At 73.6% G+C, this 56,234-nt stretch carries 49 protein-coding genes; 18 read left to right on the top strand and 31 right to left on the bottom strand.

Annotated elements, in window-relative coordinates; translation table 11 throughout:
- Positions 1-84 precede the first annotated feature (84 nt).
- A complete protein-coding gene (locus tag ACFWZH_RS31885; protein ID WP_384439176.1) occupies positions 85-1,200 on the top strand; it encodes a ThiF family adenylyltransferase in 1,116 nt (371 codons plus the stop codon).
- A 56-nt stretch (positions 1,201-1,256) separates the two neighbouring features.
- The gene (locus ACFWZH_RS31880) at positions 1,257-2,651 is read left to right on the top strand and encodes an ABC1 kinase family protein (RefSeq protein ID WP_384439138.1); all 1,395 of its coding nucleotides are present in this window, start codon (positions 1,257-1,259) and stop codon (positions 2,649-2,651) included.
- Positions 2,652-2,666: 15 nt separating this feature from the next.
- Here ACFWZH_RS31880 and ACFWZH_RS31875 read toward each other — a convergent pair whose 3' ends face one another.
- The 5 genes from ACFWZH_RS31875 to ACFWZH_RS31855 all read right to left on the bottom strand — a co-directional run bounded on the left by ACFWZH_RS31875 (position 2,667) and on the right by ACFWZH_RS31855 (position 6,570).
- A complete protein-coding gene (locus tag ACFWZH_RS31875; RefSeq protein ID WP_384439135.1) occupies positions 2,667-2,867 on the bottom strand; it encodes a hypothetical protein in 201 nt (66 codons plus the stop codon).
- Positions 2,868-2,969: 102 nt separating this feature from the next.
- Positions 2,970-3,287, bottom strand: coding sequence for a hypothetical protein (locus ACFWZH_RS31870; RefSeq protein WP_384439132.1), 318 nt, complete (start codon positions 3,285-3,287; stop codon positions 2,970-2,972).
- Positions 3,284-3,637, bottom strand: a complete 354-nt coding sequence (locus ACFWZH_RS31865; protein ID WP_384439129.1) for a WhiB family transcriptional regulator — start codon at positions 3,635-3,637, stop codon at positions 3,284-3,286. The genes ACFWZH_RS31870 and ACFWZH_RS31865 overlap by 4 nt, the downstream gene beginning before the upstream one ends.
- Positions 3,638-3,754: 117 nt before the next feature.
- Positions 3,755-4,081, bottom strand: coding sequence for a hypothetical protein (locus tag ACFWZH_RS31860; RefSeq protein ID WP_384439127.1), 327 nt, complete (start codon positions 4,079-4,081; stop codon positions 3,755-3,757).
- 146 nt (positions 4,082-4,227) lie between these two features.
- The gene (locus ACFWZH_RS31855) at positions 4,228-6,570 is read right to left on the bottom strand and encodes an ATP-dependent DNA helicase UvrD2 (protein ID WP_384439124.1); all 2,343 of its coding nucleotides are present in this window, start codon (positions 6,568-6,570) and stop codon (positions 4,228-4,230) included.
- 125 nt (positions 6,571-6,695) lie between these two features.
- On the opposite strand from ACFWZH_RS31855, the gene ACFWZH_RS31850 reads away from it, so the two are divergent.
- Positions 6,696-6,941 carry a mycoredoxin gene (locus ACFWZH_RS31850; protein ID WP_361314866.1) on the top strand — a complete coding sequence of 82 codons (246 nt, stop codon included), beginning with the start codon at positions 6,696-6,698 and terminating at the stop codon, positions 6,939-6,941.
- A gap of 122 nt (positions 6,942-7,063) precedes the next feature.
- Here the strand turns inward: ACFWZH_RS31850 and nudC are convergent, their stop codons facing one another.
- From nudC to ACFWZH_RS31825, 5 genes are all read right to left on the bottom strand, one after another.
- On the bottom strand, positions 7,064-7,999 hold the full coding sequence (gene nudC, locus ACFWZH_RS31845) for an NAD(+) diphosphatase (RefSeq protein ID WP_384439120.1): 936 nt from the start codon (positions 7,997-7,999) through the stop codon (positions 7,064-7,066).
- A 108-nt stretch (positions 8,000-8,107) separates the two neighbouring features.
- Complete coding sequence (locus tag ACFWZH_RS31840; RefSeq protein ID WP_384439118.1) at positions 8,108-9,508, bottom strand: dipeptidase; 1,401 nt, start codon at positions 9,506-9,508, stop codon at positions 8,108-8,110.
- A 10-nt stretch (positions 9,509-9,518) separates the two neighbouring features.
- Positions 9,519-13,214 carry a UvrD-helicase domain-containing protein gene (locus ACFWZH_RS31835; RefSeq protein WP_384439115.1) on the bottom strand — a complete coding sequence of 1,232 codons (3,696 nt, stop codon included), beginning with the start codon at positions 13,212-13,214 and terminating at the stop codon, positions 9,519-9,521.
- 90 nt (positions 13,215-13,304) lie between these two features.
- Positions 13,305-16,649: an ATP-dependent helicase gene (locus ACFWZH_RS31830; RefSeq protein WP_384439112.1), complete on the bottom strand. Its 3,345-nt coding sequence runs from the start codon at positions 16,647-16,649 to the stop codon at positions 13,305-13,307.
- A 335-nt stretch (positions 16,650-16,984) separates the two neighbouring features.
- A complete protein-coding gene (locus tag ACFWZH_RS31825) occupies positions 16,985-17,404 on the bottom strand; it encodes an MGMT family protein (RefSeq protein WP_384439109.1) in 420 nt (139 codons plus the stop codon).
- Between the two features lie 221 nt (positions 17,405-17,625).
- Between ACFWZH_RS31825 and ACFWZH_RS31820 the strand changes: the two genes are divergently transcribed.
- Entirely contained in the window at positions 17,626-20,649 is a 3,024-nt protein-coding gene (locus ACFWZH_RS31820; protein WP_384439106.1) for a lysylphosphatidylglycerol synthase domain-containing protein, read from the top strand.
- A gap of 88 nt (positions 20,650-20,737) precedes the next feature.
- On the opposite strand, the gene moeZ is transcribed toward ACFWZH_RS31820, so the two are convergent.
- The 8 genes from moeZ to ACFWZH_RS31780 all read right to left on the bottom strand — a co-directional run bounded on the left by moeZ (position 20,738) and on the right by ACFWZH_RS31780 (position 29,915).
- Positions 20,738-21,916 (bottom strand): adenylyltransferase/sulfurtransferase MoeZ, encoded by a 1,179-nt coding sequence (moeZ, locus tag ACFWZH_RS31815; RefSeq protein ID WP_384439103.1) that lies wholly within the window; start codon positions 21,914-21,916, stop codon positions 20,738-20,740.
- Between the two features lie 74 nt (positions 21,917-21,990).
- On the bottom strand, positions 21,991-22,758 hold the full coding sequence (locus ACFWZH_RS31810; protein WP_384439100.1) for a spherulation-specific family 4 protein: 768 nt from the start codon (positions 22,756-22,758) through the stop codon (positions 21,991-21,993).
- A complete protein-coding gene (locus ACFWZH_RS31805) occupies positions 22,746-23,702 on the bottom strand; it encodes an NAD-dependent epimerase/dehydratase family protein (RefSeq protein ID WP_384439098.1) in 957 nt (318 codons plus the stop codon). The genes ACFWZH_RS31810 and ACFWZH_RS31805 overlap by 13 nt, the downstream gene beginning before the upstream one ends.
- Positions 23,703-23,958: 256 nt before the next feature.
- Entirely contained in the window at positions 23,959-25,167 is a 1,209-nt protein-coding gene (locus ACFWZH_RS31800) for a hypothetical protein (RefSeq protein WP_384439095.1), read from the bottom strand.
- Entirely contained in the window at positions 25,164-25,460 is a 297-nt protein-coding gene (locus ACFWZH_RS31795) for a hypothetical protein (RefSeq protein WP_384439092.1), read from the bottom strand. Before ACFWZH_RS31795 ends, ACFWZH_RS31800 begins: the two co-directional genes overlap by 4 nt.
- A 23-nt stretch (positions 25,461-25,483) precedes the next feature.
- The gene (locus tag ACFWZH_RS31790; RefSeq protein WP_384439089.1) at positions 25,484-27,265 is read right to left on the bottom strand and encodes a DUF3492 domain-containing protein; all 1,782 of its coding nucleotides are present in this window, start codon (positions 27,263-27,265) and stop codon (positions 25,484-25,486) included.
- A gap of 230 nt (positions 27,266-27,495) precedes the next feature.
- The gene (locus tag ACFWZH_RS31785) at positions 27,496-28,746 is read right to left on the bottom strand and encodes a DUF3152 domain-containing protein (protein WP_384439086.1); all 1,251 of its coding nucleotides are present in this window, start codon (positions 28,744-28,746) and stop codon (positions 27,496-27,498) included.
- A 146-nt stretch (positions 28,747-28,892) separates the two neighbouring features.
- The gene (locus ACFWZH_RS31780; RefSeq protein WP_384439083.1) at positions 28,893-29,915 is read right to left on the bottom strand and encodes an alpha/beta fold hydrolase; all 1,023 of its coding nucleotides are present in this window, start codon (positions 29,913-29,915) and stop codon (positions 28,893-28,895) included.
- A 184-nt stretch (positions 29,916-30,099) separates the two neighbouring features.
- On the opposite strand from ACFWZH_RS31780, the gene ACFWZH_RS31775 reads away from it, so the two are divergent.
- From ACFWZH_RS31775 to ACFWZH_RS31760, 4 genes are all read left to right on the top strand, one after another.
- Entirely contained in the window at positions 30,100-30,318 is a 219-nt protein-coding gene (locus ACFWZH_RS31775) for a hypothetical protein (protein WP_384439080.1), read from the top strand.
- Positions 30,319-30,466: 148 nt separating this feature from the next.
- Entirely contained in the window at positions 30,467-31,108 is a 642-nt protein-coding gene (locus tag ACFWZH_RS31770; RefSeq protein WP_384439077.1) for a TetR/AcrR family transcriptional regulator, read from the top strand.
- Positions 31,109-31,248: 140 nt separating this feature from the next.
- Entirely contained in the window at positions 31,249-31,476 is a 228-nt protein-coding gene (locus ACFWZH_RS31765) for a DUF3107 domain-containing protein (protein WP_384439074.1), read from the top strand.
- 298 nt (positions 31,477-31,774) lie between these two features.
- Positions 31,775-32,065, top strand: a complete 291-nt coding sequence (locus ACFWZH_RS31760) for a hypothetical protein (RefSeq protein ID WP_384439071.1) — start codon at positions 31,775-31,777, stop codon at positions 32,063-32,065.
- A 31-nt stretch (positions 32,066-32,096) separates the two neighbouring features.
- On the opposite strand, the gene ACFWZH_RS31755 is transcribed toward ACFWZH_RS31760, so the two are convergent.
- The gene (locus ACFWZH_RS31755) at positions 32,097-32,834 is read right to left on the bottom strand and encodes a ferritin-like fold-containing protein (RefSeq protein WP_384439068.1); all 738 of its coding nucleotides are present in this window, start codon (positions 32,832-32,834) and stop codon (positions 32,097-32,099) included.
- Positions 32,835-33,043: 209 nt separating this feature from the next.
- Here ACFWZH_RS31755 and ACFWZH_RS31750 point away from each other — a divergent pair, with 209 nt between their 5' ends.
- Complete coding sequence (locus ACFWZH_RS31750) at positions 33,044-35,509, top strand: DEAD/DEAH box helicase (protein ID WP_384439065.1); 2,466 nt, start codon at positions 33,044-33,046, stop codon at positions 35,507-35,509.
- A 100-nt stretch (positions 35,510-35,609) separates the two neighbouring features.
- Complete coding sequence (locus tag ACFWZH_RS31745; RefSeq protein ID WP_384439062.1) at positions 35,610-36,476, top strand: alpha/beta fold hydrolase; 867 nt, start codon at positions 35,610-35,612, stop codon at positions 36,474-36,476.
- A gap of 28 nt (positions 36,477-36,504) precedes the next feature.
- On the opposite strand, the gene ACFWZH_RS31740 is transcribed toward ACFWZH_RS31745, so the two are convergent.
- Positions 36,505-37,671, bottom strand: a complete 1,167-nt coding sequence (locus ACFWZH_RS31740) for a hypothetical protein (protein WP_384439059.1) — start codon at positions 37,669-37,671, stop codon at positions 36,505-36,507.
- A gap of 157 nt (positions 37,672-37,828) precedes the next feature.
- Between ACFWZH_RS31740 and ACFWZH_RS31735 the strand changes: the two genes are divergently transcribed.
- Positions 37,829-38,290, top strand: coding sequence for an SRPBCC domain-containing protein (locus tag ACFWZH_RS31735; protein ID WP_384439056.1), 462 nt, complete (start codon positions 37,829-37,831; stop codon positions 38,288-38,290).
- A gap of 52 nt (positions 38,291-38,342) precedes the next feature.
- Here the strand turns inward: ACFWZH_RS31735 and ACFWZH_RS31730 are convergent, their stop codons facing one another.
- On the bottom strand, positions 38,343-39,269 hold the full coding sequence (locus tag ACFWZH_RS31730) for an NYN domain-containing protein (RefSeq protein ID WP_384439053.1): 927 nt from the start codon (positions 39,267-39,269) through the stop codon (positions 38,343-38,345).
- Between the two features lie 201 nt (positions 39,270-39,470).
- Between ACFWZH_RS31730 and ACFWZH_RS31725 the strand changes: the two genes are divergently transcribed.
- Positions 39,471-39,623 carry a hypothetical protein gene (locus ACFWZH_RS31725; protein ID WP_099871903.1) on the top strand — a complete coding sequence of 51 codons (153 nt, stop codon included), beginning with the start codon at positions 39,471-39,473 and terminating at the stop codon, positions 39,621-39,623.
- A 110-nt stretch (positions 39,624-39,733) separates the two neighbouring features.
- On the opposite strand, the gene ACFWZH_RS31720 is transcribed toward ACFWZH_RS31725, so the two are convergent.
- The 4 genes from ACFWZH_RS31720 to ACFWZH_RS31705 all read right to left on the bottom strand — a co-directional run bounded on the left by ACFWZH_RS31720 (position 39,734) and on the right by ACFWZH_RS31705 (position 43,177).
- Complete coding sequence (locus tag ACFWZH_RS31720; protein WP_384439173.1) at positions 39,734-40,339, bottom strand: MarC family protein; 606 nt, start codon at positions 40,337-40,339, stop codon at positions 39,734-39,736.
- A 115-nt stretch (positions 40,340-40,454) separates the two neighbouring features.
- Entirely contained in the window at positions 40,455-41,309 is an 855-nt protein-coding gene (locus ACFWZH_RS31715) for a PHP domain-containing protein (RefSeq protein ID WP_384439050.1), read from the bottom strand.
- Between the two features lie 155 nt (positions 41,310-41,464).
- Positions 41,465-42,103: a DUF6758 family protein gene (locus ACFWZH_RS31710; protein WP_384439047.1), complete on the bottom strand. Its 639-nt coding sequence runs from the start codon at positions 42,101-42,103 to the stop codon at positions 41,465-41,467.
- Between the two features lie 489 nt (positions 42,104-42,592).
- On the bottom strand, positions 42,593-43,177 hold the full coding sequence (locus tag ACFWZH_RS31705; protein ID WP_384439044.1) for a suppressor of fused domain protein: 585 nt from the start codon (positions 43,175-43,177) through the stop codon (positions 42,593-42,595).
- Between the two features lie 539 nt (positions 43,178-43,716).
- Between ACFWZH_RS31705 and ACFWZH_RS31700 the strand changes: the two genes are divergently transcribed.
- A complete protein-coding gene (locus tag ACFWZH_RS31700) occupies positions 43,717-44,844 on the top strand; it encodes a magnesium and cobalt transport protein CorA (protein ID WP_384439042.1) in 1,128 nt (375 codons plus the stop codon).
- 87 nt (positions 44,845-44,931) lie between these two features.
- Positions 44,932-45,474: a hypothetical protein gene (locus ACFWZH_RS31695; RefSeq protein ID WP_384439039.1), complete on the top strand. Its 543-nt coding sequence runs from the start codon at positions 44,932-44,934 to the stop codon at positions 45,472-45,474.
- Positions 45,475-45,490: 16 nt separating this feature from the next.
- Here the strand turns inward: ACFWZH_RS31695 and ACFWZH_RS31690 are convergent, their stop codons facing one another.
- Positions 45,491-46,276 carry a hypothetical protein gene (locus tag ACFWZH_RS31690; protein WP_384439036.1) on the bottom strand — a complete coding sequence of 262 codons (786 nt, stop codon included), beginning with the start codon at positions 46,274-46,276 and terminating at the stop codon, positions 45,491-45,493.
- A 197-nt stretch (positions 46,277-46,473) separates the two neighbouring features.
- Between ACFWZH_RS31690 and ACFWZH_RS31685 the strand changes: the two genes are divergently transcribed.
- The 3 genes from ACFWZH_RS31685 to ACFWZH_RS31675 are packed head-to-tail and all read left to right on the top strand — an operon-like array spanning position 46,474 to position 49,552.
- Positions 46,474-47,781, top strand: coding sequence for a magnesium transporter MgtE N-terminal domain-containing protein (locus tag ACFWZH_RS31685; protein ID WP_384439033.1), 1,308 nt, complete (start codon positions 46,474-46,476; stop codon positions 47,779-47,781).
- A complete protein-coding gene (locus ACFWZH_RS31680) occupies positions 47,771-48,349 on the top strand; it encodes a DUF1003 domain-containing protein (protein WP_384439030.1) in 579 nt (192 codons plus the stop codon). Before ACFWZH_RS31685 ends, ACFWZH_RS31680 begins: the two co-directional genes overlap by 11 nt.
- A 42-nt stretch (positions 48,350-48,391) precedes the next feature.
- Positions 48,392-49,552: an Mrp/NBP35 family ATP-binding protein gene (locus tag ACFWZH_RS31675; RefSeq protein WP_384439027.1), complete on the top strand. Its 1,161-nt coding sequence runs from the start codon at positions 48,392-48,394 to the stop codon at positions 49,550-49,552.
- Between the two features lie 198 nt (positions 49,553-49,750).
- Here ACFWZH_RS31675 and ACFWZH_RS31670 read toward each other — a convergent pair whose 3' ends face one another.
- From ACFWZH_RS31670 to sigE, 5 genes are all read right to left on the bottom strand, one after another.
- Positions 49,751-50,395 (bottom strand): hypothetical protein, encoded by a 645-nt coding sequence (locus ACFWZH_RS31670; RefSeq protein WP_384439024.1) that lies wholly within the window; start codon positions 50,393-50,395, stop codon positions 49,751-49,753.
- Positions 50,396-50,516: 121 nt separating this feature from the next.
- Entirely contained in the window at positions 50,517-50,999 is a 483-nt protein-coding gene (locus ACFWZH_RS31665; protein WP_384439022.1) for a sec-independent translocase, read from the bottom strand.
- Between the two features lie 116 nt (positions 51,000-51,115).
- The gene (locus tag ACFWZH_RS31660) at positions 51,116-53,428 is read right to left on the bottom strand and encodes a trypsin-like peptidase domain-containing protein (RefSeq protein ID WP_384439019.1); all 2,313 of its coding nucleotides are present in this window, start codon (positions 53,426-53,428) and stop codon (positions 51,116-51,118) included.
- 123 nt (positions 53,429-53,551) lie between these two features.
- Positions 53,552-54,499, bottom strand: coding sequence for a zf-HC2 domain-containing protein (locus tag ACFWZH_RS31655; RefSeq protein WP_384439016.1), 948 nt, complete (start codon positions 54,497-54,499; stop codon positions 53,552-53,554).
- Positions 54,496-55,191: an RNA polymerase sigma factor SigE gene (gene sigE, locus ACFWZH_RS31650; RefSeq protein ID WP_384439013.1), complete on the bottom strand. Its 696-nt coding sequence runs from the start codon at positions 55,189-55,191 to the stop codon at positions 54,496-54,498. The genes ACFWZH_RS31655 and sigE overlap by 4 nt, the downstream gene beginning before the upstream one ends.
- A 286-nt stretch (positions 55,192-55,477) precedes the next feature.
- Here sigE and ACFWZH_RS31645 point away from each other — a divergent pair, with 286 nt between their 5' ends.
- The gene (locus ACFWZH_RS31645) at positions 55,478-56,161 is read left to right on the top strand and encodes an O-methyltransferase (protein WP_384439011.1); all 684 of its coding nucleotides are present in this window, start codon (positions 55,478-55,480) and stop codon (positions 56,159-56,161) included.
- The last annotated feature ends 73 nt before the right edge of the window (positions 56,162-56,234 follow it).

Below are 56,234 nucleotides of genomic sequence, written 5' to 3'. Positions count from 1 at the left end.
CTGTGGATAACTTCGGCCCCGATCCGCGCAGGGCGCATGCTGAAGGCCGGACGACGAAGGACGGGGGCGGATGGCATGCATCCGATGCTCAAGCCCGCGCTACGGCGCGGATGGCGGGACAGGGAAACGGTCCGGTTCGGGGTGGCGCCGGCCCATGCGATGGTGGTCGGTCCGCTCGACACCGCGACCGGCAGCTTCCTGTCACTGATCGACGGCACCCGCACCATGCGGCAACTGATCGAGGAGGCCGCGTTACTGGACCTGCCGCCCGAGCACGCGCGAGGGGTGGTGGAGCGGCTCGGCGCCGCCGGATTGCTGGAGGCACCCACCGCGGGCGGCCCGGCGGCCGGCGCCGTACGGGCCGACCACCCGGCCTTCGAACAGCTCCGGCCCGACCTGGCCTCCCTCTCGGTGCAGCACCGGGAACCGGCCGGCGCGCTGGGCCGGATGGGGGCGCGCCGGGCGGTCCGCGCCCGGGTCAAGGGAGCGGGACGGGTGGGCGCGGCGATCGCGGCGCTGCTCTCGGCCTCCGGGATCGGCCGGGTGGAGGTGTTCGACGGCGGCAAGGTCACGCCCTGGGACGTGTCGCCCGGCGGGCTGCCGGCCGAGCGGATCGGTGAGCAACGCAAGGAGGCCGCCGAGCGGATGGTCCAGCAGTCCTCCCCCTGGAGCCGCCGGCCCCGGCCGAGGGTCCCGGTCAACGAATCCGGTGAGCCCGGGCTGTCCCTGGTGGTGCTCGCCCCGCGTGACGGACTCGGCGCGTACGCCCCCGACCCGGTGCTGTCCGAGCCGCTGCTCACCGCCGGAATCCCGCATCTCTACGCGGGCGTGATCGAGGGCACGGGTGTGGTGGGTCCGTTGGTGCTGCCCGGTGGTTCCGCCTGCGCCGGCTGCGACGAGCTGCGCCGCACGGACGCGGAGCCGGCCTGGCCGCGGCTGCTCGCGCAGTGGCGGTCGGGGCGCGCGTCGCCCGCGGTGCCGGCCTGCGACGCGGCGCTGGCGTCCGCGGTCGCGGGACTGGCCGCCGTCCAGGCGCTGACGTTCCTCGACGGTGAACTCCCGCCGTGCACAGGGGCGCGGATGGAGCTCCCGCTGCCGTGTGCGAGCGTGCGCACGGTGCGGATCGAGGCGCATCCGGAGTGCGGATGCGGCGCCGCCGCTTCGCTGACTGCGGCGGGCACCTCGGATCCTCGGCCATGACACGCCACAATGACGGAGTAACCCCGGTTGGGGGACAGTGTGAGTTGGAGGGGCGCATGTCTGATCTTCCCCGCAAGGCGGTCACCCGCACCGCCAAGCTGGCCGCGCTGCCACTGGGGTTCGCCGGCCGTGCCACCTGGGGCCTGGGCAAGCGGATCGGCGGCAGATCCGCCGAGATCGTCGGCCGTGAGCTCCAACAGCGCACCGCGGAACAGCTCTTCAAGGTGCTCGGCGAGCTCAAGGGCGGCGCGATGAAGTTCGGGCAGGCGCTGTCCGTCTTCGAGTCGGCGCTGCCGGAGGAGATCGCCGGTCCTTACCGTGCCGCCCTGACGAAGCTTCAGGAGGCCGCGCCGCCGATGCCGACGAGCACGGTGCACTCCGTCCTCGCGGAGCGGCTCGGCGAGGACTGGCGGGAGCTGTTCGAGGAGTTCGAGGACAAGCCGGCCGCGGCGGCCTCGATCGGGCAGGTGCACCGGGCGGTCTGGCACGACGGCCGCGAGGTGGCGGTCAAGGTGCAGTATCCGGGGGCGGGCCAGGCGCTGCTGTCGGATCTGGCGCAGCTGAGCCGCTTCGCCCGGCTGCTGGGGCCGCTGATCCCCGGTATGGACATCAAGCCGCTGATCACCGAGCTGCGCGACCGGGTCTCGGAGGAGCTGGACTACTCCCTGGAGGCGCAGGCCCAGCGGACGCACGCCGAGGAGTTCGCCGGCGATCCGGACGTGGTGGTGCCGGCCGTGGTGCACCAGTGCGACCAGGTGCTGGTGACGGAGTGGATGGACGGGGTGCCGCTGTCCGAGGTGATCTCGCACGGCACCGACGAGCAGCGGGACCGGGCCGGTCAGCTCCTGGCCCGCTTCCTGTTCTCCGGCCCGGCCCGCACCGGCCTGCTGCACGCCGACCCGCACCCGGGCAACTTCCGGCTGCTGGCCGGGGACTTCCCGGACGGGCCCGCGGAGCAGTGGCGGCTGGGCGTGCTGGACTTCGGCACCGTCGACCGGCTGCCCGACGGGCTGCCGCCGACGATCGGCGCCTCACTGCGGATGACGCTGGACGGCGAGGCGGACGCGGTCTACCAGCAGCTGTGCCAGGAGGGCTTCGTCAAGGAGTCCATCGAGCTGGATCCGGACGCGGTGCTGGAGTATCTGCTGCCGATCATCGAGCCCGCTCAGGCGGACGAGTTCACCTTCACCCGGAGCTGGATGCGCCAGCAGGCGGCCCGGGTCGGCGATCCCCGCTCCCCCGCACACCAGTTGGGCAAGCAGCTCAATCTGCCGCCCGCGTATCTGCTGATCCACCGAGTGACCCTGAGCACGATCGGGGTGCTGTGCCAGCTGGGCGCGACGGTACGGCTGCGCGACGAGCTGGAGGCGTGGATGCCCGGTTTCGTGCCGGAGGAGGAGCCGCCGGCCCCGGACGTCACCGAGGAGGCCGTCGAGGAGACCACGGCCTGAGCCCGGCGGCGGGTCTCACCACCAGCTCGAATCCAGGCGCCCCTCGATCGCCCGGATGTGCTCCCGCGCGCACTTGTCACAGAAGTAACGGCGCTCGCCGTTCTCCACGGAGCAGGTCCAGGTCGGCGGAGCGCCCTCGGCGACCGCGCCACAGCCGGCGCACACCATGTGCCCGTCGGCCAACTCCGCCTGTTCATGCGTCTTCCGGTCCACCATCCGACGATATCCCCGCTAACCCCGCGAAGCCGGATACAACGCACCGCGGGGCCCGCCCTGTCGGGCGGGCCCCGCGGTGGAGGACGGTGTCAGAGCACCGTCTTACTGCATCACGGCCATGGCCAGCGCACGGCGGGCCCGGAGCGACGCGCGCTCGGCCCGACGCTGCATGCGCCGCGCGGCGGCGAGCCGATGAGCCCTGCGTTCGGACTCGGCTTCCCGCAGCCTTTCATGCATATGCGCACGTGCCAGGGCTTCTGGGATGAGTTGCATGGCGAGGTTCCTGTTCTGACGCGACTCGATCACGTCGGCGTTCACGGGGACGGGGGTGTCGGTGAAGGTGGGGTTCATCGTGGGGTCCTGCTTCTTGGGATCCCGTGTGACGGGACGGTCGATCGTTCCTGTTCCGATGGTGTTCATGCCGCGACCGGGTTCTTGCGCGGACGGCCACGCGGACGCTTCCGGGGCACCACGACGCCCTGGACGAAGAGTTCGCCGCCCCAGACGCCCCACGGCTCACGGCGGTCCTTGGCACCGGCGAGGCAGGCCTCACGGACCGGACAGGTCTGGCAGAGCGTCTTGGCGTACTCCACGTCGGCCGGGGACTCGGCGAAGAAGACCTCGGGGTCGTAGGTGCGGCACGGAACGGCAGCGCCGAGGCGGTCGATCTCGTCGTCGAGCTCGGTGAGGGGCAGCAAGGGGTTCTCCTGGAGGTCGGGCGGAGGGATCAGGTCGGTGGCTACGGACGGGGTGTGCGTCTGCAGTTGCACGGTGTGTGTTCCTCGTCTGTTTTGGCCCGGTGGTGGCGGGCGCAATGGGCAAACAAAAGGGCCGCGGATCCCGGTGTGGGTTCCGCGGCCCTGGAAGGTGCCGACCTGATCTGCCGATCAGGCTGGATCTCTCCAGGGTTCGAGGCCGCGGTAGGCCCACATTTCATGCTGCTTCTGGTACTGCTTCCGGGATTCGGCACCATTGGCCGCCGCGAAGGCGAAGGCATTCGCCTCAGCCGCCACTGCTACTGCCGCAGGTGCCTCGGTCGGTCGCGCGGTGCGCTCACTGCGCGTCAGCACAGCGAGGGACTCGGGGCGCGCGACCGCGGTACCGGACAGGCGGCCGAAGCCGGACAGACCGGTGCCACGGAGCGAGGAGCCGAGCGTGCAGGTGGCGACGACCGAGAGATCGGTCATTTTGTTGGTCTGAATGAAGCTGATCACTGGGCTCGCCTCCTCTCGGCGTCTCGGTGGAACGGGAGATCCCGTTCCAGGGTGTTCAAGTACAGCACGGATCCATCGGATCTCGGAAAGTTTCCGTTGTCTCCGTTGCTCCCGAAGGCTATGGGGATGCGCTCCGCGTGCGCAAACTATTTTTCCGACGAGTTTTCCGCGGGGCCTTCGGACGGGTCTCCCAAGGCTCCTACGAGCTCCTCGCCGGCACAGATAGCCAGCACATCGCTGCCGTAGCGGTCGAACTTGCGCCGCCCCACTCCTGAGATGACCGCAAGCTCCGATTCGGTTCCCGGAACGGCCTCCGCGATCGCCATCAGGGTCTTGTCGGTGAAGACGCAGTAGGCGGGCTGCCGGGAACGCGCGGCCTGCTCGGCCCGCCACTCGCACAGCCGCTCGTACAGCGCCTCGTCGAGTTCCGAGGGGCAGTCCTCACACCGCATCAGCTTCATCTCGCCGGCGTCCGTCAGCGTTCTGTTGCAGACCCTGCAGCGGGCCGGGCGGCGGTGGGCGGGGCGCCTGGCCACCGCCGCCGCCCCGTCGCCGCGCTCGACGCCGCCCGTGGCCGCGCCCGGCCTCAGGCGCCCCGCGACCGCCCCGGAACCGGGGCGCAGGCCCCGCAGGAAGCGGCTGGCGCTGCGCGAGGCCCGTCCGCCGGGAGAGCGCGCCAGCGACCAGGACAGCCCCAGGTGCAGACGGGCGCGGGTCACGCCGACGTACAGCAGCCGGCGCTCCTCCTCGATCTGCTCGTCGGTCCTGGCGTAGGTGATCGGCATCATGCCGTCGGTGAGGCCCACCAGGAACACGGCGTCCCACTCCAGGCCCTTGGCGGCGTGCAGCGAGGCGAGCGTCACACCCTCCACCGTCGGGGCGTGCTGAGCGCCGGCCCGCTCGTCCAGCTCGGCGACCAGGTCGGCGAGCGAGGCTCCGGGCCGGGCCCTGGCGAAGTCCTCGGCGAGCCGTACGAGGGCCGCCAGGGACTCCCAGCGGTCCCGCGCCGCCCCCGAGCCGGCCGGCGGCTCACCGGTCCAGCCCATGTCGCTGAGCACCGCCCGCACCTCGGACGGCAGATCCACCGCGCCGTCCAGGAGCGTGTCGTTGGCCCCGAAGCGGGCGGCACCGCGCAGCTTGATGCCGGCCTCGCGCACCTCGGGCCGCTCGAAGAACCGCTCCGCGCCCCGCAGCTGATACGGCACTCCGGCATCGGCCAGCGCCTGCTCGTAGACCTCGGACTGGGCGTTGACGCGGAAGAGCACCGCTATCTCGCTGGCCGGCACGCCGGAGGCGATCAGGTCCCGGATGCGGCGGGCGGTGCCCTCCGCCTCGGCGGGCTCGTCGGCGTACTCCGTGTACATCGGCTCGGGTCCGGCCGCGCGCTGCGAGACCAGCTCCAGGCGGTGCTCGGCGGCGCGCCCCTTGGCCTGGGAGAGCAGGCCGTTGGCGAGGTGCACGACCTGCGGGCTGGAGCGGTAGTCGCGGACGAGCTTGACGACCGTGGCGTTCGGGTGGCGGGTGCGGAAGTCGAGGAGGTGGTCGGGGGTGGCGCCGGTGAAGCTGTAGATCGTCTGGCTGGCGTCGCCGACCACGCAGAGGCTGTCGCGGTCCCCCAGCCACAGCTCCAGCAGCCGCTGCTGGAGCGGGCTGACGTCCTGGTACTCGTCGACGACGAAGTGCTGGTACTGGGCGCGGACCTGTTCGGCGATGTCGTGCCGGTCCTGCAGCACGCCGACGGTGAGCAGCAGCACATCCTCGAAGTCGATGGCGCCCCGGTCGCGCTTGAGCTGCTCGTAGGTGCCGTAGATCTGCCCGATCTCGGCCGGGTCGCGCGGGGCCTCGCGGGCGGCCTTGGCGACCGCGGCCGGGTAGTCGGCCGGCACGGTCTGGGTGACCTTGGACCATTCGATCTCGGCGGTGACATCGCGCAGCTCGTTGCGGTCGAGCCGGACGCGGCAGCGGGCGGCGGCCTCGGACACGAGCTGGACCTTGCGCTCCAGCAGCCGCGGGACCTCGCCGCCGACCGCCTTCGGCCAGAAGAACTGCAGCTGCCGCAGGGCCGCGGAGTGGAACGTACGGGCCTGGACCCCGCCGGCGCCGAGCTGGCGCAGCCGGCCGCGCATCTCGCCGGCCGCGCGGGCCGTGAACGTGACGGCGAGCACACTCGCCGGCTGCAGGATCCCGGCCCGCACGCCGTACGCGATCCGGTGGGTGATCGCCCGCGTCTTGCCCGTGCCGGCGCCGGCCAGCACACACACCGGACCGTGCAGAGCCGTCGCGACCTCGCGCTGCTCGGGGTCGAGCCCGTCGAGCACCCCGTCGGCCGAATCCGGCACCGGCGGGAAGAGAGAGGAGTCCGTTGCTGCTGTCACCCCGCCATGCTGCCAGGTCCGCTGAGGCGCCCGGGACGGCTGTCCACAGCCGCAGGGGTGCGGTCGTACCCGACGCGGCCGCTGTGGACGGCCGCCGACGCGCGCCGGCGGCATGCCGGAGACTGGGTGCGTCGGCGGTTCCGCGAGGCCGGGAATTGCCGGGGCCCGATGTGCGTTGTGCTGCTTGGCCGCGCCGAGTGGGCGGTATGGATCACGACTGACAAAGGAGCGCGGGGCGCATGGCGGGCACTGTGACGATGTACAGCACGACCTGGTGCGGCTACTGCCGTCGGCTGAAGGGCCAGATGGACCGTGAGGGAATCGCGTACACCGAGATCAACATCGAGCAGGACCCGGAGTCCGCGGCGTTCGTGGAGAAGGCCAACGGCGGCAACCAGACGGTGCCGACCGTGCTCTTCGCCGATGGTTCGACGCTGACCAACCCGTCCCTGGCGCAGGTCAAGCAGAAGGTGGGCGCGGCCTGAGAGCCGGCCGCGGTGCGTCCGGACACACCGCGTGGAGAACCGGGCACACAAGCCCATAGGTGTGAGTTCGCGCACAGGGCCGTCGGCCGGTCCCGGTGAGGGAACCGGCCGGCGGCCTTTGCTCACGGCTTCGGCAGCGGCTTGCCGTACCAGAGCTCGATCAGGCGGGCGGCGATGGAGATGCCGTACGGCGGGAGGACCTCGCCGGATTCGAAGGCGGCCCGCAGGTCCTCGCGGGAGAACCAGCGAGCCTCCTCGATCTCCTCGCCGTCGACCTGGATCTCGCAGGACGTGGCGCGGGCCATGAAGCCCAGCATCAGGCTGGAGGGGAAGGGCCAGGGCTGGCTGGCGACGTATTCGACGTCGCCGATGACCACGCCCGCCTCCTCGAAGACCTCGCGGGCCACGGACTGCTCGATGGACTCGCCCGGCTCGACGAAGCCCGCGAGGGTGGAGAAGCGCCCTTCGGGCCAGTGGACCTGGCGCCCCAGGAGCGCGCGGTCCTCCTCGTCGGTCACCAGCATGATCACGGCCGGGTCGGTGCGCGGGTAGTGCTCGGCGCCGCAGGCCGGGCAGCGGCGGATGTGGCCCGCGGCCGCGATGACGGTGCGCTCCCCGCAGCGGGAGCAGAAGCGGTGCAGACGCTGCCAGTTCTCCAGGGCGACGGCGTGGACGAGCAGGCCGGCGTCCCGCGGGGACAGCAGCAGCCCGGCCTCGCGCAGGCCCGCCGGGCGCGCGGACTGGTCCATGCGGCCGGGCAGCGCGTCCTTCTGGAGGGCGAAGTAGCTGACCCCGTCGTCGTCGGTGCCGAGGTAGTAGCGGTGCGCCTCGGTCAGCGGCGCCTCGAAGGACGGCGTCATGATCAGTTCGGTGCGGCCGTCGGGGGTGTCGTCGATCAGCGCCTGGCCTCCGGATACCACGAAGACGCGGGTCGTCGGGTGGCTCCAGGCCGCCGCCAGCCAGGCCTCGTCCAGTCGGTGGTGGGCGGAGCGATCGATTCCGCTCGGCGCGCTGAAGGTGAGCGGCCGGTCGGTGGTGTGGTCGGTCCAGGTGGTCACTGCTGTTTCCAACTCCCCCTGTGGCGTGGGTGATTGCTGCGTACGGTCGCGAAGCGGTGCGGCGGTGGGGGTACCTCCCGTGCCCTCAAGGCTACGGGGCGAGCGCGGTCAAGCCGTGCGCCAGTTCTCCGCCAGGTCCCCCCACAGGTGGGCGGCGGTCTCGACGCCCTTCATCAGCAGGTCGAGCTCGACCTTCTCGTTCGGCGCGTGCCAGCCGTCGGAGGGGACGGAGATGCCCAGGAAGAGGACCGGGACACCCAGGACGTCCTGGAGGTCGGCGGCCGGTCCGGAGCCGCCCTCACGGGTGAAGCGGATCTTCTGTTCGAAGGCGCGTCCCATGGCGCGGACCACGGACTGGAGCGCGGGGTGGTCGAGCGGGGTGAGGCAGGGGCGGGTGGCGCCCCAGAAGGTGATCTCGTGGCGGATGCCGGCCGGGAGCCGGTCGGCGACCCAGTCGCGTACGGACTGCTGGACGGCGGCGGCGTCCTGGCCCGCGACCAGCCGGAAGGAGAGCTTCAGCTGGGCGGAGGACGGGACGATGGTCTTGCCGCCGGGGCCCTGATAGCCGCCGCCGATGCCGTTGACCTCGGCGGTGGGGCGGGCCCAGATGCGCTCCAGGGTCGTGCTGCCGGCCTCGCCGAGCGCGGCGTGGGAGTGCGCGGTGCGCAGCCACTGCGCCTCGTCGAAGGGCAGCTCGGCGAAGAGCTCGCGCTCGCGGTCGGTGAGCTCGATCACGCCGTCGTAGAAGCCGGGAACGGCGACGCGGCGGTCGTCGTCGTGCAGGGCGGCGGCCAGCCGGGCGGCCTCGGTGGCGGGGTTGGGCACGGCGCCGCCGAACGAACCGGAGTGGATGTCCTGGTCCGGGCCGTAGAGATCGATCTGGCAGTCCGTCAGCCCGCGCATGCCGGTGCAGACCGTGGGGGTGTCCCTGGACCACATGCCGGTGTCGGAGACGATCACCGCGTCGCAGGCGAGGCGGTCGGCGTGCTTGTCGATCAGGGCCGGGAAGTTCGGGGAGCCGGACTCCTCCTCGCCCTCGATGAGCAGCTTGAGGTTGACGGCGGGGGCGGTACGGCCGGTCGCGGCCAGGTGCGCGCGCACGCCCAGGGTGTGGAAGAACACCTGCCCCTTGTCGTCGGCGGCGCCGCGGGCGTAGAGCTTGCCGTCGACGGTCTGCGGTTCGAAGGGGTCGGTGTGCCAGCCGTCCTCGCGGGCGGCGGGCTGGACGTCGTGGTGGCCGTAGACGAGCACGGTCGGCGCGGCGGGGTCCCCGGAGGGCCACTCGGCGAAGACCGCGGGCAGGCCGTCGGTCTCCCAGATCTCGGTGGTCGGGAAGCCGGTGTCGGTGAGCTTCGCGGCGAGCCATTCGGCGCTGCGGCGCACATCGCCGGCCCGCTCCGGGTCGGCGGACACCGAGGGGATGCGCAGCCAGTCCGCGAGGTCGTCGAGGAAGGCTTCGCGGTGGCCGGTGATGTACGCGCGGACGGCGTTGTCCGGGGTTGTGCTCATACGGCCGAGCCTATCGGCCTTCCGGGGGAGGCAGGTCGGCGGTCTCACCGAGCAGGATCCGTTCGAGACCTGCCCGGCCGGGCAGGCGGGCGGGTCTGACCAGCTCGCCGCTGCGGACGTAGAGGAAGGCGGCGCCGACGGCGGAGGGGGGCAGGCCGTAGCGCTCGGCCCAGGCGAGGCGGTAGACGGCCAGCTGGAGGGGGTCTGCCGTCCGGTCTCGGCCGGTCTTCCAGTCGATGATCTCGAAGCGGTCGCCGTCGGGGCCGCGTTCCTTGTAGACCGCGTCGATGCGGCCGCGGATCACCCGCCCGGCGAGCGTCAGCTGGAAGGGGGCCTCGATGCGGAACGGGGTGCGGTGGGCGTACGGGGTGCGGGCGAAGGCCTCCTTCAGGGCTTCGAGGTCGTGTTCGTCGGCGATCGGGGCCTCCTCGCCCTCCTCGGCACCGGGCAGTTCGTCGGGGCCGAGCAGCGGCAGGGTCAGCTCCTCGAAACGGGACTCGACCCAGGCGTGGAAGCGGGTGCCCCGGCGGGCGCCGGGCTGGGGCGGGCGCGGCATGGGGCGGGCCAGCTCGCGGGCGAAGCCGTCGGGGTCGGCGGCGAGGCGGAGCAGCTGGGTGGCGCTGAGCGCGGCGGGCAGCGGGACGTCGCGGACGGTCGCGCGGGAGCGGCGCAGCTCGGCGGCGAGCGCGTCCAGATCGCGGTCCCAGGAGCCGAGGATGCGGCGCTCCTCGGGGAGGAGGGTGTGCGGCGAGGCGCCGCCGCGGCCGGGGGCCGGGACGCCGGGGCCGAGGGGGGCGGGCTCGGCGGGGCCGGGTTCGGCGGAGGCGTGGTCGCCGGGATCTGGTCCGGTGCGGCCGGGCTCGGTGAGATCGGGCTCGGTGGAGCGTTGGGCGATGAGGCGGGGGCGGGGCGGGGCAGCGTCGGCGTCGGCGTCGGGAGCCGCGTACGGCAAAGGCCCGCTCGACGGGCCCGCCTCGAGAGCCCCGTCGAACGGGTCGGCGTCGAACGGGTCGGCGTCGGGAGCCTCGTCGTACGGCGGGAGCTCGTCGAAGGGGTCGGGCTCGAACAGGTCGTCGTACGGGTCGCCGGGCTCCTCCCCCGCGTCGTCCGCCGGTGGCGGCGGCCACTCCGGGTCGTGCGCGGCGAGCGGCACGGGCGCGGGGGCGGGCGCCGCCGGGCCGGCGCGGCGCGCCAGATGGGCGCGGACCCTGTCCGCGGCCTCGCGGCGGCGGGCCATGGCCGTGGGGTCGAGGGGCAGCGGCCAGGCCTGTTCCGCGGCGGCCTCGGCGAGGGCGGGGTTCTCGGCACCGTCCTCGGGCGGCTCGGCCCAGAACTCGATCTCGCCGTGGCCCGCTTCGCAGTGCTCGCGCAGCGCCTCCAGGAAGACCGACGGGCCGCGGGGGCGCTTCTGATGGGGGCCCCACCAGTGGCCGGAGCCGAGCAGCAGGGAGCGGGGGCGGGTGAAGGTGACATAGCCGAGGCGGAGTTCCTCGATCTCCTGGTGGTGCTTCATCGCCTCCTTGAAGTCCTTCAGACCGCGGGCGGTCCACTCCTCGACGTCCGGGAGGGTGGCGGCGTCGCCGCGCAGGGCGTGCGGCAGGACCTTGGCGCGGGCGGTCCAGGACTCGCGGGCCTGTTCGCTGGGGAACTGCTTGGCGACCAGACCGGGGACGGCGACCACGTCCCACTCCAGGCCCTTGGACTTGTGCGCGGTGAGCACCTTGACGGTGTTGTCGCCTCCGGGGAGGGAGCTGTCCAGGCCCTTCTCGTACTGGACGGCGGTGCGCAGGAAGCCGAGGAAGGCCAGGAGCGAGGCGTCGCCGTCGAGGGATTCGCCCCCCTGCTTGGCGGCGAAGCCCGCGGCGATGTCGAGGAAGGTGCCGAGCGTTTCGCGGCGGCGGGCGGCGAGGGCGTGCGGGGACGCGGAGAGCTCGACCTCCAGGCCGGTGACGGCGAGGATCCGGTGGAGGACGTCCATGAGCGGATCGCCCAGGGAGCGCCGCAGATCGCGCAGCTCGGTGGCGAGGTAGGCGAAGCGGACCCGTGCCTCGGCGGAGAACGGGAGGCCGTCGTCGAGCCCGTCGGCCTCCAGGAAGGTGTCGAGGGCGTCGGCGAGCGAGACGGTCTCGGCCGGGTCGACGCCCTCGACGGCCTCGGCGAGGCGCTGTGCGGGATCGTCGGACGGGCCGCCGTGGTGGACGAGCGCGCGGGCGCGGCGGCCGAGCAGGGCCAGGTCGCGGGGGCCGATCCGCCAGCGCGGGCCGGTCAGCAGGCGGACCAGGGCGGCGTTGGCGGTGGGGTCCTGGAGGACCTCGCAGACGGCGACGAGGTCGGCGATCTCGGGCAGATGCAGCAGCCCGGAGAGGCCGACGACCTCCACGGGGATGTCCCGGGCGACCAGTTCGCCCTGGATACGGGCGAAGTCGGCGGCCGTCCGGCACAGTACGGCGATCTCGCCGGGCGGGGTGCCGGTGCGGACGAGATGGGCGAGGGAGTCGGCGAGCCACCCGAGCTCCTCGGCGTGGGTGGGCAGCAGGGCGCAGCGCACGACGCCGTCGCGCTCGGCCCCGGGGGCGGGGCGCAGCGCCTCGACGCCCTCGTGCATCCCGCGCAGGGGCGCGGCGAGGCCGTTGGCGAGCGCCAGGAGGCGGCCGCCGCTGCGGCGGTTCTCGCTCAGGGCGTACCGGCGGGCGGGCGTGCCGTCCTCGAAGGGGAAGTGGGCGGGGAAGTCGTCCAGGTTGGCGACGGAGGCGCCGCGCCAGCCGTAGATGGCCTGGCAGGGGTCGCCGACGGCGGTCACGGCGTGGCCGGTGCCGGATCCGAACAGGCCGGACAGCAGGAGCCGTTGGGCGACGGAGGTGTCCTGGTACTCGTCGAGCAGGACGACCCGGAAACCGTCGCGCAGGATCCGGCCCACCTCGGGGCGGGTCGTGGCCAGGGTCGCCGAGTAGGCGATCTGGTCGCCGAAGTCGAGCAGGTCGCGGCGGCGCTTCTCGCCGCGGTAGGCGGCGACGAGGTCGAGCAGCTCCAGGCGGCCGCGGGCGGTTTCGGGGACCTTGCGCAGGTCGGCGTTGCTGAGCTTGACGCCGTCGAGGGCGGCCAGGAGGGCGGTGTCATGCGCGCGCAGGCGGTCCGGGTCGACGAGGTGCTCGGCCAGCTCGGCGTCCAGGGCGAGGAGGTCCTCCACGAGGGAGGGCAGGGAGGTCGTGAGGGACGGATAGGGGCCGGGGGCGGCGCGCAGGGTGCGCGCGGCGAGCTGGAAGCGGGTGGCGTCGGCGAGCAGCCGGGCGCTGGGCTCCAGGCCGATGCGCAGGCCGTGGTCGGTCAGGAGCTGGCCGGCGAAGGCGTGGTACGTGGAGATCCGGGGCTCTCCGGGGGGCTGGTCGGCGGGGGCGCCGCCGTCGGCCAGCGGGAGGGCGTCCGGGTCGGTGACGCCGGCGGCCAGCAGCGCGGCCCGCACCCGCTCGGCGAGCTCGCCGGCCGCCTTGTTCGTGAACGTCAGCCCGAGGACCTGCTCGGGCGCGACCTGGCCGGTGCCCACCAGCCACACCACCCGCGCGGCCATGACCGTGGTCTTTCCGGAGCCGGCTCCGGCCACGATGACCTGCGGGGCGGCCGGGGCGGTGATGCACGCCGTCTGCTCCGGTGTGAACGGGATGCCCAGCAGCTCCTTGAGCTGCTCGGGGTCGGTGAGGGGGGCTGACACAGCGAAAACCGTAACGGGCGGCACTGACAATCGCCGCCGGCGGTGGCATCCGCGCAGGTCACAGCCCACTCCCCGACAGCCGCGGCCGACTCACTCCACCACGTGCCGGCCCTCCGGCTGCGCGCTGCACGAGGCCCGGAAGGTGCAGTGGGCGCAGTGCGTCCCGGTCGTGGGCGTGAACCGCTCCTCCAGTACGCGACCGGCCGCGGTGGCAAGCAGCTCGCCGACCCACTCGCCGTTCCCGGCGTTCTCGCCGTTCTCGCCCTGCTCACCGCTCCCGCCGTCCAGCGGCGGCTGTGCCTGTACGGCCGGCAGTGCGTCGCCGCCCTCCTTCCGGGGCGCGCCGAGGCGCAGATGCACCAGTTCGGCGCCGCCCGCCTCAGGGGTGCGCCCGTCGAAGACCTCGTCGACGGCGCCCTCGCGCACCGCGAGCTGGTAGACGGCGAGCTGGGGGTGGCGGGCGACCTCCGGTCCGGTCGGCTTCTGCTTGCCGGTCTTGAAGTCGACGACGTACGCCCTGCCCTGCGCGTCCCGGGAGACGTGGTCCATGCTGCCGCGGATACGGACCTCATAGGCGCCGGCCCGCAGCGCGACGTCGAAGCCGTGCTCGGTGGCGACGGTGTCACGGCCGCGGGTCTCGCGCTCCATGACGTGCCAGCGCAGGAAGCGCTCCAGGGCGGCACGGGCGTTGTCCTTCTCCTGGCGGGACTTCCAGGGGGCGTCGAAGGCCAGCGCGTCCCATACGGAGTCCAGCCGCTCCATCAGGACGGTCAGATCGGCGGGCGTGCGACCGGAGGCGACCTCGTCGGCGAGCACGTGCACGACGTTGCCGAAGCCCTGGGCGGCGCTGGCCGGGGTGTCCGCCTTGACCTCACGGCCCAGGAACCACTGCAGGGAGCAGGTGTTGGCGAGCTGGTCGAGGGCGCTGCCGGACAGGACCACGGGCCGGTCGCGGTCGCGCAGCGGAACGGTGCTGCGGGTCGGTTCGGCAAGACCCCACCAGCTGTCGGGGTGGGCGGCCGGCACCAGGGGCCGGTGGTCGTCGTCGTGCAGGGCGGCCAGCTTGGCGAGCCGCTCGGCGGCCGCCTCGCGCAGCGCCGGGCCGGCGGCCGGGTCGACGGTGGTGGCGCGCAGCTCCGCGACGAGCGCGGCGACGGCCAGCGGGCGGCGGGGGCGGCCGGTGACGTCCTGGGGGGTGACGCCCAGCTCGGTGAGGAACCGGGAGGGCTGGTCGCCGTCGTCGGCGGCGGCCTTCACGGCGGTCACGACCAGGCGCTCGCGGGCCCGGGTGGCCGCCACGTAGAACAGTCGGCGTTCCTCGGCGAGCAGCGCGCCCGGGGTGAGCGGCTCGGCGAGGCCGTCGCGGCCGATCCGGTCGGCCTCCAGGAGCGAGCCGCGGCGGCGCAGGTCCGGCCAGAGCCCCTCCTGGACGCCGGCGACGACGACGAGCCGCCACTCCAGGCCCTTGGCGCGGTGTGCGGTCATCAGCCGTACCGCGTCGGGCCGGACCGTGCGTCGGGTGAGGGTGTCGGCGGCGATGTCCTGGGCGTCGAGCTCCTCCAGGAAGTTCAGGGCGCCGCGGCCGCCGGTGCGCTCCTCGGCGCGGGCCGCGGTCTCGAAGAGGGCGACCACCGCGTCGAGGTCCCGGTCGGCGTTGCGTCCGGCGGCTCCGCCGCGCCGGGCGGTCCGCTCCAGGCGCTGCGGCCAGGGCGTGCCGTCCCACAGCTCCCACAGCGCCTGCTCCGCGGTGCCGCCGCCGACGAGCAGTTCGCGGGCCTTGCGCAGCAGCAGACCGAGCCGCTGGGCGCCACGGGCGTAGGCGGGGTCGTGCGCGACCAGACGCTCGGGTTCGGCGAGCGCCCGGGCGATCAGCTCGTCGGAGGGGCGCGGCAGCGGCTGTCCGGCGGCGCGCTCCTCCTCGCGCAGGGCGCGGCCCAGGCGGCGCAGGTCGGTGGCGTCCATCCCGCCGAGGGGGGAGGTCAGCAGGTCGAGGGCGGTCTCGGCGTCGAGCCGGCGGGAGGCGGCCGCTTCGGTGGCCCCGTCCGCCGCGTCCTGCGCCGCCGCGTCCCCGGTGGCGCCGGTCCCCAGCGCCGCCCGTGCCGCGGCCCGCAGCGCCGTCAGCAGCGGGGCGACGGCCGGTTCGTGGCGCAGCGGCAGATCGTCGCCGTCGATGTCGAGCGGCACCCCGGCGGAGGTGAGCGCACGGCGCACGGCGGGGATCGAGCGCCCCCCGGCGCGTACGAGGACGGCCATCTCGCCCCAGGGCACACCGTCCTCCAGGTGGGCGCGGCGCAGGATGTCGGCGACGTTGTCCAGTTCGGCGCCGGGCGTGGGGTACGTGAACACCTCCACCCGGCCGCCGTCGCGCACGGCGGCCGGCTCGCGGTGGGCGCGTACCTGCCGGGCCGGGAGGCGGGTGAGCGGCATCCGGCGGGTCAGCGACCGGGTGGCCGCGAGCAGCTCGGCGCCCGAGCGCCGGGAGGTGCCGAGGACCGCCACCGGGGCGGGGGTGCCGTCGCCGCGGCGGAAGGTCTCGGGGAAGTCGAGGATGCCGTTGACGTCCGCGCCCCGGAAGGCGTAGATCGACTGGTCGGGGTCGCCGAAGGCGATCAGCGTGCGGCCCGGGGAGCCCGGCCGCCCGGCCGCGCCCTGATTGCCGGCGAGCGCCCGCAGCAGCCGCACCTGGGCGACATCGGTGTCCTGGTACTCGTCGACGTAGACGGCGTCGTAGGCGGCGGCCAGCTCGGCCGCGACGTCGGCGCGCCCGGCGAGCAGGACCGCGCGGTGCACCAGCTCGGCGTAGTCCAGGACGCCCTGGCCGTCCAGGACGTCGAGGTACTCGGCGAGGAAGCCCGCCGCGGCGCTCCAGTCGGGCCGTCCGGTGCGCCGGGCGAAGTCGCCCAGGGCGTCCGGGCCCAGGCCCAGCTCGCGGCTGCGGGCGAGCACCGCGCGGACCTCGTCGGCGAAGCCGCGGGTGGTCAGGCAGGCCCGCAGCTCGTCCGGCCAGCCGATCCGGCCGCGACCGGCGCCGGCCAGCTCCGCCTGCCCTTCGAGCAGCTCGCGGACGACCAGGTCCTGCTCGGGTCCGGACAGCAGCCGCAGCGGATCGGCGAACAGATCGGCGTCCTGATGGGCCCGGACCAGGGCGTAGCAGAACGAGTGGAAGGTCGTGGCCTGCGGGATGAAGCTGGTGCGCAGCCGCGCCGCGAGCCGGTCGCGGAGCGCCACCGCGGCCTTCCGACTGAAGGTCAGGACGAGGATGCGCTCGGGGTCTTCGCCGGCCCGCACCCGGCGCGCCACCGACTCCACCAGCGTCGTGGTCTTGCCGGTGCCCGGCCCGGCCAGCACCAGCAGCGGCCCCTGGCGGTGGTCAACCACGGCGCGCTGGTCTGCGTCCAAGGCAGGAGGATCCACCCGCTCCGGTGGCGTACGCACCAGTCGGTACGCACCGGAGCCGTCCCGCCGCTCCGCCCGACAGGGCTGCGATGGGGGTACCGCCCGCTCGAGCGGAGCCGAGAGTGGGGGAGGGACGGCCGAGAAGGAGGAACTCACGTGGATCGCCGGTCCTGAGGAGGGTGCTGGTCGTGGTGCGGATGCGGTGCGGGGCGCGCCGCGGTGCGGGGAGCCGGCCGTTTTGCGGCCGGTCCGGCCGGGTGCCGTACGGCGGGGCGGCGGGGGCGGCCCGTGCCGTGGCGGCAGTGCCCGACGCTACGCCAGAAGCCGCGCGGGCCGCAGGCCGTCCCCCGGCCCCCCGCGCGCTGCCGCCGCGGCTACGGCTCCCCGGCGCCCTCCTGGCGCCCGTCCCAGCGGGCGCGCCGGAGGTCGAGCCTTGGTATGTGGTCCGCCGCGGATCCGGGGGCCACGCGCAGCGGTGTGCCCTCGTCCCGATAGTGCGCGAGCGCGCGCAGTTCGCTGCCGGGCAGCAGCCGGCCGTCCGCGCGCACGACGCGCCACCAGGGCACCGCGCCGCCGTAGAGCGCCATCACCCTGCCGACCTGCCGCGGTCCGCCCACCCGTCGCCCACCGTCGCCCTGCGCCGGAAGCCCTTCGGGCTGCCCCTCTTCATGGAGCCACTCCGCGACATCGCCGTACGTCATCACCCGGCCCGCCGGGATCAGCTCGGCGACGGCCAGGACCCGCTCCGCGTACTCGGGCAGCTCACCCGCCGCCCCATCTCCGGTCCCACTCATTCGGTCCATCCTGCCGCACGGCGCCGACAATGGGACCGGACACACGGTCCCGCACCACCTTGGAGGCCGGCGGCAGGGTGCCGCCCGCCGCGGCACGGGCGGGGTGACACCCGCTCCCGGACGGCAGCGGGGGACGAGGTTCCGCTTCCCGTACCCCCGAAATGCACCCTGATGCCCTCCTCCACCGGTCGGTCGTGCCACCATCTTCCGGACGGTGACTGGTGATACGAGATCAAGAAGAGACGGCCGAGCAGGGTGCAGCGCCTCCACGGGAGGCGGGCGCCCCTGACGCTCTGCCCGTCGACGCCACCGACACCGCCCCCGACCCGGCCGCACCGACCGAGCGGCCGCAGCGGCGGCAGGTGGCACCACAGGGGAAGCACCAACGGAGGCCGGCCACGGCTTCCGCTACCGAAAAGGCGAGCACGATCAAGAAGGCCGAACGACCCGGGGCGTCTGAGAGGCCGAAAGGGCCCGCGGAGCCCGAACCACCCGAGGGGCACGAGGAGGAGCCGGACACCGAGCAGCGAGGCGACCAGGACGAGCAGGTCGAGCACGGCAAGGGCATTGAGCCGGCGCCCGGCGCGGCCCGGGCCAGGGCCCGTACGGGCTCGCACCGCGCCGACCTGAGCGCCGACGAGCACGGCGAGTTCCACGTCGACCGGGTCTCCGGCGACGAGCCGCTGCTGCCCGCCCGGGTGCACCGGCCCGCCGACCTGCTGCGGCTGCTGCTCGGCATCGCCGGGATCGCCCTGGTCCTCGGGCTCGCCACCTTCGCCCACGGCACCACCGCGGGCCTGGCGCGGGACATCGGCACCGGCGCGAAGGCCGCGCCGCCACTACTGATCAACCTGGCCGGGCTGACCTCCAGCGTCCTGGTGCTGATCGTGCCGGTGGCGTTCGCCGTCGAGCGGCTGATCAAGCGGGACGGGCTGCGGATCGCGGACGGGGTGCTCGCCGCCGTCCTCGCCCACGGGGTCTCGCTCGCCACCGACCTGTGGGTGGCCGAGTCCGCCCCCGCCTCCATCCGGGTCGCACTGACCCAGCCGCTGGCGAACGGTTCGCTCTCCGCCCCGGTGCACAGCTATCTGGCACCGGTCATCGCCTATATGACGGCGGTGGGGATGTCCCGGCGGCCGCGCTGGCGGGTCGCGATGTGGGTCGTGGTGCTGCTGGACGTCGTCGCGGTGCTGGTCGGCCGGTACACCACCCCGTTCGCGATCATCACGACGGTGCTGATCGGCTGGACCGTCGCGTACGGCACCCTCTACGCCGTCGGCTCCCCCAACGTCCGCCCCACCGGCCAAAACCTCCTCGCAGGGCTGCGCCGGGTCGGCTTCCGCCCGGTCAGCGCGATGCGCGCGGAGGACGCCCAGCACGCCGACCAGACCGAGCAGAGCGACCGCGGCCGCCGCTACATCGTCACCCTGGAGGACGGCGCGCCGATCGACGTCACCGTCGTCGACCGCGAGCAGCAGGCCCAGGGGTTCTTCTACCGCGTCTGGCGGCGGCTGTCGCTGCGCGGCATCAACCAGCGCCGCAGCCTGCAGTCGCTGCGCCAGGCCCTGGAGCAGGAGGCGCTGCTGGCCTACGCGGCCATCGCGGCCGGCGCCAACGCGCCCAAGCTGATCGCCACCTCCGAGCTCGGCCCGGACGCGGTGATGCTGGTCTACGAGCACATCGGCGGCCGCACCTTCGACTCGCTCGCCGACGAGGAGATCACCGACGCGCTGATGCACAGCGCCTGGCGGCAGGTCGAGGCGCTGCAGTCGCGGCGGATCGCGCACCGCCGGCTGGTCGGCGACGCCCTCCTGGTGGATCGTTCCGGCAACATCGTCCTGACCGAGCTGCGCGGCGGTGAGATCGCGGCCGGCGATCTCGTCCTGCGGATGGACATCGCCCAGCTGCTGGCCACCTGCGGGCTGCGGGTGGGCGCCGAGCGCGCGGTGGCCGCCGCCGTCGAGGTGCTCGGCCCGGACGCGGTCGCCGACAGCCTGCCGCTGCTGCAGCCGATCGCGCTCAGCCGCACCACCCGCGCCACCCTGCGCCAACTGGCCCGGGAGCGCTCCAAGCGGGAGCGGGAGGCGGTGCTGGCGGCTTCGCAGGCCGCCAAGGAGGCGCGGGAGGCACGCGAGGCGGAGGGCCCGAAGGACCGCAAGGCGATACGGGCCGAGCGGCACGCGGAGAAGAACGCCGAGAAGCGGGCCCTGGACGAGGCCTCCGAGGAGGCCCGCGAGGAGGATCTGCTCGCCCAGATCCGCCGGCAGGTACTGCTGATCCGGCCCACCGCGGTGATCGAGCCGGCGAAGCTGGAACGGCTCAGCCCGCGGATCCTGATCAGCTGGATCGCCGGGGCGTTCGCCGCGTACCTGCTGCTGTCGCAGCTGACGCACTTCAACCTCGACGACGTCTTCAGCAAGGCCCAGTGGTGGTGGGTGCTGGTGGCGATGTTCTTCTCGGCGCTGACGTACATCGCGGCGGCGATGAGCCTGCTGGGCTTCGTCACCGAGAAGGTCGGCTTCGTCAAGACCGTCGTCGCGCAGATCGCGGGCAACTTCGTGAAGCTGGTGGCGCCCGCGGCGATCGGCGGAGTCGCGCTCAACACCCGCTTCCTGCAGCGTGCCGGGGTCCGGCCGGGCCTGGCGGTGGCGAGCGTGGGCGCCTCCCAGCTGTTCGGCCTGGGCAGCCACATCCTGCTGCTGCTGACCTTCGGCTATCTGACCGGCATGCAGAGCAGGCAGGACCAGTTGTCGCCGTCCCGTACGGTCATCGCCGGTCTGCTGACGGTGGCGGTGCTGGTGCTGGTGGTGACGGCGGTGCCGGTGCTGCGGAAGTTCGTGGTGACACGGCTGCGGTCGCTGTTTGCCGGTGTGGTGCCGCGGATGCTGGACATCCTGCAGCGCCCGCGGAAGCTGATCACCGGCATCGGCGGGATGCTGCTGCTGACGGCCGCGAACGTGATGTGCCTGGACGCCTCGATCCGCGCGTTCGGCGGCGGTGACCAGCTCAGTTACGCCAGCATCGCGGTGGCCTTCCTCGCCGGCAACGCGCTGGGGTCGGCGGCGCCGACACCGGGCGGTCTGGGCGCGGTCGAGAGTGCGCTCATCACGGCGCTGACGCTGGGGGGCCTGGGCGGCGACATCGCCTTCCCCGCGGTGCTGCTGTTCCGCCTGATGACGTTCTGGCTACCGGTGCTGCCGGGCTGGCTGGCCTTCACCCACCTGACGCGCAAGGGCGAGATCTGAGCGGGCCGTGGGCGACGAGCCCCCGCGCACCACGAAGGCGCCGGTCCGTACCGCACGGACCGGCGCCTCGACGTGTGGCAGCAGGGGCCTAGTAGACCGGCTTCTCCGGCTCCACCGTGTTGACCCAGCCGATGACGCCGCCGCCGACGTGCACCGCGTCGGCGAAGCCCGCGGACTTCAGCACGGCCAGCACCTCGGCCGAGCGGACGCCCGTCTTGCAGTGCAGGACGATCTTCTTGTCCTGCGGGAGGTCCTGGAGGGCGTTGCCCATCAGGAACTCGTTCTTCGGGATCAGGCGGGCGCCGGGGATGGCGACGATCTCGAACTCGTTCGGCTCGCGGACGTCGATGATGTCGATCTTCTCGTCGGCGTCGATCCACTCCTTGAGCTGCAGAGGAGTGATCGTCGAGCCGGCCGCCGCTTCCTGGGCCTCCTCGGAGACCACGCCGCAGAACGCCTCGTAGTCGATGAGCTCGGTGACGGTCGGGTTCTCCCCGCAGACCGCGCAGTCGGGGTCCTTGCGGACCTTGACCTGGCGGTAGGTCATCTCCAGTGCGTCGTAGATCATCAGACGCCCGACCAGCGGATCGCCGATGCCGGCGAGCAGCTTGATGGCCTCGTTGACCTGGATGGAGCCGATGGAGGCGCACAGCACGCCCAGGACGCCGCCCTCGGCGCAGGAGGGGACCATGCCCGGCGGCGGGGGCTCGGGGTACAGGCAGCGGTAGCAGGGGCCGTGCTCGGACCAGAAGACCGAGGCCTGGCCGTCGAAGCGGTAGATCGAGCCCCATACGTACGGCTTGTTCAGCAGCACACAGGCGTCGTTGACCAGATAGCGGGTGGCGAAGTTGTCCGTGCCGTCCACGATCAGGTCGTACTGGCTGAAGATGTCCATCACGTTGTCGGCTTCGAGCCGCTCCTCGTGAAGGACCACGTTCACGTACGGGTTGATGCCCTTGACGCTGTCGCGCGCGGACTCGGCCTTGGAGCGGCCGATGTCCGACTGGCTGTGGATGATCTGGCGCTGGAGGTTCGACTCGTCGACCTCGTCGAACTCCACGATGCCGAGCGTCCCCACGCCCGCCGCCGCCAGGTACATCAGCGCGGGCGAGCCCAGGCCGCCGGCGCCGACACACAGCACCTTGGCGTTCTTCAGCCGCTTCTGCCCGTCCATCCCCACATCGGGGATGATCAGGTGGCGGGAGTACCTGCGGACCTCGTCGACGGTGAGCTCCGAAGCGGGCTCGACCAGGGGTGGCAGCGACACGGATGACCTCAACAAGGGGGTTGGTCGGTATCTCGGGACTGACTTGTCTCCCCGTAACACTGCCACGCCCCTGTTCATTCCGAGACACCCGGTCCGATGCGCGAGACGATTTCGTCCCAGTAGCCGGGCAGCGACGCCCAGGCGTCCTCGGCCTCGCCGGCCCCCGCGGCGGCCCCGCGGTCGGTGACGCACACGGTGCCCGCTCCCTGCCAGCGGGCGATCCGCAGCGCCTCGTCCAGGTGCGTGCGCGGCGCGCTGTGGACGAGGTGGCAGAACCGCTCCGGAGCGTAGTCGGCCGTCCACTCGGCCACCTGCGACCAGCGGTAGTCGGCCCAGCGGCCGGCGAAGGTGACGAGCTGGTCGGCGGACTCGGCGTAGCCGGGGTGGGGGTGGGTGCCGTGTCCGAAGACCAGGTGACCACCGTCGCACAGGGTGCGCAGGGCGCCGGCGAGCCGCCGGACGGAGGGCAGCAGCGCCCGGTCGGCGGGGCAGTTCGCCAGCCAGAAGCCGTCGGTGCGGTACCACTCCAGGTAGCGGTGCGCGTCGGAGATCAGCTCGGCGAAGGGACGCGTACCCAGGCGCACGTCCAGACGTCCCAGCACTCGGACACCCGTCTCACGCAGCCGGGCGACGGCCGGCAGGCAGTGCGGGTCGGGGCGGGTCCCGGGCCCGTTGGAGACATCGAGCACCGTCCAGTGCACCGCCCCCGGGGGGCAGCGCAGCAGCCCGGCCCATTCGGTGGGCGCCAGCAGCGGATGGGCCAGGCCCGGCACGCCGACGCCGAGCGGGGCGGGCCCGGTCGGGGCGCGGGTGGCACCGGCCGGAGTGATCAGATGCGACATGCGGCCTCCATCCAGATGTCGGCGAGGGACTCCTCCAGCACGATCCGGGGGCGCCAGCCGAGCCGGTCGCGGGCGGTGCGCACGTCCGCCTGCTGCCAGGTGCCGCAGCCGTCCGGGTAGGGGTAGGTGGCGGGCGGCGAGCCGGCCGGGTGCTCGGCGGCCGGACCGGGGATGACCAGCCGGGCCGGCGGGGAGTCCAGTTCGTGCAGCGCACCGCCGAAGCCGGCGACCCGGGCGAGCACGGAGGCGGCCTCGCGCAGCCGTACGGCGCGGCCGGTGCCGATGTTGACCACGCCCTGCGCGGCCGACAGCGAGGCGGCGTGCACGGCCCGGGCGACATCCCGTACGTCGACGAAGTCCCGCTGTACGCCGAGCCCGCCGAGCTTGAGTTCGCTGTCCCCGGACTGCATGGCGCGGCGCATCGCCTCGGCGAGCCGGCCCAGTGGCGAGCCGGCCGGGGTGCCGGGGCCGACCGGGGAGAAGACCCGCAGGACGACCGCGTCGAGCCCGGAGCCCAGGACCAGTTCGGTGGCGGCCAGTTTGCTGACGCCGTACGGCCCTCCGGGGCGCGGCACCGCGTCCTCGGCGGTCGAGGAGCCGGGCTGGGAGGGCCCGTATTCGGAGGCGCAGCCCAGGTGGACGAGCCGGGCGCCGCAGCCGCTGCGGCGCAGCGATTCGCAGATGGTGGCGACCGCGACGGTGTTGTGCCGGGTCAGCTCTCGGGCGCCGCCACGGGTGGCCCCGGCGCAGTTGACGACCACGCCGGGGTGCACCGCGTCCAGGAAGCGGGTGAGCGCCCCGGGGCTGCCGGTGGCGAGGTCGAAGCGGACGTCCGCGTCGTCGCCCCGCCCGAGGGCGGTGAGCTGGACGGCGGGGTCGGCGAGCAGGCGGTCGGCGACATAGCGGCCCAGGTAGCCGTTGGCACCGATGAGCAGCACCCTCATCGTGCGACCCCCCGGTCCGCGGTACGTGTGGTCGGCTGGACGTTCATGTGTCGCGCTCCTAAAGCGGATCGAGGGAAGTGCGTCGGCTTCGGCCGCGGGGACGGCCTCCGCCCCGGGGGCGGCGGCCACGTGGGGGGAGGGGTCCGCGGCGAAGCGTCCGAAGAGGCCGTTTCGGGGTGCCTCTTCGGGGGTGGTGCGGGGGTGGGATGCCCGTGTGGGGGTGCGGGACGGTGGGCACCGGGGGTGGTCCGCGCGGTCACGGTCCAGGTGGCCTTGCCGGTCCGGCGGGGCCCGGCGAGTGCGCGCAGGCTCCGGTGAGCGCCCGCAGCCCGTAGACGAGGAGGCCCAGGGCGGCGGCCGTACAGGCCACGGCGGGGACCGCGGCCGGTCCCGCGGGGGCGGTCAGCGCCTCCACCGGGACGACGAGCGGGGCCAGGCCGGGGAGCCGGGCGCTCAGCACCAGTGCCAGGGCGAGCGCCTCCAGGGCGGCGGCCGAGGCCAGGCCGGCGGCGGCCGCCTCGGGGAAGCCGTGGACGGCGAGCAGCCGGGCGAGGAAGAGCAGCACGCCCAGCGCGGCCGCCGCGGCCACCGCCGCAGCCCCGCCGCTCCCGAAGACCGCCCCCGCGCCCAGGAGCAGCGCCACCAGCGCGCCCAGGAAGAGCGCCGTGGCGGCGAGCAGCAACGGCCTGGTGCGGGCGGCGAGTTCCCCCAGGCCGCGGCTGGCGGCCAGGCCGCGCCGCCCGCGCACCGCGAACCAGTGGGCGCAGCCGGCCGCGGGCAGGACGGCGAAGGAGAGCGCCACGGCGGTGGCGACGGCGGGCCGTGGATGCGCGTACGGCAGGTCGGGGCCGCCGGCCAGCAGCTCCGCGAGCAGCCGGTCGCCGAACACCGCGTACCCGGCCGTCCAGCAGATCCACAGGCCCGCGGTGCGCGAGCCGGCGCCGTGGTGGCGCGCCCGCAGCGGCCCGGACCGTACGGCCAGCCGGACGGCGAGGGTCAGCAGGACGACACCGGCCGCGCCGACGGCCGTACGGGAGGCGGGGCCCGCCGCCTGCCCCACCGAGGCGAGCGCGGCGACGGTCGCGCCGCAGACCGCGCCGGGGAGCAGCTGCAGTGCGGCGCCGCAGCGTCCGCCCCACCCCCGGCCCCGTCCTCCGCCCGCTTCCCGCGTGCCCTGCTCCGCGCGCGGCACCCGGGCGTAGAGCTCCTCCGCGAGCGAGAAGACGTCGCGGTGCCGGAAGCGTGCGGCCGTGCGGTCGGTGACGCCGTGCGCCTCCAGGCCGGCGGCGATCTCCAGCGCGTCGACGGCGTGTGCGCACAGCTTCTGATGACGGTGCATCAGGGCGCGTACGGGGTCGGCGGGGCCACGGCGTGCGGGCCGGGCGGCGGTCCGCTCCCCCGTGGCGGGGCGGTCCTCCCCCGTGGTTTCGGGGGCGCGGGTGGTGCCCCCTTCGGGCGCGGTCATGCTCCGTCCCCCTTTGCCGGCGCCTGCGTACAGACACCCTGTTCGGGGCCGGGGTGGCCGGCGGGCTCCCGGGGCGGGCGGTCGGGGCCGGCCGTCGCGGTGCGTTCCCGCGCGTACGCCGGGCTCCCGGGGCGGCCGCGGCGCCGGAGCCCGTCACGGTTGCCGGCGTGCGCCACATCGGCCATGCCGGTGACCAGCGCCACGCCCACCACACCCATCGCACACATCACGTCCAGCACACCCGTCACCACTGCCATCTCCCTCACGCCCGCCTCGCCTGCCTCATCGCCCATCCCTCGCTGTCTCACCGGCCGTCTCATGTCTCGGACATCACCGGAACACCGGCCGGCCGCTTCCCCTCCGGCACCGCCCAGCTGGGCGTACGGCCGGCCGGCGCGACCGCCTTGGCGGCGGTGGTCGCGGCCCAGCGGCCGGGGACATGGGACTCGGCGGGGCGGGCGAAGGGCTGCGGTACGCCCTGGGCGTCCAGCGTGCGATGGTCGGCCGGGCGGGCCGGGGCGCGCGAGATCAGCTCCAGGTAGATGCCGCGGAACGCCGCGATGTTCTGCTCCACCGTGAACAGTTCGAGCGCCCGCGCCCGCGCCGCCGCGCCCAGCCGGGCCCTGCGGTCCGGGTCGCCGAGCAGCGCACGGCACGCCTCGGCGAGGGCGCGGGGGTTGCGCGGCGGAACGACCAGGCCGGTACCGCCGATGACCTCGCACACCGCGCCGGCATCGGTCGACACCGTGGCCCGACCGCAGAACATCGCCTCCACCAGGGAACGCGGAAAGCCCTCGACGACGCTGGAGAGCACCACCACCGCGCCGGAGGCATAGGCGTCCGCCAGGCTCGGCACCTCGGGACTGCCGATCTCCTCGAAGCTGACCGGGTTCTCGCCGACGGTGCGGGCGTCGGCGGCCTCGTCGGGGAAGAGCTGGGCGGCCAGCGCCCGGCACTGCGCCAGATAGCCGGGCGCCTGCGGATCGCGGCCCACCCCGCCGATGATCCGGAGCGTCGCCTCCGGCTCGGCCCTGCGGACCTCGGCGAACGCGTGCAGCAGCGCCACCAGGTCCTTCGCGGGCTCGACGGCGCCGACCCACACCAGCGTCTTGGAGTCGTCGGCCGCGGCGTCGGCCACCGTGGCGAAGGGGGCGGCGTCCATGCCCGGGTAGACCGTGCGCAGCCGGGCCCGGTCGGCGCCGCAGTGCTCCTGCCAGCGGCGGGCGTGGGTGTTGCCGGGCGTGATCAGGGCGGCCTGGGCGTAGGTCTCGGCGGCCAGCGCGCCCTGGAAGGCGGCGAGCAGCGCGCGCACCGGAGCGCTCAGCGGCGCCGCGGCACGTGCGAGGTAGTGCTCGCGCAGCCGTACGCCGCACTCGGTGACCAGCAGCGGAGTACCGAAGAAGCGTTTAGCCAACAGCCCGGGGAGGGCGGCCGCGCCGCCGGAGGTGGCGTGGCAGAGGTCCACCCCGTCGAGGCCCGGGGTCTCCCGGTCGCCGTACCAGTCCAGTGACAGCGGGCGCAGCGCGAGTTCGAGCTGTGCGGCGACCGTCAGCAGGTCGTTGACCTGTGCGCCGTGGACGGCCGGCAGCGCGCGCGGGCCGTGGCAGGCCGCCTCCAGGGTGCGTACGGCGTCCTCGGAGCGCAGCAGGGCGGGCAGTCCGCCGTGCTCCCGGGCCCGTTCGGCGAGCCCGTAGAGACCACTGGCGAAACGGTCCGCCTTGCTGGTCAGAGAGTTGTCGGGGGTTCCCCCCGGGCCTGTTTGCCGATCACCGGCCGGGGCCGTGGCGAAGGCCGTCACCAGATCGCCGAAGTGCTCGGCGAAGCGGCGCCGCTCGCGCCGGCCGGGCGCGCGGCCCCGGCGCTCGTCCGCGCCCCGGAGGTGCTCGGCGGGGAAGTCGCCCCACAGGGGAGCGCCGCGCACCAGCCGTACGTGCTCCGGAAGGTCGGGTCTCGCCCCCGCCTCCTGCCGCGCCTGTGTGCTCAGGGCGTAGACCTCGAAGTCATGGCCGGTGAGCCCCCGCACGAGCCGGTCGCACCACGCATGCGATCCACCGGACGCATACGGATAGCCACCCTCGGTGAGCAGTCCAATGCGCACGACTGCACCCCCGTCCTCCCATATCGACGACCCTGGCGCGACGGCACGGCCGTCACCTGGCAGGAAGAAGTTATGCAAAAGGGCCGGTGGCGCGATGGACGGTTGTCCGTCGCGCCACCGGAAGGGGTGAAAGCACGTAACTTTCCCCACACAAGGGCGTTTCGCCGCGCTATGTGATCGCTACGCCACAGCCCGTAGCCCACCGCCGAGGGTGTGGGGCCGCGGCCCGTTCAGCGCTGGGTGGGGAACGGCCAGGAGTTGGGGCGGCAGGTCGCGCCGTCCGTCGTCAGGAACTTCGTCTGCTGCATCATCACCGGGGCCAGTGCGCCCTGCCGGGAGCAGGCCTCGTGGTCGTGCCCGAGCCGGTGGCCGACCTCGTGGTTGATCAGCATCTGGCGGTAGGCGAGCATCTTGTCGGGCCCGTAGGTCTTGGCGCCCTGCGCCCAGCGGTAGGCGTTGATCATGACGCGGTCGGTCGCCGCCGAGTCGCAGGAGACGTTGTCCTCGGTGGTGTCGAGACCGGACTTGGCACACCACGTCGCGGTGGTCCCCGGACTCGCCAGCGTGATCACGAAGTCGGCGTTGCCGGACGCCACCCGCTGGAAGGTCCGCTGCCCGCCGTGCGCCCAACTCCGGTCGTCGTTGAGGGTCTTGTGCACCGCCTCGGCGAACAGCGCGCCGTCCAGCGGCAGTCCCTCCTCGACGTCGACCCGATAGCGCAGCACCTTGCCGCCGCCCGGCGCCTTGGCGTCGCCGCCGGCCGGCTTGAACCGGCCGCTGCCCTTCAGATCGGCGGCCAGCGGGAAGACCTGCGTCATCTTCTCGTCGTAACTGGCCGGCTTGGCGTCCTGGGTGGGCCTGGTCTGCGACCGGGAGGCCTCGTCGCCGACGCCGTCGACCCGGTCGTTGCCGCTGCTGGCCTGCGGGTCCCCGCCCTCCTTGTGCTGGTCGGCGACCTGGCCCGCGATGACGACGGCGAGCACCGTGGTCACCGCCGCGGCCGCGGCGCCGGTGAACGTCCGGCCCTTGCCGCCCTTCCTGGCGCCGTACGGCTCGGGTGCGTCGTCGGAGGTGTCGTCGAACTCCCCGTCCGGGTCCGGGCCGTCCGGGCGGCCCGGATCCGCGCCCTGCGCGCCCCTCGCGGCGCCCCGGTCCGGCTCGTCGATCCCCTCGCGCTCGAAGACCACCGAGCGCCCGGTGAACCGGCCGCCGGGCGGCACCCGCTGCCCACTGGGCGCCCCCGCCCGGAACACGTCGTCGTCGGCCTCGTAGGGGTCCTGCCCGTCGAAGGCGTCCAGATACTCGCGGCGCGGTCCCGCGGCGACGCCGGGGAAGGCCATCGGCTGCGTACCGGACATCTCCGCGCGCGGCCGGGGAATCCTGGGCGCGCCCTGTCCGGGCGCCATCGGGGACGCCGGGGCGGTGGGGAACGCGCCCCAGCCGCCGCCCGGCTCGCGCTGTTCGGGGTGCCCGCCGCGCACCGTGTCCCCCTCGACCGGCTCGCGCCTGCGGCGGCCGGAGCCCGGCCCCGGCGGGCGCGTCGGGCCGCTACCTGGCGGCGCGGCCGCCGGCGAGGGGGCTTCGGTCTCCGGCCGGCTACGGCGGCTATGGCGTCCCACGGGGCGTGTCAGCTCCTGCCCGCATCGGCGGTCACGTCGGTCACTTCACAGTCGAGCAGGTCGCGGACGGCCCGTGCGACCGCCTCCGGGTACTCCATCATCGCCACATGCCCCGCCTCCGGCAGCGTCAGCAGTCGCGAACCGCGGAACGCCGCGGCCGCCCGCCGTGCCATGCGGAAGGACACCAGGCGGTCGCGTCCACCGTAGACGAGAAGCGTCGGGGCGAGCACGCGCTCTGCCTGACGCCACAAATTGTGCTGCCCGCCGAGCGTGTAGGAGTTCACCACGGCGCGCGCCGAGCGCTCCATCACCTCCCAGAAGTAAGGGAGTTCGAGCCGCCGGGCAAACTCGTCGACCGCGGAGTTGAACCCCTCCGGGCTGACCCGTCCGGGGTCGCCGTAACAGAGCGCCAGCACCTCGCGGGTGCGGCGCTCGGGGGTCCAGTCCCGGGTGAGCCGGCCGAAGAGCCGGCCGGTGCCGGGGACGGCGAGCAGCGCCGTGGGCACCGCGGCCAGCTGCGGGCGCAGCTCGGGCAGCGCCGGTGAGATCAGCGTCAGGGTACGGACCAGGTCCGGCCGCGCCGCCGCCACGCGGGTCGCCACGGAGCCGCCCATGGAGTTGCCGATGAGGTGTACGGGGCCGCGCCCGGCCGCGTCGAGGTGGCGGATGACCACCCGCGCCTGCGCGGAGACGGAGTAGTTGCCGTCGGCCGGCGGCGGCGACTGCCCGAAGCCGGGCAGGTCGATCGCCTCGCCGTCGACCCGGTCGGCGAGCAGCGGCATCAGACCGGACCAGTTCAGCGAGGAGCCGCCGAGGCCGTGGACGTACAGCGCGGGCTCGCGGCCGGGCCCGGCACCCTCCTCGCCGGAGCCGTCCGCCTCACCGTCCCGTCCGGCCGGCGCCCGCAGGGTCAGCGTCAGGCCCGGCAGGGTCACGGTGCGCACCGTCTCCGCCGCGCCGCGCCGACCGGGGCCGGCCGGGGGCACCGGGAGGGCTGCGGTCGCGGTGTCCGGCGACTCGGTCGAAGACATGGGATCGATGTTACGAGACGATCACGCCCCCGATTGTGTGTTCGCGGTCACACACCGCATCGCGCTGCCGCGGCGGCTCTCCTAGGCTCGTAGGCAAGGGCAGTCGCCCCCAGGCCCTGCTGTCACGCCCGGCATCGGCCGACCAAGCGAGTCCACGAGGAAGTCCGCGAGAAAGGGAGCCACCATGCGCGTCGACCCGACAGACCCGGACACTTTCGAGGACGAGGAAGCCGCCACCGAAATTGACGTGGAGGCCCCGGAAGCGGACGCCGCGGAGCAGTACACCGACCTCTCTCCGCACCGCGACGAGCCGCTGACCGGTGCCGACCCGGACGCGGCCAACGAGGCGGATCGCGCCGAACAGGCCCGCGTGGTGGAACTCAACGAAGACGAATACCGATGACCTGGGGCGTTATGTCGGGTTGCGGATGTCGTACCGGACAGAAATTCTCACCCCGGACCGCGCACAGCCGGGTTACCCAAAAGTACGATGGCGGGCGCGGTGCACCACCTTGTACGGACCGCGTACGGAACGACTTCTGGGAGGCAGCGTGAGCGCCATCGAGCAGACCGAGGCGGCGCGCCCGCGGGGCACACGCCTGCCACGCCGAGCCCGGCGCAATCAGCTTCTGGGCGCGGCCCAGGAGGTGTTCGTCGCCCAGGGCTACCACGCGGCCGCCATGGACGACATCGCCGAGCGGGCGGGCGTCAGCAAGCCGGTGCTCTACCAGCACTTCCCGGGCAAGCTGGACCTCTACCTCGCGCTGCTCGACCAGCACTGCGAGGCGCTGCTGCAGTCGGTGCGCTCGGCGCTGGCGTCGACGACCGACAACAAGCAGCGGGTGGCGGCGACGATGGACGCCTACTTCGCCTACGTGGAGGACCCGGGCGGCGCCTTCCGGCTGGTCTTCGAATCGGACCTGACCAATGAGCCGGCCGTGCGCGAGCGGGTGGACAAGGTGTCCCTGGAGTGCGCGGAGGCCATAAGCGCGGTGATCGCCGAGGACACCGGCCTGTCGCAGGACGAGTCGATGCTGCTCGCCGTGGGACTGGGCGGGGTCTCCCAGGTGGTGGCGCGCTACTGGCTCTCCTCCGGCAGCCAGGTTCCGCGGGACACCGCGGTGCAGCTGCTGACCTCGCTCGCCTGGAAGGGCATCGCCGGCTTCCCGCTGCACGGCAGCGACACGCACTGACCGTGTTCGCTGCTGGCGTGGTCCAGGGCGTCCTGCGCGTCCCCGTACCGGGCTAATGTGTGCTGGGTACAGCGCGGATTGCCGCGCATCCTCCCCCAGCTGAGGCTGGGGACCCCCAGACCGTCGGAGGGACAAAAGCCGTGGAGGTCAAGATCGGCGTGCAGCACGCGCCCCGCGAGATCGTTCTGGAGAGCGGGCAGTCTGCCGAGGAGGTCGAGCGTGCGGTGTCCGACGCGCTGGCCGGCAAGTCGGAGCTGCTGAAGCTGGTGGACGAACACGGCCGCAAGGTCCTGGTCCCGGCGGACCGGCTGGCCTATGTGGAGCTCGGCGAGCCGGCCGGCCGCAAGGTCGGGTTCGGCGCGCTCTGACCGGCGGGGCGCCGGCAGCGGCGTCCGTGAGCGAAGAGACAACAAGGGGGCGGTGGCCCGGGGATTCCCGGGCGCCGTCCCCTTCTTCCATTCCGGTCCGGTCTCGTCCCGCTCCCGGTTCCGGATTTCCGCAGATCAGGCCGTTCGGGGCGGCCCGGCTGCGCTGATCAGGCAGGGGACCCGCGGCGGGAGGGTTGCTGCCGCCGCCCCCTGGGTACGACCGCCTACGACCGATTTGTTCGTCCGATCGGCACCGCGCCCACCAGCGCGGGAACACCGGCACGCGGGAGGGAACAGCATGATCTGGGAAGCGCTCGGAGCCGTCCTCATCGGCCTGGCCATCGCCCTGTCCGCCGTGCACTGGCTGCCCGACCGCTTCCCCGCGCGCACCCTCACGCTGGCGACCGGCCCGGTGGCGGCGCTGCTCGGCGCCCTGCTGACCCGCTCGATCCTCGGCCCCGGGTACCCCGTACAGGTACTTGTCGCCGCGGTCGCCGTGGGTGCGGCGCTGCTCTCGGTCGTGGCGCGCCCGCCGCGCCACCGTCTTCGGCGGCCGGCCGCACCGCTGAAGGGGCACCGGACGGCCTGAACCACCCGGCGCCGCCGTCAGCGGGTCGAGGTCAGGCCGCGAGCCCCAGCGCCGCCATCCGCTTGGTGTGCGCCTCGGTGATCCGGGAGAACATCCGGCCCACCTCGGCCAGGTCGAAGCCGTCGGCGACCCCGCCCACCAGCATCGTGGAGAGCGCGTCGCGGTCCGCGACGACCCGCTGCGCCTGCGAGAGCGCCTCGCCCATCAGCCGCCGCGCCCACAGCGCCAGCCGCCCGCCGACCCGCGGTTCGGCCTCGATGGCCGCACGCACCTTCTCGACGGCGAAGGACGCGTGCCCGGTGTCGTCCAGCACGGCCAGCACCAGATCGCGGGTGTCGGAGTCGAGCCGCGCCGCGACCTCGCGGTAGAAGTCACTGGCGATCGAATCGCCGACGTACGCCTTGACCAGGCCCTCCAGCCAGTCCGACGGCGCCGTCTGGCGGTGGAACTCGTCCAGTGCGGCGGCGAACGGCTCCATGGCCTCGTTCGGCTCCGCCTCGATCTGCGCGAGCCGCTCCCGCAGCCGCTCGAAGTGGTGGAACTCGGCCGAGGCCATCTTGGCCAGCTCGGCCTTGTCGTCCATCGTCGGCGCCAGCTTGGCGTCCTCCGCCAGGCGCTCGAAGGCGGACAGCTCGCCGTATGCGAGCGCGCCGAGCAGGTCGATCACGGCGGCCCGGTACTGCGGGTCGGCGGATGCCTGCACCCAGTTCTGGGCGGCGATCCCGGTGAGTTCTTGCGCGTCAGCCGCGGCGTTGTCAGGCGTTCCCATGACCGGCACAATAGCCCGCCCGGCGGCCGGGGGAAGGCCCTGGTCAGCCACTTCCGCCCGGCCGCGGGAACGTCTCACGGGCCGCGGACGAGCGCCGCGCCCCGACGTGATGTATTCCTCACTCATACAAGCCTTCGGATGGGTACGCGCTATCCGGGGTACAGTGGTATTGGACCTGCCGGTAACCGGTGGGTCGTTCCACGAAGCGGATGCCCGGTCGGTGGCCCGATCGGCTCCAAACCGACCGCCCTCCCCCGCGGCGCGTACGAGATTACGCACAGCAGGAGGGACACCGCTCGCGGCAGGAGTGCCTGAGCGTTGGCAGTGGTCCCGCCCCATCGGCCGTCATCAGGCCGACCCGTACGAACCCGTACGACGGAGCGGTACGACCCCCTTCGCCGCCTCACGCCGCGTCTCACAGAAGAGGCAAGATTCTGTCTACGTTCCGAGACCTCGGGATTTTCCCCGAGACGGCCGAGGCCCTGGAGGCCGTCGGCATCATCTCCCCCTTTCCCATCCAGGAGCTGACGCTCCCCGTCGCCCTCTCCGGCAACGACGTCATCGGCCAGGCCAAGACCGGCACGGGCAAGACCCTGGGCTTCGGCCTGCCGCTCATCGAGCGCGTCACGGTGCCCGTGGACGTCGAGGTGGGCCGCTCGCAGCCCGAGCAGCTGACCGAGGCGCCGCAGGCCCTCGTCGTCGTCCCCACCCGTGAGCTGTGCCAGCAGGTCACCAACGACCTGCTCACCGCGGGCAAGGTCCGCAACGTCCGGGTCCTGGCGATCTACGGCGGCCGTGCCTACGAGCCGCAGGTCGAGGCGCTGAAGAAGGGCGTCGACGTCGTCGTCGGCACGCCCGGCCGGCTGCTGGACCTCGCGGGCCAGAAGAAGCTGGACCTCTCCCACGTGCGCACCCTCGTGCTGGACGAGGCCGACGAGATGCTCGACCTGGGCTTCCTGCCCGACGTCGAGAAGATCATCCAGCTGCTGCCGGCCAAGCGGCAGACCATGCTGTTCTCCGCGACCATGCCCGGCCAGGTCATCTCGCTGGCCCGCCGCTACATGTCGCAGCCCACGCACATCCGCGCCACCGCGCCGGACGACGAGGGCGCGACGGTCGCCAACATCACCCAGCACGTCTTCCGCGCGCACTCCATGGACAAGCCGGAGATGGTCGCGCGCATCCTGCAGGCCGAGGGCCGGGGCCTGGCGATGGTGTTCTGCCGTACGAAGCGGACCGCCGCCGACATCGCCGACCAGCTCTCCCGGCGCGGCTTCGCGTCCGGCGCGGTGCACGGCGACCTCGGCCAGGGCGCCCGCGAGCAGGCGCTGCGCGCCTTCCGCAACGGCAAGGTCGACGTCCTGGTCTGCACCGACGTCGCCGCCCGCGGCATCGACGTCGAGGGTGTGACGCACGTCATCAACTACCAGTCCCCCGAGGACGAGAAGACCTACCTGCACCGCATCGGCCGCACCGGCCGGGCGGGCGCCAAGGGCACCGCGGTCACCCTCGTCGACTGGGACGACATCCCGCGCTGGAAGCTGATCAACAAGGCGCTGGACCTGCCGTTCGACGAGCCGGAGGAGACCTACTCCACCTCGCCGCACCTGTACGAGCAGCTGCACATCCCCCAGGGCACCAAGGGCGTGCTGCCGCGCGCCGAGCGCACCCGGGCCGGACTCGCGGCGGAAGAGGTCGAGGACCTGGGCGAGACCGGCGGCCGCGGCCGCGGCTCCCGCAAGGGCGGCGCCGCCGTGACGGAGGAGCGCCCGCCGCGCACCCGTACCCCGCGTCAGCGCCGCCGTACCCGCGGTGGCGCACCGCTGGACGACTCGGCCGGCTCCGAGGCGCAGCAGACCGGGTCGCCGGCCGCCGGGGACGCCCCGGCCGCCGAGGCACCGCGTCAGCCGCGCCGGCGCCGGCGTACCCGCGGCAGCCAGACCGCGGTGGCGGCGGCCGTACCGGCCCCGGCCACCGAGGCCGTGGGCACCGCCGCCGTGGTGACCGAGGCTCCGGCCGAGCCCGCCAAGCCGCGCCGGCGCCGTACCCGTGCCGTCCGCCCGGTGGAGACGGAGACCTTCCAGACCGTCGAGACCGCGGCGATCGCGCTCGCCGCGGCGCAGCGCTCGGCCGCCGAAGCCACCGTGGTGACGGAGGCCGTCGAGGCACCCGCCGCCCCGCGCCGCCGTACCCGCAGCGCCGCCAAGGCCGCCGCCGAGACGGCACCGGCCGTGGTGACGGAGGCCGCGGCGCAGACCGAGGACGTCGTGGTGGACGCGGCACCGGCCAAGCCGAAGCGGACCCGCAAGACGGCCGCCGCCAAGGCCGCCGAGGCCGCGGTGGAGACCGCCGAGGTCACCGCCGAGGCACCGGCCAAGCCCAAGCGCACCCGCAAGGCCGCCGCCGCCAAGCCCGCCGCCGACGCCGCACTCGACACCGTCGAGGCACCGGCCAAGCCGAAGCGGACCCGCAAGACGGCCGCCGCCAAGGCCGCCGAGGCCGCGGTGGAGACCGCCGAGGTCACCGCCGAGGCACCGGCCAAGCCCAAGCGCACCCGCAAGGCCGCCGCCGCCAAGCCCGCCGCCGAGACCGCGGTCGACACCGCCGAGGCCAAGCCGGTCCGCCGCCGGACCCGTGCCAAGGCGACCACCGTCGAGGCGACGACCGAGAGCTGACGCTCACTTCACCCCGACGACCCGGCCCCGCTCCCCGCGGGTGCCGGGTCGTCGGCGTCCCGGCCCGGTTTCGCGGCCCGGCCCGGATAACCTTCGTGGCATGAGCAGGCCGCCGACCCTCACGCTGCCCCCGTGCGCCCGCGCGTACCGACTCGACACCGAGCGCGGTGCGTTCGCCGTACACGACGCCCACCCCGACGGCGCACCGATCGGGACGGCCTTGCTGGTGCCCGGGTTCACCGGCAGCAAGGAGGACTTCATCGCCCTGCTGGCGCCACTGGCCGCGGCCGGGTTCCGCGCGGTCGCGGTGGACGGCCGCGGCCAGCACGAGTCCCCCGGTCCGCGCGAGGAACAGGCCTATGCGCAACGGGAGTTGGCACTTGACGTGCTGGCCCAGGCGCGGGCCGTGCAGGACCCCGGCAGCGGCCCGCTGCATCTGCTGGGGCACTCGCTGGGCGGGCTGATCACCCGGGCCGCCGTGCTCCTGGACGCCGCCCCGTTCCGTTCGCTGACCGTGCTCAGCTCCGGGCCCGCGGCCATCGAGGCCGCCCAGCAGACCCGGGTGCGGATGCTGATCCAGGCGCTGGGCGCGCTGGACATGGAGAGCGTCTGGCGGGCGATGCGCGAACTGGATCCTCCGGAGGCGGCGGACGCCGCCACGCCCCCGGAGATCGGCGCGTTTCTGCACCGCCGCTGGCTGAACACCGTCCCCGAGCAGCTGATCGCGACCGGCCGTCAGATGGTGGAGGAGCCCGACCGGGTGGCGGAGCTGGCCGCTACGGGGCTGGCCACCCATGTGGTCTCCGGGTCCGTCGACTACGCCTGGCCGGTGCCGTGGATGGACGCGATGGCCGAGCGGCTCGCCGCCCACCGCAGCGTCATTGAGGGCGCCGAGCACTCCCCCAACGCCGAGCGCCCGGAGAAGACGGCCGAGGCGCTGACGGGGTTCTGGAGCGGCGTGGGCTGAGGGGCGGGCGGGACCTCGCGGAGGCGCCCTATCCCGTCGGTCCCGCCGGGGGGCCGGGGTTGCCGGACGGCGCCGCCGCGCCCGGCCCGCGGACGCCCGCCAGCAGCGCCTGCCCCTGTTTGTCGACGAACTGCGTGAAGACCTGCTGCGAATAACCGAAGACGATGGCCCAGGCGATGATCTGGGCCGACGAGTCCAGGGCGGTCAGACCGGGGACGAACCCGCCGCGCATCAGCAGCAGCCCGAGGACCGCCGTCAGCGCACCGGTCGGCAGCTTCAGCCACGCCAGGGCCACGGGCACGTTGTAGGGGGTGGCGGTGCCGCTGATACGGCGCAGCGCCGAGGCGGCGGCGATGGCGGCGGCCAGCAGCCCGATGATCTCCAGGACGAGGTAGTTGGCCTGGATCGCGGGCAGCTTCGCGATACTGCCGGGCACCTCGGTGGCCTTGAGGTCACCGCTGCTGGCCACCGGGCAGACGGTGGTGAACGTGGAGCCGCCGCCGCCCGCGCCGGGCGGCGTCTCCGGCGTGAAGCACGGTGGCACCACGGTCGGGAAGAAGAAGCCGAGCACGGCGACGAGCACCGCGAGGAACCCCAGCGCGGCGGACACGTACTTCACGATGCGCACGAAGCTGCCGACGCGCAGCCGGTCGCGCAGCCCCTGGAGCCGGGCGACGTTCACCGCGTCGATGATCGCCTCGACGTCCGCCCGGGTCGGCGGGCGTTTGGCCGTCTCCTTCCAGATGTCCTCGGCCTTCATCCGTCGGGGGTCCTTGACCTGCAACTGCTCCCGGACGAGCGCGATCAGCCCCGGCAGGAGCGGGGTGACCTCCTCCGGTTCGATCATGCGCAGGAGCAGGTCGCGGGCTCCGTCGAGATGGATCTGCGCCACGCTCAGATGCGCCCCGACCAGGTGGCCGGGGTGCTGCGCGTGGGTGAGCTTCTCCCGCGCCTCGTCGAGTTCGGCGCGGACGTCGTCGGCGAGCCGCGCCTTGTCGGGCTGGAGCGGCTTGGTCTCCAGCAGCGCTTCGAGCTCGTTGATACCGGCGCGGATCACCTCGCGCAGCTCCCACGAGCCCTCCTCCCACTTCATCTCGCGGCAGCGCCGCCGCCGGCCGCGCCACCACTCGACGGGGTGCCGGAAGAGGGAGACCCCGGACTCGAAGCGGGGTGCGGGCGGCTGCCGATCGCTCATGCAGACGACCGTCGCAGCTGCCGGCGCACCGCGCGCGCCAGGGATGCGCCGACCGGACTAGGACGTGTCGTGGACACGGGCCGGTTCGGCGAGCATCGCAGAAGGCGGGCAGCCACCGGCGCCCGGCCGGCACCGACTTCGTACGAAGGGCCCGATCATGACCGACACCTCCGGGGACGACCCGCACGGCATCGCGCTCAACCGGACCTTCGACGCCCGGCGCGAGCGGGTCTTCGAGGCCTGGACGCGGCCCGAGCACTTCGCGTACTGGTTCGGCGGGGAGGTGCCGGTGCCGGCCGACCGGGTGGCGATGGATGTGCGGCCGGGCGGGACCTGGAGTCTGGTGATGCGCACTCCGGACGGCGGTGAGCTGCCGTTCTCCGGTGTGTACCGGGAGGTCGTGCCGCCCGAGCGGCTGGAGTTCACGCTCAAGGACGCGACCGCGCCGCGCGGCGCCGAGGGCGAACTCGTACGGGTGACCCTGACCGAGGCCGGGGACCGTACGGAGATGGCCTTCCGGCAGCTCGGCGGCAACCTCACCAGCGAGCAGTACCTCCAGGCCGAGGCGGGCTGGGCGGGCTTCTTCGACCGGCTGGCCGAGCTCCTGGCCAGGGCCTGAGCGGCCTGGCGAGCAGCCCGACCGCCCGGTTCCGGTCCGGTCCGGACACGCCCTAGAACTGGGCCTGGACGTGCTCCCAGAAGCCGTCCCGCAGGACCCGGCGCAGGTCGGCGTGGCCGCGCAGGGAGTGCCGCAGCAGCGCCTCCGCGGCGGTCAGCAGTTCCTGGTCGACGGTGCCGGGCAGGTAGGGGTGGCCGGGCAGGAGCTCGGCCACCCGGTCGCGGCCGCGCTCCGAGAGCCACTGCGCGGCGACCCGGGCCCCGACGAAGCGGACCTCCTCGCGGCTGGGCGCCGGCCCCTCGGCCGCGGCCTGCTCCAGGTATTCGGCGCCGGTCCGGCGGGTGACGTACGGCTTGCAGAACTCCAGGTCGAAGATGCGGGCGCTGTCGACCTCCCACAGCAGCGGCTCGGCCTGATTGCGGCCACCCGGCGCCTCGATGCCCCACAGGTGCACCCGCGCGCCGTAGCCCTGCGCCGCCTCGACCGCGGAGACCAGGTCCTCGTCGCCGCCGATGAGCACCGCATCGCTGATCGCGCGGTGCCGGGCCAGCGACTCAAGGTCCGAGCGGATCAGCGAGTCGACGCCCTTCTGCTGGTTGTTGGCGTTGAGGTTGCCGAGCCTGACCTTCACATCGGGCAGCTCGGCGATCCGTTGCTGCTCCTGGGTGTGGATGCGGCGCCGGGCACCGTCGTACCAGTAGACGCGCAGCAGCCGGCTGTCCGGGAAGATCGTCCGGGCCTTGTCGATGAACGCCTCGATGATCCCTTCGGCGTCCAGCTCGAAGCCCTTGCGGTCCTCCGTGCCGGCGACGAGCCTGCCCGCCGCCGCGTAGACATAGCCCGCGTCCACGAAGGCGGCGTGGGTGGAGGGGGTCGTGGCGACCTCGGCGAGCACCCGGGTGAGCAGCTCGTTGGTGCGCTCGATCCCGGCGGCGAGCGCGGTGAGGTTGGTGGGGCCCGTGGGCCGGACGTCGTTCATACGGCACCCATTGTCCGGGCGCCCGGACGGCGGACACAAGCGCGCTCCGCGTCAGTACTTAGACCGTCAAAATTTTTCTTTAGCGTAGGGAATGATTGCAGGGTGCGGGTCGTTGTACCCCTATGGAACGCCTGGCAGCGAAGCCACGCGCGCCACACCACTCAGTTCTCCGCAGGAGGATCAGACGAAGGGAGAAGCCGTATGCGCTTCGAGATCATGCGCCTGGACGATGTCGACGGCACCGCCGTGGACAGCACCGTCGTGGACGCCGCCTCCGTCAACCGGATCGTGCAGCAGGCCGCCGCCATAGGCCAGCGCATCTACATCCGCCCGGCCGACACCGCCGCCCGCTAGTGCCGACGCCCGCCGATACGCACGCGGCGGCGCCCCCGTACGAACACGTCGTACGGGGGCGCCGCGGCGTTTGAGGGGGCGTGACCCGATCGCCGGAGGGACCCGAGGGCTCAGGCCCCCTCGATGACCTGCAGCACCCCGTTGATGATCTGCTGCACGGCGAGCGCGGAGAGCATCATGCCCGCCAGCCGGGTCACCAGGACCACCCCGCCGTCCTTGATCACCCGGATGATCACCAGCGAGAACCGCATCACCAGATACAGCACGACATGGATCGCCACGATCGCCGCCCACACGGAGAGCTGCGCCGCGAACCCGTGCGCGTGCTGCACCGCGAGGATCACCGACACGATCGCGCCGGGCCCGGCCAGCAGCGGCATGCCCAGCGGCACCAGCGCCACGTTGACGTCCTTGGTCTGGGTCGGCTCCTCCGACTTGCCGGTCAGCAGGTCCAGGGCGACCAGCAGGAGCAGCAGCCCGCCCGCGATCATCAGCGCGGGCGTCGAGATGTGCAGCCGGCCCAGGATCTGGCGGCCGAAGAGCCCGAAGACGGCGATGACGCAGAAGGCGACGGTCGCCGCCTGCCAGGCCATCCGGCGCTGCACCTTGGCCGGCCGGCCGGAGGTCAGGGCCAGGAAGATCGGGGTGATTCCCGGAGGGTCCATGATCACAAAAAGCGTGACAAAGAGGGTACTGAAGACAGCGATGTCGAACACGGTGAAGGCCTTGCGGAAAGTGGTACGGACGAGCGGATAGCGGGCCGGCACGACGCGCGCGGGCCCGTAGGGGGAGGCGCACACGGGCCCGTGGAGGAAAGGGAGCGGGCCGCCCTCAGCCGCCCGTGCCGGGAACGGGGAAGGCGCCGGTCGCACGGCGGACGATCTCGCCGTAGATCTCCGGGTCGGTGGTGCAGTCGCCCAGGCCGCAGGTCTTGCGGCTGCCGTGGTAGTCGCTGGAGCCGGTGGTCAGCAGGCCCAGGTCGGCGGCGAGCGCGCGCAGTCGCGCCCGGGTCGGCGCGTCATGGTCCATGTGGTCGACCTCGATGCCGTCGAGGCCGGCCGCGGCCAGCTCGGCTATCGCGCCCTCGGGTACGCAGCTGCCGCGCTTGACGGCCAGCGGGTGCGCGAAGACGGTGACCCCGCCCGCGGCCTTGACCAGCCGGATCGCGTCGAACGGGTCGAGTTCGTGCTTCTCCACGTACGCCCGGCCGTCATTGGCCAGCCACTGCGGGGTGAAGGCGTCGGAGACGGAGTCGACGACGCCCAGGTCGACGAGGGCGGTGGCGATATGCGGCCGCCCCACGGCGCCGTCCCCGGCGATCCGCGCGACCTGCTCCCAGGTGATGGGCACGCCGAGGTCGCGCAGCTTGGCGACCATGCCCTGGGCGCGCGGCACCCGGTCGTCGCGCACCAGCTCCCGCTCCCGGGCGAGCTCCGCCTCCTCGGGGTCGAAGAGGTAGGCGAGCATGTGCAGGCTCACTCCGTCGAGCCGGCAGGAGAGTTCGGCACCGGTGACCAGCGTCAGCCCCGCGGGCAGCGCCGCACGCGCCGCGGCGTGGCCTGCGACTGTGTCGTGGTCGGTCAGCGCGACGACGTCCAGTCCGGCGTCGGCAGCATTGCGCACCAGCTCGGCGGGGGTGTCCGTACCGTCGGAGGCCGTGGAGTGGGTGTGCAGATCGATGCGCACGACGCGGACTCCAGACTGCTGCGGGGACGGGCGCGGGGCCGTGGCCGGGGAGGAACGCCGGACGAGGACACCGCAGGGGACCCCAGAAGGATAACCGGGCGGCCGGACGGCTCCGGCGCCCACCGCCGGCGCGGCAGCCCGGCCGGGCCGCGCCCTCAGCCCAGGATCCGCGGCGACAGCGCCCCGCACGGCAGCAGGTCCACCTCGGCGCCCGCCTCGCGCAGATCGGTCAGCACCAGCTCGTCGTACATCATCAGCCCGGCCTGCTCGGGCCAGGCGATCGCCCACAGCCACAGCCCGCGCGCCTCGCCGGCGAAGACCGCGCGGTCCGACGGCGCGCCGTCGACGTGCCACAGCGGCGTCGGGCGGCCGGCCGCGAGCACCTTGCCGTGCGGCTTCTCCTCGACCCGCATGTGGGCGCCGGGGTCCGGGCCGTCGATGCCCGCGTAACGCGCCCCCAGGCCGACACCCAGTTCCTCGGCGATCAGAAGGAGTTCGCCGGGGCCGCCGAGCGGCCCGGGGCCCGTGCAGGCCACCGCGGTCGCCCGGCCGCCGCTGCGGTCGTCGCCCGCGCACGCCACGCCGGTGAACAGCCAGCCCACCGGCAGCGGCCAGGGCATCCACACGGGCACCTGCGCGCGGTGCACGACAACGCCGAGCGCCTCGACGCTCGGCGGAACGACCGGCTGGAGCGGATGCACGGTGCCGTGTGCGGCGCACTGCCAGGTGTCGGAGAAGAGACCGGGCGCACGCACCCGGCCTCCGCACTTCGGGCAACTGGGTTCGCCCCTCATAAGGACCAACGGTCCTCCTGGCCCGCCGTCGCGTCAAGGACGATCACTCGACCGGTGTGCCCCGAGTCACGTACGGAGCCCCGCAATTGACCGCTTACCGGGGCCCGCCCACCGGACCGGGGAACTAGTTGCTCCGTACACTCTTTAGCTCGGCCAACGAAATGTGCGGCATGGTCAACGATCTCCCCGCGCCGCCCGCCGTGCCCCGGCGGACCCCCGCCAGGTCCCTCCTGATCACCACCGTCGCGATGCCGATCACCGGCTTCGCCCCCAGCCGCGTCGGCGGCCGCCGCAGTGACGTCACCCGTTCCTCGACACCGCGGCCCGGCCGGCGCCGGCATCCTCGACGTCCCCCGACGAGTGCTGACGGGTGCTGAGGACCGGGGCCGAGCTGGCCATCGGGCCGCCGGGCGAGGGGAACTGACGCTCCGTCCGCATCGGCCGGCCGACGGGGCGAGGGGACGGCGGCCCGCGCCGCCGCCCGCCGCTTCAGTCGAGCGGTACGCCGCCGCGCAGCGGATCCCTCAGGTCCGTGCCGTGCCGGAGCCAGCGCTCCCGAAGGGCCTCGGCGCCGTGCACCCGCTTCCAGGCGGCCTCGTTGGGCGTCATCGGCAGCAGCGGCAGGAAGCGGACCGGCTCCATGGGCTCGTCCAGCTCCAGGTCCTCGATCAGACCGCCGGGCTCGGCCACCAGCACCGAGGTGAAGGCCGCTCCCGGCCACAGCGGGTCCCCCACGTCCAGCGAGGCGCCCGGCGCCACGACCACCCCTTCGACCTGCGGGGACGCGGCGAGCACGGCGAGCGGTCGGAGCACCTTGTCGGTGTCCGCGCGGCCGCCCCGTACGGACAGGACGAGTTCGGCGCGCGGGCCGCGCAGCGGGTCGGCCAGCACGGCCGTGGGGTCGGCCATCGGCTGGGCGGACATCCCGAGCGTGGCGTACCTCACCACCCCGTCGTCCACGAAGCGGAGCACCTCGATGCGGTCGGTCCCCAGGAAGGTGACCGCGGCGCGCGCGTCCGGCTCGCCCAGGGTCGTGCGCAACCGGGCTTCGACCAGCTCAAGAACGTCAGACATGCCGCGAGCATAGGGCCGGCCCCTCGCCCGGCCCGCGTCGCGCCGTCAACTCCGTTCGCGCAGGGGAGAGCCCGATACCGACGGCGGGCGGGCGCGCCACGGCTCAAGCGTTCGTATCGAACAGGCAAAACGGCGTCGGAACCCATCGGGCGGCTGATAGCCTGGCCGTCTGGTCAGGGAATGACGTCGTCCCCCAACGGGGACCGGCCGGAGGAGGTGGGGCTGCGGTGGATCCGAGTCGACCGTGCAGTACCGATAGTTCTCCCGTCATCCCCTCGCGCAGCGCATCTCCTGATCCGAGAGCTTCCGTACCCCGCCGCTGAGCGGCGAAACCCAGGAAGCGCCTTTGCGCCGAATGTAGATGACGGAAGAGCGCCTTCGACTCTTTGTTCCGTGTCTCTGCGAACTGCCGTCACTGTTCCGCACGGAGCGCCGCCCGCTTTGCGGACGTACGACCAACGGAGTCTCGTACGTCCACGTTCCGGGCAGCGTTGCGCCCCGCGCCCGCAGTTGACGGCCGGCCCGTGAAGGAGCCTGCCATGTCGATGATCCGCGACCTGCGCGCCGCCGTCCGCCCGTCCCGGCGCCGCGGTGACTCCCCCTACCACTACGAGAGCTCCACCCCGGCCTGCGCGAACAGCGCCATCGTCGACTGCGGTGTCTACCGCGAGGGCCGCCGGGTGAGCGAGCACGTCAGCCCGGCCGAGGCGATGGCCGGGGTGCGGGCCGACGGCGGTTTCGCCTGGATCGGGCTGCACGAGCCCACCGAGGCCGAATTCGCCGGTATCGCCAAGGAGTTCGGGCTGCACCCGCTCGCCGTCGAGGACGCCGTGCACGCCCACCAGCGGCCCAAGCTGGAGCGCTACGACGAGACCCTGTTCACCGTCTTCAAGACGGTCCACTACGTCGAGCACGCCGAGCTGACCGCCACCAGCGAGGTGGTGGAGACCGGTGAGGTGATGTGCTTCACCGGACGGGACTTCATCGTGACCGTGCGGCACGGCGGCCAGGGATCGCTGCGCGCGCTGCGGCACCGGCTGCAGGACGACCCGGAGCTGCTGGCCAAGGGCCCGTCCGCGGTGCTGCACGCGATCGCCGACCAGGTGGTCGACGGCTACATGGCGGTGGCCGGCGCGGTGCAGGACGACATCGACGAGGTGGAGATCGACGTCTTCAGCTCGGGCACCAACGGCAAGGGCTCCGGCGGCAAGGGCTCCCCCAGGGGCGGCGACGCCGGGCGGATCTACCAACTCAAGCGCGAGGTACTGGAGTTCAAGCGCGCGGTGTCGCCGCTGCTGCGGCCGATGCAGCTGCTGAGCGAGCGGCCGATGCGGCTGGTCGACTCCGACATCCAGAAGTACTTCCGCGACGTCGCCGACCACCTGGCACGGGTCAACGAGCAGGTGCTGTCCTTCGACGATCTGCTCAACTCCATCCTGCAGGCCAACCTCGCCCAGGCGGCGGTCGCGCAGAACGAGGACATGCGCAAGATCACGGCCTGGGCGGCGATCTTCGCCGTACCGACGATGATCGCCGGGATCTACGGCATGAACTTCGACTTCATGCCGGAGACGCACTGGGAGTACGGCTACCCGGCGGTGCTGGTGGTGACGGCCGTGATCTGCTTCGGCATCCACCGCGGCTTCAAGCGCAACGGCTGGCTGTGACCAGGGCGGCGCCGCGGCGCGGGGCGGCCCGTCTCAGGCCCTGGGCGGCCCCGGGCGCCCGCCTGCGGGCCCATTAGGCTGAGCCGTATGACCAAGACCGTGTCGCAGGCCCTGCAGGATCGGGCGCTCATCGAAGAGGCCACGAAGAAGTCCGGCCTCATCTGGGTGCGGGGGACGACGGGCCCGGCCCGCGCCCTGTGGCACGTGTGGCACGACGGGGCCGCCTGTCTCGTCGGGGGCGGGGCCGGTGAGCAGCCGCTGGCCGACCTCGGGCTGGCCGACGGCGCCACGGCCACGGTCACCGTACGCAGCAAGGACAAGGGCGGCCGGCTGGTCGCCTGGCAGGCCCGGGTCGTCGAGCCGGCCCCGCACAGCGAGGCCTGGCTGGCCGCGGTCGAGGAGCTCAAGGGCAAGCGGCTCAACGCGCCGGACGCGGAGCGGATCACCGAGCGCTGGGCGGGCGAGTGCCGGGTACTGCGCCTGGAGCCGACCGACCAGGAGGCGCAGCAGCGGCCCGGCACGATGCCGGAGGACTCGCACGCCGCGCCGCCGCTGGCCTCCCCCGCGATCACCCGGCGGCCCGTCCCGGCCGCGCTGCCCAAGCTGCTGCGCCGGGGCCGCAAGGGCTGACCGCCCCCCGAGGGGCTCAGCCCGCGCCGGAGATCTTCGTGCCGTAGTCCACGACCTGGTCCTTGGGCGGCGCCTTGAGGTCCACGCTCCTGCCCCAGTCGGCGAGCCGGACCACGCCCGCGCCGCCGGCCCGCCGCAGCCGCAGCGGGTAGGGCGTGCCCTCCAGCGACACGTCCAGCGTGCCGCCGGAGCCCGCCGCGGCGGAGAGTCGGATGGTGCGGACGCCGTCGACGTCGCCGCGGTTGCCGGCGGTCAGCTTGCCGTGCAGCCCGAGCAGTCCGGCCAGCAGGGTGTCCTTGTCGGTGAAGCCGCTGAAGCGCTTGTGGACCGGGTCGGCGGCGGGCACCTTGACGTACTTGCCGCCGAGCTTGCGCGCCGCGGCCTGGTCGGGCGCACCGGACGAGCCGCTCTTCTCGCCGGCCCAGAACGCCGCGTCCGCCTTGAGGTAGAGCGTCTTGCCGACCCGCAGCAGCTGGAAGGCGGCCGCGTTGGTGGTCAGCTCGCCCTTGGCGCCGTTCTTCGCCAGGCTCATGTTGAGCCTGTACGTACGGCCGTGGCTGACGACACTGCCGGACAGGCGCACCGTGTCGGCGCGCTGGGCCGCGGCCAGCACCTTGGACTCGATCTTGGCGGGCGGCAGCTTTCCCACGCCGTTGGTGCCGGCGTCCGGGTCCTCCCCGGCGCAGCCGGCCAGACTCGCGGCCAGTGCCACGCAGGCGGCCCCCGCGAGCGCGGTCCGGCCCGTGCGGCGGGCCCCTCCGGCCAGGGGTCGGGGGCCGGCCCCCCGGGGGATTGCGCTCACGTCGGCTCTGCCTCCTGATGCGGGTGACCTCGACAGCCAGTACGGCAGCGTACCTGGGCCACAGGGCCTCGTCGGCGGGGTGCGTGGCGGTCACCCTACGGGCTCGCTCACCAGGGCGGCGCGGCCCCGGGCGCGTTAGCCTGAACCCGAATTCTTGCCTTATTTCTGGCAGAACGGGAGAAAGGGAGGCGCTCTGCATGGCAGTGGTGACCCCCCGGGTCTTCGTCTCCCATCTCTCCGGCATCGCCGTCTTCGACCCCAACGGCGACCAGGTCGGCAGGCTGCGGGACCTCGTCGCACTGCTGCGGGTCGGCAGGCGCCCGCCGCGGCTGCTCGGGCTGGTCGTCGAGATGATCAGCCGACGCCGGATCTTCCTGCCGATGACCCGGGTGACCGGTATGGAGTCGGGCCAGATCATCACCACCGGCGTGGTGAACATGCGGCGCTTCGAGCAGCGGACGTCCGAGACGCTGGTCTTCGGCGAGCTGCTCGACCGCCGGGTGCGGCTGGTGGAGACCGGCGAGGAGGTCACCGTCCTGGACATCGGCATCAGCCAGCTGCCGGCCCGCCGCGACTGGGAGATCGACAAGGTCTTCGTCCGCAAGGGCAAGGGCGGGGCGCTGCGCCGCAAGGGCGAGACCCTGACGGTGGAGTGGTCGGCGGTGACCGGCTTCTCCCTGGAGGAGCACGGGCAGGGCGCCGAGAGCCTGCTGGCCACGTTCGAGCAGCTGCGCCCGGCCGACCTCGCCGGCGTGCTGCACCACCTCTCCCCCAAGCGCCGCGCGGAGGTCGCCGCGGCGCTCGACGACGACCGGCTCGCCGACGTGATGGAGGAGCTGCCGGAGGACGACCAGATCGAGATCATCGGCAAGCTGAAGGAGGAGCGGGCCGCGGACGTCCTGGAGGCGATGAACCCCGACGACGCCGCCGACCTGCTCGGCGAGCTGCCGGAGGAGGAGGTGGAGCGGCTGCTGGAGCTGATGCGGCCGGAGGAGGCCGCCGATGTGCGGCGGCTGATGTCCTACGAGGAGCGCACCGCGGGCGGCCTGATGACCACCGACCCGATCGTGCTGCGCCCGGACGCCACCGTCGCCTACGCGCTGGCCCGGGTGCGCGACCCGGACCTCTCCCCCGCGCTCGCCGCCCAGGTCTACGTCTGCCGGCCACCGGACGAGACGCCCACCGGGAAGTACCTGGGCCTGGTGCACTTCCAGCGGCTGCTGCGGGACCCGCCGTTCACCCTCGTCAGCTCGATCGCCGACACCGACCTGCCCCCGCTGCCGCCGGACACCCCGCTGCCGGAGGTCACCAGCTACCTGGCCGCGTACAACATGGTGGCCGCGCCGGTCGTGGACGAGAGCGGCGCGCTGCTGGGCGCGGTCACCGTCGACGACGTACTGGACCATCTGCTGCCGGACGACTGGCGGGAGGCCGAGCTGCACGGCGAGGGAGCGGCCGGACTGACCGGCGCCGGACGCCTGGGGGAGGCCGCGAATGGGCGCTGAGGAACGCGAGGGCAGGGAGCGCTCACGGGCGAACGGCGCCTCGGCGGTGCGGCGGGGCGCCACCGAGCGGCCCCGGGTGCGCCTGGACCTGCCGCGCGCACCGCGCCGTACCTTCCTGCCGGTGTACGACCCGGAGGCCTTCGGGCGGCTGTCGGAGAAGATCGCCCGGTTCCTGGGGACCGGGCGCTTCATCGTCTGGATGACCGTCACCATCATCCTGTGGATCGCCTGGAACATCGCCGCGCCCAGCGCCCTGAAGTTCGACGGGTACCCGTTCATCTTCCTGACCCTGGCGCTGTCGCTGCAGGCCTCGTACGCGGCGCCGCTGATCCTGCTGGCGCAGAACCGCCAGGCCGACCGCGACCGGGTCACCCAGGAGCAGGACCGCAAGCAGAACGAGCGCTCCATCGCCGACACCGAGTACCTGACCCGGGAGATCGCGGCGCTGCGGATGGGCCTGGGCGAGGTCGCCACCCGCGACTGGATCCGCGACGAGCTCCAGGACCTGCTGCGGGACCTGGAGCTGCGGCAGCTGGTCGAGGCGGAGAGTGACGAACACGACCGCTGACAGCCTTTCCGGAGGCCGCCTCACGCGCCGTACCATCAGGGCATGGCTACCGAGACGTCCCCAGGCGCCGCTCCGAGCGAGGACGCGATCCGCGCCGCGCTCGCGACGGTGAACGACCCCGAGATCCACCGCCCCATCACCGAACTGGGGATGGTCAAATCGGTGGACATCGCGGCGGACGGCGCCGTGGCGGTCGTGGTCTACCTCACCGTCTCCGGCTGCCCGATGCGCGAGACGATCACCAACAACGTGCGCGACGCGGTCGCCGGGGTCGAGGGCGTGACCGGCGTCCGGGTCGACCTGGAAGTGATGAGCGACGAGCAGCGCAAGGAGCTGGCGGCGTCGCTGCGCGGCGGCACCGCCGAGCGGGAGGTGCCCTTCGCCCAGCCCGGCTCGCTGACCCGGGTCTACGCCGTCGCCTCCGGCAAGGGCGGCGTCGGCAAGTCGTCGGTGACGGTCAACCTCGCCGCGGCGATGGCGGCCGACGGCCTGAAGGTCGGTGTCGTGGACGCCGACATCTACGGCCACTCCGTGCCCCGGATGCTCGGTGCCGACGGCAAGCCCACCCAGGTCGAGAACATGATCATGCCGCCGTCGGCCAACGGCGTGAAGGTCATCTCGATCGGCATGTTCACCCCGGGCAACACACCGGTCGTCTGGCGCGGCCCGATGCTGCACCGCGCGCTGCAGCAGTTCCTCGCCGACGTCTACTGGGGCGACCTGGACGTGCTGCTGCTGGACCTGCCCCCGGGCACCGGCGACATCGCGATCTCGGTGGCACAGCTGGTGCCGAACGCCGAGATCCTGGTGGTCACCACCCCGCAGCAGGCCGCCGCCGAGGTCGCCGAGCGGGCCGGTTCGATCGCCGTGCAGACCCACCAGAAGATCGTCGGCGTGGTCGAGAACATGTCCGGGCTGCCCTGCCCGCACTGCGACGAGATGGTCGACGTCTTCGGCACCGGCGGCGGCGAGCGGGTCGCCGAGGGCCTGACGAAGACCACCGGAGCGCAGGTTCCGGTGCTCGGCGCCATCCCGATCGACGTGCGGCTGCGCGAGGGCGGCGACGAGGGCAAGCCGGTCGTGCTGACCGATCCGGACTCCCCCGCCGGCTCGGCCATCCGCGCGATCGCGGGCAAGCTGGGCGGCCGGCAGCGGGGTCTGTCGGGGATGTCGCTGGGGATCACCCCGCGCAACAAGTTCTGAGGGCGTGCGCCCGCGGCGACAGGGAGTCCCGCGGGGCTCGTTGAGGCCGGTTGAGGTGAAGAGGGGGCGGGCCCCGTGAGACCCGCCCCTTTTGCCTGCGCCGGCGCGCTCAGCCCCGCCGTGCGCCCGGGTTCCCGGTCACCGAAGGGCGCGGGTGGCCCCGGCCCCCGGCCCCTGGACAGCGGCCGTCGGCGCCGCTCATCCCTCGTACGACGTGATGTCCTTGACGACCGAGAAGCCCAGGCCGTAGGCGCTCATCCCGCGTCCGTAGGCGCCGATGTGCACCCCGTCGGGGTCCTCGCTCGCCGAGCCCGCCAGCACCCAGCCGTACTCCGACTCGCGGTAGGCGAACGAGGTCGGCACCCCGTCCACCGGCAGCATCAGCTCGCTCCAGGCGCCGCCGCCGAGGTCGTCGGCCAGCTCCCAGGCGAGCGTCGTCTGCTGGTCCAGCCAGTCCTGGCGCAGCGTGCGGTCCATCTGGGTCGGCCAGGTGTGGGCGAGCAGGCCCGAGCCGGCGAGCCAGGCGGCCGTGGAGACCGACGTGGCCTCCAGTACGCCGGTGCCGTCCGCGCTGCGCCGTACGGGGCGGCTGGCGACCGTCACCACGACCGCGAACCGCTCGTCCTGCGGCGACTCCACCTTGATGGTGGGCCCCTCCCCATGCCCGGTGGCACCGTGTTCGACGGTGCCGTCCGCGGCCGCCCCGACCTGCATCAACCAGCGCGGGCCGGTGAACGCCTCGTCGAGGCCGTACCACGGGAACGCGGCCAGCAGATATCCGTCAACCTTCCGGCCGACCCCGGCCGACGCCTGTTGTTCCGCTGTCCGACTCGTCGTCTCCATCTGCGCGGAAGCCTCCTTGTTGCCCTGCGTCGTGGGCGGCCCGCCCCCCTCAGGCGACCAAACCCCGGACACCCGGAGCATAGCTATAGGGGTCAACACAGCCCGGGCATACCGGAGTGTGTCAGGTGGCGTCGGCGTCGAACGGCGGACGCTCGCCCGGCTCCGCGATCGAGGTCTTCTTGACCAGGTCAGGACGGCCGGAGGCGGCCGGGGACTCCTTGGACAGGCTCGGGCCTGAGCCGTTCGAGGGCGTGGCGGAGGAGGCGCTCTCGCGGCCGTGCACGGCGTCGGTGACCTCGGCCATCTCCTGCTTCAGATCGAAGCCGTTACGGATCTCCTGGAGGTCCTTGAGGCCGTACTCGTCCTTCTCCAGGACGTGCTTGCGCACGAAGTTCTTGGGCTTGAGGTCCTCGAACTCGAAGTCCTTGAACTCCGGCCCCAGCTCGCTGCGGATGTCCTCCTTGGCACTGTCGGAGAACTCCCGGATTTTCCGGATGACGCCCATGACGTCCTGGATGACCTTGGGGAGCTTGTCCGGACCGAAGACGAGTACGGCAAGGACGACGATCGCTACCAGCTCGAGGGGTCCTATGTCGAAGAACACCTAGCAGCTCCTTGGGTCATCCGCGGCCTTCGTTGGCCTATGGGCCAGGCCGACTATCACGGTACCTGGCCCCGTAGGTCGGGCGGGAGTCGCCCGTGCCAACACGATGCAAACGATCAACCAGCGGTGGAGGAACCCAGCCTGAGCCGTATGGACTGCTCCTTGCCCTCCCTTTGGAGGGTCAGCATCAGCGTGTCGCCGGGCCGGTGGCTGCGGATCTTCACGATCAGCTCCTCGCCGCTGTGCACCGGCGCGCCGTCCACCTTGGTGATCACATCGCCCGGCTTGATCCCGGCCTTGGCGCCGGGCCCGCCCGGGATGACCGCCGACTTGCCGTCCTTGGTGTGCTCGCCGACCCGCGCGCCGTCGCCGGCGTACTCCATCTCCAGCGTGACGCCGATCACCGGGTGCGTCGCCCGGCCGGTGTTGATCAGCTCCTCGGCCACCCGCCTGGCCTGGTTGATCGGTATGGCGAAGCCCAGCCCTATGCTGCCGCCCTGGCCGCCGGCTTCCGGGCCGCTGCCGCTGTCGGCCGCGCGGATGGCGCTGTTGATGCCGATCACCCGCGCCTTGGCGTCCACCAGCGGGCCGCCGGAGTTGCCCGGGTTGATGGGCGCGTCGGTCTGCAGCGCGTCCACGTACGACACGTCGCTGCCGTCGCCCTTCTCGCCGCCCGCGGTGATCGGGCGCTGCTTGGCGCTGATGATCCCGGCGGTGACGGTGTTGGCGAGGTCGTACGGCGCGCCGATCGCCACGACCGGGTCGCCGACCCGTACCGAGTCGGAGTTGCCGAGCGTGAGCGGCCGCAGTCCCGTGACGCCCTCGACCTGGACCACGGCGAGGTCGTAGCCGCCGTCCCGGCCGATGACCTTGGCCTTGGCCGTCTGGCCGCCGCTGAACGTCACCGATATCTCGCCGCCGGCACCGGCCGGTTCGACGACGTGGTTGTTGGTGAGGATGTGGCCCTGCCGGTCCAGGACGAAGCCGGTGCCGGTGCCCTGTTCGGCGTTGCCCCGTACGTGGAGGGTGACCACCCCGGGCAGCGCGGTCTGCGCGATCCCGGCGACGCTGTCGGGCTCACGTCCGCCCGCGTCGCCGTCCGCCTGCGGCAGCTTGATGTCGTTGATCCCGCCGTACCGCTCGACATAGGCGCCGATGCCGCCCCCGACACATCCTGCGAGCAGCGCCAGCGCCACCGCACCGACGATCAGCGCGCCGCGGCGGCTGCGCCCTGCGCCCTTGGCGGGCACGGCGGCCGGCCCGCCCTGCAGGGGCGCGCTCCAGGGGTCGTACTGGTGCCAGGCGCCGTACGGGGCGGGCGCGTGGTCGTGGGTCGGGGCCGGGCCGTGCCCCGTCCCGGGCGGCGCCGGTGCGGGGTGCGGCTGTGCCTGCGGCCGGTCGGTGTACGGGGCGGCGGCCGCCGCTGCCGGGTGGGCGCCGCCGTCACCGGGGTGGGGCAGGTACGCGGTGTCGGCGCCCTCGGGAGCCGGATGCTCGGTGGTGGCCCGCGGGGGTGCGGTCTGCGGCCCGGCGGCCTGGGCGTCCGGGGCGGTGGCCCGGGGTGCGTCGGCCGGGCTCCCCGGCTGAGGGGGGCCGGACTTGCGGAGCGACGGCTGCGCGGGCCCGCCGGGCTCGGCGGCGGGCCGGGCGTGCGCGGCCTCGTCCGTACGGTCCGGGAGCCGCCCGCCGCCGTGTGCGCCCGGCGCGTGGTCCTCGACGGCCGTCGACGGGGCGGGCGGCGCGGCGGGGCCGCTGCCGTGCGCCGCCTGCGGTGCGGCCGGCGGCGACTGCGGGGGGCCGGGGTAGCCCGCCGCCGGGGCCGGCGCTCCGTACGGGGGCAGCGGCCCGGCGGACGGCGGCAGGACGGTGCCCTGCGCGGGGGTCGCTCCGGGCTGCCCTGGGGCCCAGCCCATCGCGGCGGGACGGGGCTCCGGCCGCTGCACCGGCGGCGCCGGCGCCCATGGTCCGGGACCGCCGTACGGAGGCGTGCCGTACGGGTCCTCGGGGTGCAGCGGCCGCGGCGGCGCGCCGGGCGCCTCGGCGGATACCGCGCCGGCGGACTGCGCGGGCGGCTCGGCGCCGGTGCGCTGGGCCGGCCCGGCCGCGGCGGCGGCCGCCAACTCCTCGCCGGCACCGGCCACTTCACCCGCGCCGGGGCCCTCGCCCGCCCCGGTGGCTTCCTCCGTCGCGGCGGCGTCGGCCGCCTGCGGGGCCGCGCTCGGCTGCGGCGGGCGCACGATCCAGTCCCCCGACTCCCCCGCGTCGGACCCGCCGGATATGCCGGACGCGTCGGTCCGCGGTGCGTCCACCGGACCGCCGGCGGGCGGCGCCGCCTGCGGACCGGCCTCGGCGGACGGCTGCGTGCTCGGGGTGCGTCCCGGGCGGCTCCACCACTTCAGCTTCGACCCGGCGGCCTTACCGTCGTCCATGCTCTCCCCAGAATTCGCCCGCGCTCATGCGGGCCACCACCACCTCGCGGTCCGCGCCCGGTGAAAGGGTGCGCCGCCTGGCAGCGATTCAACCAGTTCCGCGCGGGGATGCGCAGGGGACGGTCAGCGCTGGGCGGTGGGTGCGCCCTGGGAGGCGGGTCCGGCCGCGGCCGCGGAGCCGATCAGCGGGCGCTTGGGCTCCAGGGGCGGGAGCGCGGGCGGGTGCTGGCGGACCGGGGCGTTGCCGGTCGCGACGGCGAGCGGCGAGAGGTGGTACGGCGACGCCGGACCGGTCGCGGCTATCAGCGGCGAGAGACCGAAGCGGGCGGCCGGGGCGGCGGGCGGCGCCGACGCGGACGGGGCGCCGGGGCCCTGCAGGGCCATCGCGCTGGGGGCCGGGGCCAGGGTCGAGCCGCCCGACGCGGGCCAGGTGCCCGGCTGGGAGGTGCCGGTCGAGAGGAACTGCCCGGTACGCAGCAGGGAGCCGCTGTCGGCGGCCGGGCTGGCGCTGAGCGGGGTGACGGCCGTGCCGCTGCCCTCGGTGCGCGGGCCGGTCACGTCGACGGCCGCCTCCAGCGGGAGGGCTCCGCCGAGTGCGAAGGCCGCGAGCGAGACCGCACCGGCCGCCGCGAAGGCGAACCGGCGCCGCTGCGCGGGCCGCTCGGCCTCCTGCGTGCGAAAGCCGCGCACCCGGGGCTGGGCGGGCATCGCCGCCATCGCACGGCCGGAGTGGTCGCCGGCGGGGACATAGCGGAACGCGCCGCCGCCCCGTACGAACTCACCGGAGCCGAAGCCACCGCCGCCGAGCCGGCTGCCGGGACCGCCGGCGTCGCCACCGGGCAGCTGCTGCAGGCGCGCCAGCAGCCCCGCGGACGGGCCGGGAGGCGCCGCCTCGGCGAACACGCTCTTGAGCCGACGCTGGGCGTCGGCCTCCGCCTTGCACTTCGCGCAGGTCGCGAGATGCGCGAGCACCCGCTCACGCGCGTCATGGCCCAACTCGCCGTCGACCAGGGCCGCGAGGCGGTCGCCGAGATGCTGCTCGGCGGGGGACGGACCGCCACTGAGGCTCACGCGATCCCTACCTCCCCCGTGGGCACCACGGCCAGCGAACGGCGCCGCTCGCGCTCCTCGCCGCGGGTGGCCGGGGCGCGGTGCTTGAGGGCCTTGCGCAGATGGGAGCGGCCGCGGTGGATCCGGCTGCGGACCGTGCCGAGCTTGACGCCGAGCGTCGCGGCGATCTCCTCGTACGACAGGCCCTCGATGTCGCACAGGACGACGGCGGCGCGGAACTCGGGTGCGAGGGTGTCCAGCGCGTGCTGCACATCGGCGTCGAAGTGGGTGTCGTCGAAGTGCTGCTGCGGCGCGGGCTCCCGGCTGGGCAGCTTCTCGGCCGCGTCGTCACCGAGCGCGTCGAAGCGAATACGCTGCCGGCGGCGGACCATGTCCAGGAAGAGGTTGGTGGTGATGCGGTGCAGCCAGCCCTCGAACGTACCGGGGGTGTACGTCGACAGCGAGCGGAAGACGCGGACGAACACCTCCTGGGTGAGGTCCTCGGCGTCGTGCTGATTGCCGGTGAGGCGGTAGGCGAGGCGGTAGACCCGTGCGCTGTGGGTGCTGACGATCTCCTCCCAGGTGGGCGGAGTCCACGCCTGCGCATCCGCGTCCGCGGCGAAGGTCGCGCTGGGTGCGGACTCGGCGATGGGGGTCCCCCCGCTCGAACGAAGTCGAGAGTGGGGGAGGAAACGGTCAGCGGTGTTTGTCACGGATTTCGGCTCGGCGAACGACCTCTTCAAGCGCCTCAGCACTCCTCGGTCACCCGCCGCAGCCGCACCTCCCCTGGTGGCTCTGGTGGTGTCCAGTAGAGCCCCTACCATATCCACCTCGCCCGTTAGCTCCGGATAAGCAGATTTGACCTGCATTTGGTCCTGCTTCTGACCTTGATTCGCGTCTCGCGCGGTCTTCACCACTGCGTCCCCCCGTCTTCCTCCTCTCCCTCCATAACGCCCGGTCCCATCTGCGGGTTCCCGCACACAGCGGATACAGTCACGGTTGCGTCAACTACGGGGACAGGAGAGGGCCATTACCGGCAACCGGCAGACGAGCTTGGCATTCGCCGAGGCGTACGGCGCCGGGACCATCGACGACAGCGCCGAGGCCGCCCTGCGCTGGTCCCGCGACCGCGCCCGGGAGGCCGGCATCCGCACGGTGTCGACCGGCACCGGCGCGGCCCTGCGCATGCTCGCCGCCACCGCGGACGCCAAGGCCGTCGCCGAGATCGGCACCGGCACGGGCGTGTCGGGCATCTACCTCCTGCACGGCATGCGGCCCGACGGCGTGCTGACCACCGTCGATCCCGAGCCCGAGCGGCAGACCTTCGCCAAGCAGGCGTTCCGTTCGGCCGGCTTCGCCGGGAACCGCGCCCGCTTCATCCCCGGCCGGGCGCTGGACGTCCTGCCGCGGCTCGCGGACGGCGGATACGACCTCGTCTTCTGCGACGGCGACCTGATGGAGTGCCTGGAGTACCTCGCTGAATCGTTGCGTCTGCTGCGCCCCGGCGGCCTGGTGTGCTTCGAGGGCGTCTTCGCCGACGGCCGCACGGTCGATTCGGCGGTGCAGCCCGCCGAGGTGCTGCGGCTGCGGGAGCTGCTGCGGGCCATCCGGGAGAGCAGCTCGCTGGTGCCGTCCCTGCTGCCGGTCGGCGACGGGCTGCTCTGCGCGGTCAAGCGCGGCTGACGCCCTGCCGCGGCCGCCCGCGCGGCACATTGCGCGCACCCAACGGCCCCGGCACGCGGCGCGCCTGTCGCTG

Source organism: Streptomyces sp. NPDC059008 (genome assembly GCF_042749045.1).
GTDB lineage: Bacteria > Actinomycetota > Actinomycetes > Streptomycetales > Streptomycetaceae > Streptomyces.
Note: the sequence above shows the minus strand (reverse complement) of the source record. Positions and strands in the feature narration are given on the sequence as shown.

What these genes read in the sequence shown, in the direction of transcription:
- ACFWZH_RS31740 (WP_384439059.1), bottom strand. Translation starts at nt 37,671, where the DNA reads ATGAGCGATCGGCAGCCGCCCGCACCCCGCTTCGAGTCCGGGGTCTCC.
- ACFWZH_RS31855 (WP_384439124.1), bottom strand. Translation starts at nt 6,570, where the DNA reads ATGCCGCCGGCGCGCGTCGGCGGCCGTCCACAGCGGCCGCGTCGGGTA.
- ACFWZH_RS31775 (WP_384439080.1), top strand. Translation starts at nt 30,100, where the DNA reads ATGCGCGTCGACCCGACAGACCCGGACACTTTCGAGGACGAGGAAGCC.
- ACFWZH_RS31745 (WP_384439062.1), top strand. Translation starts at nt 35,610, where the DNA reads ATGAGCAGGCCGCCGACCCTCACGCTGCCCCCGTGCGCCCGCGCGTAC.
- ACFWZH_RS31680 (WP_384439030.1), top strand. Translation starts at nt 47,771, where the DNA reads ATGGGCGCTGAGGAACGCGAGGGCAGGGAGCGCTCACGGGCGAACGGC.
- ACFWZH_RS31875 (WP_384439135.1), bottom strand. Translation starts at nt 2,867, where the DNA reads ATGGTGGACCGGAAGACGCATGAACAGGCGGAGTTGGCCGACGGGCAC.
- ACFWZH_RS31870 (WP_384439132.1), bottom strand. Translation starts at nt 3,287, where the DNA reads ATGAACACCATCGGAACAGGAACGATCGACCGTCCCGTCACACGGGAT.
- ACFWZH_RS31800 (WP_384439095.1), bottom strand. Translation starts at nt 25,167, where the DNA reads ATGACCGCGCCCGAAGGGGGCACCACCCGCGCCCCCGAAACCACGGGG.
- ACFWZH_RS31780 (WP_384439083.1), bottom strand. Translation starts at nt 29,915, where the DNA reads ATGTCTTCGACCGAGTCGCCGGACACCGCGACCGCAGCCCTCCCGGTG.
- ACFWZH_RS31850 (WP_361314866.1), top strand. Translation starts at nt 6,696, where the DNA reads ATGGCGGGCACTGTGACGATGTACAGCACGACCTGGTGCGGCTACTGC.
- ACFWZH_RS31735 (WP_384439056.1), top strand. Translation starts at nt 37,829, where the DNA reads ATGACCGACACCTCCGGGGACGACCCGCACGGCATCGCGCTCAACCGG.
- ACFWZH_RS31880 (WP_384439138.1), top strand. Translation starts at nt 1,257, where the DNA reads ATGTCTGATCTTCCCCGCAAGGCGGTCACCCGCACCGCCAAGCTGGCC.
- ACFWZH_RS31700 (WP_384439042.1), top strand. Translation starts at nt 43,717, where the DNA reads ATGTCGATGATCCGCGACCTGCGCGCCGCCGTCCGCCCGTCCCGGCGC.
- ACFWZH_RS31750 (WP_384439065.1), top strand. Translation starts at nt 33,044, where the DNA reads ATGCCCGGTCGGTGGCCCGATCGGCTCCAAACCGACCGCCCTCCCCCG.
- ACFWZH_RS31755 (WP_384439068.1), bottom strand. Translation starts at nt 32,834, where the DNA reads ATGGGAACGCCTGACAACGCCGCGGCTGACGCGCAAGAACTCACCGGG.
- ACFWZH_RS31825 (WP_384439109.1), bottom strand. Translation starts at nt 17,404, where the DNA reads ATGAGTGGGACCGGAGATGGGGCGGCGGGTGAGCTGCCCGAGTACGCG.
- ACFWZH_RS31725 (WP_099871903.1), top strand. Translation starts at nt 39,471, where the DNA reads ATGCGCTTCGAGATCATGCGCCTGGACGATGTCGACGGCACCGCCGTG.
- ACFWZH_RS31660 (WP_384439019.1), bottom strand. Translation starts at nt 53,428, where the DNA reads ATGGACGACGGTAAGGCCGCCGGGTCGAAGCTGAAGTGGTGGAGCCGC.
- ACFWZH_RS31810 (WP_384439100.1), bottom strand. Translation starts at nt 22,758, where the DNA reads ATGTCGCATCTGATCACTCCGGCCGGTGCCACCCGCGCCCCGACCGGG.
- ACFWZH_RS31795 (WP_384439092.1), bottom strand. Translation starts at nt 25,460, where the DNA reads ATGGGCGATGAGGCAGGCGAGGCGGGCGTGAGGGAGATGGCAGTGGTG.
- ACFWZH_RS31675 (WP_384439027.1), top strand. Translation starts at nt 48,392, where the DNA reads ATGGCTACCGAGACGTCCCCAGGCGCCGCTCCGAGCGAGGACGCGATC.
- ACFWZH_RS31760 (WP_384439071.1), top strand. Translation starts at nt 31,775, where the DNA reads ATGATCTGGGAAGCGCTCGGAGCCGTCCTCATCGGCCTGGCCATCGCC.
- ACFWZH_RS31885 (WP_384439176.1), top strand. Translation starts at nt 85, where the DNA reads ATGCTCAAGCCCGCGCTACGGCGCGGATGGCGGGACAGGGAAACGGTC.
- ACFWZH_RS31685 (WP_384439033.1), top strand. Translation starts at nt 46,474, where the DNA reads ATGGCAGTGGTGACCCCCCGGGTCTTCGTCTCCCATCTCTCCGGCATC.
- ACFWZH_RS31670 (WP_384439024.1), bottom strand. Translation starts at nt 50,395, where the DNA reads ATGGAGACGACGAGTCGGACAGCGGAACAACAGGCGTCGGCCGGGGTC.
- ACFWZH_RS31840 (WP_384439118.1), bottom strand. Translation starts at nt 9,508, where the DNA reads ATGAGCACAACCCCGGACAACGCCGTCCGCGCGTACATCACCGGCCAC.
- ACFWZH_RS31710 (WP_384439047.1), bottom strand. Translation starts at nt 42,103, where the DNA reads ATGAGGGGCGAACCCAGTTGCCCGAAGTGCGGAGGCCGGGTGCGTGCG.
- ACFWZH_RS31730 (WP_384439053.1), bottom strand. Translation starts at nt 39,269, where the DNA reads ATGAACGACGTCCGGCCCACGGGCCCCACCAACCTCACCGCGCTCGCC.
- ACFWZH_RS31695 (WP_384439039.1), top strand. Translation starts at nt 44,932, where the DNA reads ATGACCAAGACCGTGTCGCAGGCCCTGCAGGATCGGGCGCTCATCGAA.
- ACFWZH_RS31705 (WP_384439044.1), bottom strand. Translation starts at nt 43,177, where the DNA reads ATGTCTGACGTTCTTGAGCTGGTCGAAGCCCGGTTGCGCACGACCCTG.
- ACFWZH_RS31805 (WP_384439098.1), bottom strand. Translation starts at nt 23,702, where the DNA reads ATGAGGGTGCTGCTCATCGGTGCCAACGGCTACCTGGGCCGCTATGTC.